Annotated in this window: 55 protein-coding genes and 1 tRNA gene (2 of these 56 running past the window's edge); 32 read left to right on the top strand and 24 right to left on the bottom strand. The window is 64.6% G+C overall.

The window, feature by feature from the left end; translation table 11 throughout:
• The 7 genes from RAH32_RS01130 to RAH32_RS01160 all read left to right on the top strand — a co-directional run.
• On the top strand, positions 1–197 hold the 3' portion of the coding sequence (locus RAH32_RS01130; protein ID WP_306604356.1) for a deoxyguanosinetriphosphate triphosphohydrolase. Its footprint begins 961 nt before the window's first position; only the last 197 of its 1,158 coding nucleotides appear in the window; the start codon falls outside the window, past its left edge; it ends in the stop codon at positions 195–197.
• A 66-nt stretch (positions 198–263) separates the two neighbouring features.
• Positions 264–686, top strand: coding sequence for an OsmC family protein (locus RAH32_RS01135; protein ID WP_306604358.1), 423 nt, complete (start codon positions 264–266; stop codon positions 684–686).
• Entirely contained in the window at positions 686–1,528 is an 843-nt protein-coding gene (locus tag RAH32_RS01140; RefSeq protein WP_306604359.1) for a transglutaminase-like domain-containing protein, read from the top strand. Before RAH32_RS01135 ends, RAH32_RS01140 begins: the two co-directional genes overlap by 1 nt.
• Before the next feature lie 54 nt (positions 1,529–1,582).
• Complete coding sequence (locus RAH32_RS01145) at positions 1,583–2,476, top strand: dihydrodipicolinate synthase family protein (protein WP_306604361.1); 894 nt, start codon at positions 1,583–1,585, stop codon at positions 2,474–2,476.
• An 80-nt stretch (positions 2,477–2,556) separates the two neighbouring features.
• Positions 2,557–3,951 carry a class II fumarate hydratase gene (gene fumC / locus RAH32_RS01150; protein WP_306604368.1) on the top strand — a complete coding sequence of 465 codons (1,395 nt, stop codon included), beginning with the start codon at positions 2,557–2,559 and terminating at the stop codon, positions 3,949–3,951.
• Positions 3,952–4,019: 68 nt separating this feature from the next.
• A complete protein-coding gene (locus tag RAH32_RS01155) occupies positions 4,020–4,211 on the top strand; it encodes a DUF4169 family protein (RefSeq protein ID WP_306604372.1) in 192 nt (63 codons plus the stop codon).
• A complete protein-coding gene (locus tag RAH32_RS01160) occupies positions 4,204–4,434 on the top strand; it encodes a ribbon-helix-helix domain-containing protein (RefSeq protein WP_306604374.1) in 231 nt (76 codons plus the stop codon). Before RAH32_RS01155 ends, RAH32_RS01160 begins: the two co-directional genes overlap by 8 nt.
• A 117-nt stretch (positions 4,435–4,551) precedes the next feature.
• Here RAH32_RS01160 and pheT read toward each other — a convergent pair whose 3' ends face one another.
• The gene (gene pheT, locus RAH32_RS01165; RefSeq protein ID WP_306604380.1) at positions 4,552–6,939 is read right to left on the bottom strand and encodes a phenylalanine--tRNA ligase subunit beta; all 2,388 of its coding nucleotides are present in this window, start codon (positions 6,937–6,939) and stop codon (positions 4,552–4,554) included.
• 173 nt (positions 6,940–7,112) lie between these two features.
• Here pheT and RAH32_RS01170 point away from each other — a divergent pair, with 173 nt between their 5' ends.
• Positions 7,113–8,357 carry a hypothetical protein gene (locus RAH32_RS01170; protein ID WP_306604385.1) on the top strand — a complete coding sequence of 415 codons (1,245 nt, stop codon included), beginning with the start codon at positions 7,113–7,115 and terminating at the stop codon, positions 8,355–8,357.
• Between the two features lie 74 nt (positions 8,358–8,431).
• A complete protein-coding gene (locus tag RAH32_RS01175; RefSeq protein WP_306604387.1) occupies positions 8,432–8,749 on the top strand; it encodes a TM2 domain-containing protein in 318 nt (105 codons plus the stop codon).
• A gap of 52 nt (positions 8,750–8,801) precedes the next feature.
• Here the strand turns inward: RAH32_RS01175 and infC are convergent, their stop codons facing one another.
• Positions 8,802–9,392: a translation initiation factor IF-3 gene (gene infC, locus RAH32_RS01180; protein WP_425589721.1), complete on the bottom strand. Its 591-nt coding sequence runs from the start codon at positions 9,390–9,392 to the stop codon at positions 8,802–8,804.
• Positions 9,393–9,513: 121 nt separating this feature from the next.
• On the opposite strand from infC, the gene RAH32_RS01185 reads away from it, so the two are divergent.
• The 5 genes from RAH32_RS01185 (at position 9,514) to RAH32_RS01205 (ending at position 15,925) form a co-directional block, all read left to right on the top strand.
• Positions 9,514–10,131 carry a hypothetical protein gene (locus tag RAH32_RS01185; RefSeq protein WP_306604391.1) on the top strand — a complete coding sequence of 206 codons (618 nt, stop codon included), beginning with the start codon at positions 9,514–9,516 and terminating at the stop codon, positions 10,129–10,131.
• A gap of 2 nt (positions 10,132–10,133) precedes the next feature.
• Complete coding sequence (locus RAH32_RS01190) at positions 10,134–10,997, top strand: glycosyltransferase family 2 protein (protein ID WP_306605180.1); 864 nt, start codon at positions 10,134–10,136, stop codon at positions 10,995–10,997.
• A gap of 155 nt (positions 10,998–11,152) precedes the next feature.
• A complete protein-coding gene (locus RAH32_RS01195) occupies positions 11,153–12,883 on the top strand; it encodes a sigma-54-dependent Fis family transcriptional regulator (protein WP_306604393.1) in 1,731 nt (576 codons plus the stop codon).
• Positions 12,884–13,016: 133 nt separating this feature from the next.
• Positions 13,017–14,816: an NAD(P)/FAD-dependent oxidoreductase gene (locus tag RAH32_RS01200; protein ID WP_306604394.1), complete on the top strand. Its 1,800-nt coding sequence runs from the start codon at positions 13,017–13,019 to the stop codon at positions 14,814–14,816.
• Positions 14,817–14,875: 59 nt separating this feature from the next.
• On the top strand, positions 14,876–15,925 hold the full coding sequence (locus RAH32_RS01205; RefSeq protein WP_306604395.1) for a 2,3-butanediol dehydrogenase: 1,050 nt from the start codon (positions 14,876–14,878) through the stop codon (positions 15,923–15,925).
• A gap of 145 nt (positions 15,926–16,070) precedes the next feature.
• Here the strand turns inward: RAH32_RS01205 and RAH32_RS01210 are convergent, their stop codons facing one another.
• From RAH32_RS01210 to glpD, 7 genes are read right to left on the bottom strand one after another with little or no spacing between them, the layout of a single operon-like run.
• Entirely contained in the window at positions 16,071–17,786 is a 1,716-nt protein-coding gene (locus tag RAH32_RS01210; protein WP_306604396.1) for an ABC transporter substrate-binding protein, read from the bottom strand.
• Positions 17,787–17,824: 38 nt separating this feature from the next.
• Positions 17,825–18,226: a DUF2160 domain-containing protein gene (locus RAH32_RS01215; RefSeq protein ID WP_306604398.1), complete on the bottom strand. Its 402-nt coding sequence runs from the start codon at positions 18,224–18,226 to the stop codon at positions 17,825–17,827.
• Entirely contained in the window at positions 18,226–19,041 is an 816-nt protein-coding gene (locus tag RAH32_RS01220; protein WP_306604399.1) for a carbohydrate ABC transporter permease, read from the bottom strand. Before RAH32_RS01220 ends, RAH32_RS01215 begins: the two co-directional genes overlap by 1 nt.
• A complete protein-coding gene (locus tag RAH32_RS01225) occupies positions 19,038–19,904 on the bottom strand; it encodes a carbohydrate ABC transporter permease (protein ID WP_306604401.1) in 867 nt (288 codons plus the stop codon). Before RAH32_RS01225 ends, RAH32_RS01220 begins: the two co-directional genes overlap by 4 nt.
• Entirely contained in the window at positions 19,904–20,983 is a 1,080-nt protein-coding gene (locus tag RAH32_RS01230; protein WP_306604403.1) for an ABC transporter ATP-binding protein, read from the bottom strand. Before RAH32_RS01230 ends, RAH32_RS01225 begins: the two co-directional genes overlap by 1 nt.
• Positions 20,983–22,050 (bottom strand): ABC transporter ATP-binding protein, encoded by a 1,068-nt coding sequence (locus RAH32_RS01235; protein WP_306604405.1) that lies wholly within the window; start codon positions 22,048–22,050, stop codon positions 20,983–20,985. The genes RAH32_RS01230 and RAH32_RS01235 overlap by 1 nt, the downstream gene beginning before the upstream one ends.
• Complete coding sequence (glpD, locus tag RAH32_RS01240; protein WP_306604407.1) at positions 22,047–23,594, bottom strand: glycerol-3-phosphate dehydrogenase; 1,548 nt, start codon at positions 23,592–23,594, stop codon at positions 22,047–22,049. Before glpD ends, RAH32_RS01235 begins: the two co-directional genes overlap by 4 nt.
• Before the next feature lie 160 nt (positions 23,595–23,754).
• Here glpD and RAH32_RS01245 point away from each other — a divergent pair, with 160 nt between their 5' ends.
• The gene (locus tag RAH32_RS01245) at positions 23,755–24,519 is read left to right on the top strand and encodes a DeoR/GlpR family DNA-binding transcription regulator (RefSeq protein WP_306604409.1); all 765 of its coding nucleotides are present in this window, start codon (positions 23,755–23,757) and stop codon (positions 24,517–24,519) included.
• A 334-nt stretch (positions 24,520–24,853) separates the two neighbouring features.
• On the opposite strand, the gene RAH32_RS01250 is transcribed toward RAH32_RS01245, so the two are convergent.
• The 4 genes from RAH32_RS01250 to phaC all read right to left on the bottom strand — a co-directional run bounded on the left by RAH32_RS01250 (position 24,854) and on the right by phaC (position 28,183).
• Positions 24,854–24,943, bottom strand: a tRNA-Ser gene (locus tag RAH32_RS01250).
• A gap of 38 nt (positions 24,944–24,981) precedes the next feature.
• Positions 24,982–25,593: a polyhydroxyalkanoate synthesis repressor PhaR gene (gene phaR, locus RAH32_RS01255; RefSeq protein WP_306604410.1), complete on the bottom strand. Its 612-nt coding sequence runs from the start codon at positions 25,591–25,593 to the stop codon at positions 24,982–24,984.
• 147 nt (positions 25,594–25,740) lie between these two features.
• Positions 25,741–26,205 carry a Phasin gene (locus RAH32_RS01260; protein WP_306604412.1) on the bottom strand — a complete coding sequence of 155 codons (465 nt, stop codon included), beginning with the start codon at positions 26,203–26,205 and terminating at the stop codon, positions 25,741–25,743.
• Between the two features lie 193 nt (positions 26,206–26,398).
• Entirely contained in the window at positions 26,399–28,183 is a 1,785-nt protein-coding gene (gene phaC / locus RAH32_RS01265) for a class I poly(R)-hydroxyalkanoic acid synthase (protein WP_306605182.1), read from the bottom strand.
• 399 nt (positions 28,184–28,582) lie between these two features.
• Here phaC and phaZ point away from each other — a divergent pair, with 399 nt between their 5' ends.
• A complete protein-coding gene (gene phaZ / locus RAH32_RS01270; protein ID WP_306605184.1) occupies positions 28,583–29,917 on the top strand; it encodes a polyhydroxyalkanoate depolymerase in 1,335 nt (444 codons plus the stop codon).
• Between the two features lie 33 nt (positions 29,918–29,950).
• On the opposite strand, the gene RAH32_RS01275 is transcribed toward phaZ, so the two are convergent.
• Together RAH32_RS01275 and RAH32_RS01280 are read right to left on the bottom strand one after the other, a co-directional pair.
• A complete protein-coding gene (locus RAH32_RS01275; protein WP_306604414.1) occupies positions 29,951–30,904 on the bottom strand; it encodes an alpha/beta hydrolase in 954 nt (317 codons plus the stop codon).
• Positions 30,891–31,631, bottom strand: a complete 741-nt coding sequence (locus RAH32_RS01280; protein WP_306604416.1) for an alpha/beta hydrolase — start codon at positions 31,629–31,631, stop codon at positions 30,891–30,893. The genes RAH32_RS01275 and RAH32_RS01280 overlap by 14 nt, the downstream gene beginning before the upstream one ends.
• A gap of 118 nt (positions 31,632–31,749) precedes the next feature.
• Between RAH32_RS01280 and thrS the strand changes: the two genes are divergently transcribed.
• From thrS to RAH32_RS01300, 4 genes are all read left to right on the top strand, one after another.
• Positions 31,750–33,696: a threonine--tRNA ligase gene (gene thrS, locus RAH32_RS01285; RefSeq protein WP_306604418.1), complete on the top strand. Its 1,947-nt coding sequence runs from the start codon at positions 31,750–31,752 to the stop codon at positions 33,694–33,696.
• Between the two features lie 206 nt (positions 33,697–33,902).
• Entirely contained in the window at positions 33,903–34,109 is a 207-nt protein-coding gene (locus RAH32_RS01290; protein ID WP_089388183.1) for a cold-shock protein, read from the top strand.
• Between the two features lie 69 nt (positions 34,110–34,178).
• Complete coding sequence (locus tag RAH32_RS01295) at positions 34,179–34,802, top strand: DsbA family oxidoreductase (protein WP_306604422.1); 624 nt, start codon at positions 34,179–34,181, stop codon at positions 34,800–34,802.
• A 57-nt stretch (positions 34,803–34,859) separates the two neighbouring features.
• Positions 34,860–36,080: a multidrug effflux MFS transporter gene (locus RAH32_RS01300; protein WP_306604424.1), complete on the top strand. Its 1,221-nt coding sequence runs from the start codon at positions 34,860–34,862 to the stop codon at positions 36,078–36,080.
• Here the strand turns inward: RAH32_RS01300 and RAH32_RS01305 are convergent.
• The 4 genes from RAH32_RS01305 to RAH32_RS01320 form a co-directional block, all read right to left on the bottom strand.
• Positions 36,039–36,722, bottom strand: coding sequence for a nucleoside/nucleotide kinase family protein (locus RAH32_RS01305; RefSeq protein ID WP_306604426.1), 684 nt, complete (start codon positions 36,720–36,722; stop codon positions 36,039–36,041). The genes RAH32_RS01300 and RAH32_RS01305 overlap by 42 nt on opposite strands.
• Positions 36,719–37,492 (bottom strand): ATP-binding cassette domain-containing protein, encoded by a 774-nt coding sequence (locus tag RAH32_RS01310; RefSeq protein WP_306604427.1) that lies wholly within the window; start codon positions 37,490–37,492, stop codon positions 36,719–36,721. Before RAH32_RS01310 ends, RAH32_RS01305 begins: the two co-directional genes overlap by 4 nt.
• Complete coding sequence (locus tag RAH32_RS01315) at positions 37,489–38,544, bottom strand: ABC transporter permease (protein WP_306604429.1); 1,056 nt, start codon at positions 38,542–38,544, stop codon at positions 37,489–37,491. Before RAH32_RS01315 ends, RAH32_RS01310 begins: the two co-directional genes overlap by 4 nt.
• Before the next feature lie 72 nt (positions 38,545–38,616).
• The gene (locus RAH32_RS01320) at positions 38,617–39,645 is read right to left on the bottom strand and encodes a sugar ABC transporter substrate-binding protein (protein WP_306604431.1); all 1,029 of its coding nucleotides are present in this window, start codon (positions 39,643–39,645) and stop codon (positions 38,617–38,619) included.
• Between the two features lie 119 nt (positions 39,646–39,764).
• Here RAH32_RS01320 and RAH32_RS01325 point away from each other — a divergent pair, with 119 nt between their 5' ends.
• The 4 genes from RAH32_RS01325 to RAH32_RS01340 all read left to right on the top strand — a co-directional run bounded on the left by RAH32_RS01325 (position 39,765) and on the right by RAH32_RS01340 (position 43,772).
• Complete coding sequence (locus RAH32_RS01325) at positions 39,765–40,871, top strand: ROK family transcriptional regulator (RefSeq protein WP_306604432.1); 1,107 nt, start codon at positions 39,765–39,767, stop codon at positions 40,869–40,871.
• A gap of 137 nt (positions 40,872–41,008) precedes the next feature.
• Positions 41,009–41,629, top strand: a complete 621-nt coding sequence (gene rpsD / locus RAH32_RS01330) for a 30S ribosomal protein S4 (protein WP_306604434.1) — start codon at positions 41,009–41,011, stop codon at positions 41,627–41,629.
• A gap of 134 nt (positions 41,630–41,763) precedes the next feature.
• Entirely contained in the window at positions 41,764–42,855 is a 1,092-nt protein-coding gene (hisC, locus tag RAH32_RS01335) for a histidinol-phosphate transaminase (RefSeq protein WP_306604436.1), read from the top strand.
• A complete protein-coding gene (locus tag RAH32_RS01340) occupies positions 42,852–43,772 on the top strand; it encodes a prephenate/arogenate dehydrogenase family protein (protein WP_306604438.1) in 921 nt (306 codons plus the stop codon). The genes hisC and RAH32_RS01340 overlap by 4 nt, the downstream gene beginning before the upstream one ends.
• On the opposite strand, the gene RAH32_RS01345 is transcribed toward RAH32_RS01340, so the two are convergent.
• A complete protein-coding gene (locus tag RAH32_RS01345) occupies positions 43,756–44,718 on the bottom strand; it encodes a DUF2125 domain-containing protein (RefSeq protein ID WP_306604440.1) in 963 nt (320 codons plus the stop codon). The genes RAH32_RS01340 and RAH32_RS01345 overlap by 17 nt on opposite strands.
• 77 nt (positions 44,719–44,795) lie before the next feature.
• On the opposite strand from RAH32_RS01345, the gene RAH32_RS01350 reads away from it, so the two are divergent.
• The 3 genes from RAH32_RS01350 to RAH32_RS01360 all read left to right on the top strand — a co-directional run bounded on the left by RAH32_RS01350 (position 44,796) and on the right by RAH32_RS01360 (position 48,477).
• Positions 44,796–45,353, top strand: a complete 558-nt coding sequence (locus RAH32_RS01350) for a gamma-glutamylcyclotransferase (RefSeq protein ID WP_306604441.1) — start codon at positions 44,796–44,798, stop codon at positions 45,351–45,353.
• A 76-nt stretch (positions 45,354–45,429) separates the two neighbouring features.
• A complete protein-coding gene (locus tag RAH32_RS01355) occupies positions 45,430–46,794 on the top strand; it encodes a hypothetical protein (protein ID WP_306604443.1) in 1,365 nt (454 codons plus the stop codon).
• A gap of 3 nt (positions 46,795–46,797) precedes the next feature.
• Entirely contained in the window at positions 46,798–48,477 is a 1,680-nt protein-coding gene (locus RAH32_RS01360) for a peptidoglycan -binding protein (protein WP_306604444.1), read from the top strand.
• Between the two features lie 11 nt (positions 48,478–48,488).
• Here RAH32_RS01360 and RAH32_RS01365 read toward each other — a convergent pair whose 3' ends face one another.
• Both RAH32_RS01365 and RAH32_RS01370 read right to left on the bottom strand, forming a co-directional pair.
• Complete coding sequence (locus RAH32_RS01365; RefSeq protein WP_306604446.1) at positions 48,489–49,511, bottom strand: YihY/virulence factor BrkB family protein; 1,023 nt, start codon at positions 49,509–49,511, stop codon at positions 48,489–48,491.
• A 24-nt stretch (positions 49,512–49,535) separates the two neighbouring features.
• The gene (locus RAH32_RS01370; RefSeq protein ID WP_306604448.1) at positions 49,536–50,222 is read right to left on the bottom strand and encodes a hypothetical protein; all 687 of its coding nucleotides are present in this window, start codon (positions 50,220–50,222) and stop codon (positions 49,536–49,538) included.
• A gap of 174 nt (positions 50,223–50,396) precedes the next feature.
• Here RAH32_RS01370 and purB point away from each other — a divergent pair, with 174 nt between their 5' ends.
• The 4 genes from purB (at position 50,397) to gap (ending at position 54,082) form a co-directional block, all read left to right on the top strand.
• Entirely contained in the window at positions 50,397–51,710 is a 1,314-nt protein-coding gene (gene purB, locus RAH32_RS01375; RefSeq protein ID WP_306604450.1) for an adenylosuccinate lyase, read from the top strand.
• Between the two features lie 69 nt (positions 51,711–51,779).
• Positions 51,780–52,790 (top strand): FliG C-terminal domain-containing protein, encoded by a 1,011-nt coding sequence (locus RAH32_RS01380; RefSeq protein ID WP_306604452.1) that lies wholly within the window; start codon positions 51,780–51,782, stop codon positions 52,788–52,790.
• A 40-nt stretch (positions 52,791–52,830) separates the two neighbouring features.
• Positions 52,831–52,974, top strand: a complete 144-nt coding sequence (locus tag RAH32_RS01385; RefSeq protein ID WP_306604454.1) for a hypothetical protein — start codon at positions 52,831–52,833, stop codon at positions 52,972–52,974.
• Positions 52,975–53,062: 88 nt separating this feature from the next.
• A complete protein-coding gene (gene gap, locus RAH32_RS01390) occupies positions 53,063–54,082 on the top strand; it encodes a type I glyceraldehyde-3-phosphate dehydrogenase (protein ID WP_306604456.1) in 1,020 nt (339 codons plus the stop codon).
• A 31-nt stretch (positions 54,083–54,113) separates the two neighbouring features.
• On the opposite strand, the gene RAH32_RS01395 is transcribed toward gap, so the two are convergent.
• Together RAH32_RS01395 and RAH32_RS01400 are read right to left on the bottom strand one after the other, a co-directional pair.
• Positions 54,114–54,866, bottom strand: a complete 753-nt coding sequence (locus RAH32_RS01395) for an SDR family NAD(P)-dependent oxidoreductase (RefSeq protein WP_306604458.1) — start codon at positions 54,864–54,866, stop codon at positions 54,114–54,116.
• A 55-nt stretch (positions 54,867–54,921) separates the two neighbouring features.
• Positions 54,922–55,221, bottom strand: a complete 300-nt coding sequence (locus RAH32_RS01400; RefSeq protein WP_103172803.1) for an antibiotic ABC transporter — start codon at positions 55,219–55,221, stop codon at positions 54,922–54,924.
• A gap of 134 nt (positions 55,222–55,355) precedes the next feature.
• On the opposite strand from RAH32_RS01400, the gene pyrC reads away from it, so the two are divergent.
• Positions 55,356–55,962, top strand: the 5' portion of a protein-coding gene (gene pyrC / locus RAH32_RS01405) for a dihydroorotase (protein ID WP_306604460.1). It continues 434 nt past the right edge of the window; 607 of the gene's 1,041 nt are visible here — the first part of the coding sequence; its start codon is at positions 55,356–55,358; the stop codon falls past the right edge of the window.

A 55,962-nucleotide genomic window follows, 5' to 3' on the forward strand; every position in this document is an offset into this window, starting at 1 on the left:
GCAACGTGACCGCCATGCTGAACGACCTGTTCCCGCTGTTCCTGCACGATCCCGGCCAGATGCCCGACCACTGGTGCCGCGTCGCGCGCGAGGCCGGGGACGAGACACAATGCGCCCGTATCGTCCTTGATTACGTCGCAGGCATGACTGACCGCTTTGCCATCGCCGAACACCAGCGGCTGTTCCCGACCCGCTGATATCTGAACCGAAGGCTTGCCCCCGGCGTTCGACGTGCGAAAGCATGAACGCAAGGAGGACAACGCATGTTCACGCGCAGCGGATCGGCCAGGTGGCAAGGCGGGCTCAAGGATGGCAAGGGCACGGTCTCGACACAGTCTGGGGCCTTGGACGACCTGCCCTATGGCTTCAACAACCGCTTCGGTGATGAGCCGGGCACCAACCCCGAGGAACTGATCGGCGCCGCCCATGCCGCCTGCTTCAGCATGGCGCTATCCAAGATGCTGGGCGAGGCGGGCATCGGCGACATCGGCATCCAGACCACCTCGAAGATCACGCTGGAAAAGGACGGCGAGGGCTTCACCGTCACCAAGGCGCATCTTGTCACGCGAATCTCGGGCAGCGGCGACAAGGAGCAGATCGAGGATCTGGCGCAGAAGGCCAAGGAAGGCTGCCCGATCTCGAAGCTTCTGAACGCCGAAGTCACGATGGATGCGACGGTCGCCTGATGCGCATCAGGATCGGGCACGAAATGACGATCGAGGTGGCGCAGCCCACGCCTTTGATCAGCCTGACGACGCCAGAGCCGGCACGGCACCGCGACTATGCCTTCCCCGAGGATTTCAGGACGGTGCCGCATGTCCCGGTCCAGAACTATGTCGATCGTTTCGGCAATATCTGCCGGCGCATGGTGGCGCCGGCGGGCACCTTCACGCTTTTCAGCGACATCACCATCAACGACGCCGGCACCCGCGACGAGGCCGATTTCAACGCCGTCGAATGGCCCGTCGAGGCCCTGCCGTCCGAGGTGCTGGGCTACCTCACCGCCTCGCGTTATGTCGAGGTGGACCTGGTCAGCGACGAAGCCTGGACCTTGTTCGGCCATGTCGCGCCGGGCTGGAACCGCGTCCAGCATATCGTCGATCACGTCAACGGCAGCATGGTCTTCGACTACAAGCTGGCTTCGCAATTCCGCACGGCGGCAAGCGCCCGGAACGACGGCGTGGCCGTCTGCCGCGACTTCGCCCATCTGACGCTGGCCTATCTGCGCGCGCTGAACATCCCGGCCCGATACGTCAACGGCTATGTCGGCGACATCGGCGTGCCCGCCGCCGCCGCGCCCATGGATTTCGCCGCCTGGATCGAGGTCTTCCTGGGCGGCAAGTGGTGGACCTTCGATCCCCGCAACAACCAGCGCCGCATTGGCCGCGTGGTGGTGGCGCGTGGCATGGATGCTGCCGACGTGCCGCTGATCAACACCTTCGGGCCGCACACGCTGACCGGCTTTCGCGTCTGGTGCCACGCCGTCGATGAAGCAGGCAACGAACTGGACGGCATGCTGTTCGCCTGAACCTTGCCATTGCGGCGCGCGCATGGCCATCTGCGCGCGACACGCGAGGATCCGATGCACCTTTTCCACGGCCTTTCCGCCTTTCCGATCACGCCCTCCGACCCTGACGGCCGGGTCAGGCAGGCCGACCTTCGCAGCATCCTGCGCCGGATCGCGGATGCGCAGGTCGATTCGGTCGGCATCCTGGGCAGCACCGGCGGCTATGCCTATCTGGACCCGGACCAGCGGCGGGCGGTTGTCGAGGCGACGATGGACGAGATCGGCGGAAGGCTGCCCGTCATCGTGGGCGTCGGCGCCCTGCGCACGGATGCCGCGCAATCCTTGGCCCGTCATGCCAAGGCCAGTGGCGCGGATGCCCTGCTGGTGGCGCCCATCTCCTACACCCCGCTGATAGAAGATGAAGTCTTCGCGCATTACGCTGCGATTGCCGAGGCCAGCGACCTGCCGATCTGCATCTACAACAACCCCACGACCACGCATTTCACCTTTTCCACCGGCTTGCTGACGCGTCTGGCGACCGTTCCCTCTATTCGGGCGGTCAAGATGCCCCTGCCCGCCAATGGCGGTTTCGCGGGTGAGATCGCCACCCTGCGCGCGGCCCTGCCCCCCGGCTTTTCCATCGGCTACAGCGGCGATTGGGGTTGCGCCCCCGCGATGCTGGCGGGTGCCGATGCCTTCTACAGCGTCGCCGCCGGAACCTGGCCCGCCGAGATGCTGCGCCTTGTCCGTGCCGCACAATCGGGCGACGCGCATGAGACCGCCCGGACCGACAAGGCCTTCGAGGCAATGTGGGCGCTGTTCAAGACTTCCAGCAGCTTCCGCACCGTTCACCGGGCCGCGAACCTGCTGGGCCTGAGCGACGCGCAGCCCCCGCTCCCGATCCTGCCTTTGCCTGACACACAGGACAGCGCCTTGCGTCAAGCCATGGATGCGCTGGCGGCCACCTAGCATCGGCATACCGTCGCATACCGATTGCCTATCGCGCTTCCGGCGGCTAGAACCGCGCCAAACCGCGAGGGAGCCTTCCGATGACCAAGACCCGCACCGAGACCGACAGCTTCGGCCCGCTGGAGGTTGATGCCAGCAAATACTGGGGCGCGCAGACGCAGCGTTCGATCCAGAACTTTCCCATCGGCTGGGAACGCCAGCCTGTGGCCATCATCCGCGCGCTTGGCGCGATCAAGCTGGCGGCGGCGCGCGTGAACCAGGCCAATGGCGACCTGGACCCCGCCATCGGCAAGGCCATGGAGCAGGCCGCGACCGAGGTCTTCGAAGGCAGGTTCGACGACAACTTCCCGCTGGTCGTCTGGCAGACCGGATCGGGCACGCAGTCGAACATGAACGCCAACGAGGTCATCTCGAACCGCGCCATCGAGATCCTGGGCGGTGAACTGGGCAGCAAGAAGCCGGTCCATCCGAACGACCACGTGAACATGGGGCAAAGCTCGAACGACACCTTCCCGACCGCGATGCATGTCGCCATCGGCATGGTCGCGCGCGTCACGCTGATCCCCGGCCTGGAAAAGCTGCACAAGGCCCTGGTCGCCAAGTCCGAGGAATTCAAGGACATCATCAAGATCGGCCGCACCCACACGCAGGACGCAACGCCCCTGACGCTGGGCCAGGAATTCGGCGGCTATGCCCATCAGGTGGCCAAGGGGATCGAGCGGGTCAAGCTGGCGCTGACCGACATCTACGAACTGGCTCAGGGCGGCACCGCCGTCGGCACCGGCCTGAACACCAAGAAAGGGTGGGACACCGCAATCGCGGCGGAGATCGCCAAGATCACCGACCTGCCCTTCGTCACCGCGCCCAACAAGTTCGAGGCCCTGGCCGCGCATGACGCGATGGTCTTCTTCTCGGGCGCGCTGAAGACGGTCGCGGCGTCCCTGTTCAAGATCGCCAACGACATGCGCCTGCTGGGATCAGGCCCGCGTTCGGGCCTGGGCGAATTGATCCTGCCCGAGAACGAGCCGGGGTCGTCCATCATGCCGGGCAAGGTCAACCCGACCCAGGCCGAGGCGCTGACCATGGTCTGCGCTCATGTGATGGGCAACGACGCGGCCATCGGTTTTGCGGGCTCGCAGGGGCATTTCGAGCTGAACGTCTATAACCCGATGATGTCCTATAACGTGCTGCAATCCATGCAGTTGCTGGGCGATGCGGCGGGCAGCTTTACCGACAACATGGTGGTCGGCACGCAGGCCAACGTGGCGCGAATCGAAAAGCTGATGAAGGAATCGCTGATGCTGGTGACGGCCCTGGCGCCGACCATCGGCTATGACAACGCCACCAAGGTCGCCAAGACCGCCCACAGGAACGGCACCACCCTGCGCGAGGAAGCCATCGCCCTTGGCTTCGTGGATGGCGAGACCTTCGACCGTGTCGTCCGCCCCGAGGACATGATCAGCCCCAAGGGCTGATCGGATCTTGACCGGATCCGGCCGGGGCGCGGTAGAATACCCGCGCCCCGGCTTTTCATGGGAACCGCATGACCAAGACCATCAACCTGCGACAGGCCCGCAAACAGCGCGACCGCGACGCGAAACGCGCGGCGGGCGATGCCAATGCGGCAAAGTTCGGCGAGGCAAAGCCCTTGCGCAAGGCGCGCCAAGCCGAGGCGGATCGTGCGGAGCGGGTTCTTCAGGCGCATCGGCGCGACGACAGCCGGGACGATGCTTGACCTGCCCCCCATGACCCCGCCGCTGAAGCGGTCGGTCACCATCGACGGGCACCGCACCTCAGTTTCGCTAGAGGATGCGTTCTGGCGCGGCGTGGCCGAGGCCGCCAAGGCGCGCGGGATGACGCGGGCGGAACTGATCGGCCAGATCGACCACGCCCGTCCGCCCGAGGTGGGGCTGGCGACGGCGCTGCGCCTGTTCGTGGTCGCGGAACTGCGGCGATAGCCGGGGGGCTGTCTGCCCCCGCTCGGGCCTGCCGGCCCCTTCCTCACTGAAAAAGGTCCACTGGACCTTTTTCCAGGCGTTCGGAAGCCCCGAGGATATTTGGACCAAAGTGAAGGATCAGGCGCGCAGGGTGCCTCCGGTCGCCTTTTGCACCTTGTCGATGATCTTCTGGCTGACGGCCTCGATCTCCGCGTCCGTCAGGGTCTTGTCGCGCGGTTGCAGGCGGGCGGTAATGGCGATGGACTTCTTGCCCCCTTCCAGCCCGGTGAACTGGTCGAAGACCGTAACGCTGTCGATCAGCGCCTTGTCAGCCCCGGCGGCGGCATTGACCAAGGTCAGCGCCTCGACCTGCGGGTCCACGACGAAGGCAAAGTCGCGCTCGACGGCTTGCAGTTCTGAAATGGTCAGAGCGGGGCGGGTGGCCGTCCGGGTCTTGGGGAAGGGGACATTGGCAATACGGACGGTAAAGGCAACGGCCGTACCCTTGACGTCGAAGGCGCGCAGGATACGAGGATGGATTTCCCCGAAGGTCGCCAGCACATTCGGACCAAGGGCGATATTGCCCGACCGCCCCGGATGCCACCAGGGGTCCAGCTTGCGGTTGATCTGCACCTTCGCTGGGGCGCCGATGGCAGCCAGCACGGCCTCGGCATCGGCTTTGGCATCGTAAAGGTCCACCTTGCGGCGGCTGCCGAAGGGATCGCGCGGCGCGGTGTTGCCGATCATCAGGCCGGAAAGCTGCGTGGCCTGCTCGCCCGGCTCGCCGCCTGCGAAAACAGGTCCCATTTCGAACAAGGCCAGATTGGCAAAGCCCCGTGCCTGGTTGCGGGCGGCAGCGGCCAGCAGGCCGGGCAGCAGGTCTGGACGCAGATGCGTCATCTCGCTGCTGATCGGGTTTTCGACGCGGACCGCATCCGCGCCGCCGCCGAACAGGTCTGCCGAGGCCTTGTCGATAAAGCTGTAGGTGACGCATTCGTTGTAGCCAAGCGCCGCCGCCTGCCGCCGCGCCGCCTTTTCGCGGACCTGCAAGGGGGTCAGCACCGGCTTCGGCACGCCGGGTCGCGGGCGCGGCAGGGGCTGGCCTTGCAGCCTGGTCAGGCTGGCGATGCGCGCGATTTCCTCGACCAGGTCAGCCTCGCCCAGCACGTCGGGGCGCCAGGAGGGCACATGCGCCATGTCGCCCTCCATGCGGAAGCCGAGGGCGGTCAGCGTGGCGCGCTGCACATCCGCCGGGATGTCCAAGCCGACCAGGCTGGCGGTGCGGGCGGTGTCCAGGCGATAGGCGCGGGCGGTGTCGGGGACGGCGCCAGCCTCGACCACCTCGGAGGGCTCGCCTCCGCAAAGGTCCAGGATCATCTGCGTCGCCAGTTCCAGCCCCGGACGGGTGAAGGCCGGATCCACGCCGCGTTCGAAGCGATAGCGGGCGTCGCTGTTGATCTTCAGCGCTCGGCCGGTCGCGGCGATGGCGATCGGATCCCAGTAGGCGCTTTCCAGGAACACGTCGGTCGTGTCCTCGGAACAGCCGGAATGTTCGCCGCCCATGATGCCCGCGATGCTTTCGGGACCGCTGGCATCAGCGATCACCATCGCGCCCTCGGGCAGCGCATAGGTCTTGCCGTCGAGCGCCAGGATCTCCTCTCCGGCAGCGGCGGGTCTGACATGCAGGTCGCCCGAAGCCTTGGCCATGTCAAAGACATGCAGCGGCCTGTTCATGTCATAGGTGAACAGGTTGGTGATATCCACCAGCGTGTTGATGGGCCGCAACCCGATGGCGCGCAGGCGCTGTTGCAGCCATTCGGGCGAGGCGCCGTTCCTGACGCCCCGGATCACCCGGCCCGAGAAAAAGGGCGCCTTGTCGGCAATCGCCGGGTCGATGCTGACCGAAACCGGGCTGGCGAAGCGGCCCGGCACCACCGTATCGGGGACCGGCTTCAGCACCCCTAGGCCACGTGCCGCCAGATCGCGGGCGATGCCGTGGACGCCAAGCGCGTCGGGGCGGTTCGGGGTGATCTTGATGTGGATCATCGGATCCACCTTGTCGGGCTGGTTGGCCGCCAGCCAGTCCACGAAACGCTGCCCGACATCGCCCGAGGGCAGCTCAATGATGCCGTTGTGCTCGTCCGACAGTTCAAGCTCGCGCTCAGAGGCCATCATGCCGTGGCTCTCGATGCCGCGGATCTTGCCCACGCCCAGGGTCACGTCGATGCCGGGGACATAGTCGCCCGGCTTGGCCAGAACCACGGTGATCCCTTCACGGGCGTTGGGGGCGCCGCAGACGATCTGCTTTTCGCCCTCGTCGGTCAGGACGCGGCAGACGCGCAGGCGGTCGGCGTCGGGATGCTGCTGGGCATCAAGGATGCGGGCCAAGGTGAAGCTGCGCAGCTTGGTGGCGGGATCGCGGACCTCCTCCACCTCAAGCCCCAGGTCGGTCAGCGCCTCGGTGATCTGATCTAGGGTCGCGGTGGTATCGAGATGCTCTTTGAGCCAGGAGAGGGTGAATTTCATGACGCAGCTTTCCGTTTCGCGCCGCAGGGGCGTTTGCCTGCGTTGAACCTGTCCGCGGCGGGATGGTCAAGCGTCAAGCCGAGTTTGACGGAATTAATGTCGGTCCGGATTGTCGGGGTCTTCCGGGAATGCGAGAGTTCGCCAAAATCCGGCACCCCTTAACGGAGTTGATCATGCCCCATCCCTGCCCGCCTGTCCTGGCCGGACTGGTTCTTCTGGCGGCCACAGGTCTTGCCTTGCCTGCGACCGCCCAGATCTGCGGCGGGGATGCGCAGTGGCTGGGGCCAGAGGCTGGCGGGGACGTTTCCACCAGCGAAGCGCCCCTGGCGACTGTGGCCAACGCGGCGGCAGGCCAGCAGGCGATCCTCGCCTTTCGGGTCAGTGGCGACACCCAGGCGCTGCGTATCGAGGCAGAAGCACCCGAAGGGGATCCCGCGATTTCCTTGCTGACCGAGGACGGGGATCTGATCGCCGAGAACGATGATACGGCGGTTTCCCTGAACTCGTTGGTGGAAACCTCTGTCGGGCCGGGGACCTATTGCGTAGCGGTCCGATCGGCAAACGACAGCGCCCTGTCGGCCACCGTCCAGGTCTCTCGCCAGGATCAGCCGGCGCTGCTGGCCGAGGACAATCAGGAAGCGGGTATCGACGGGATTGCCCCCTGCACGGCGGACACGCCTGCCGATGCACTGTCACCAGACCCCTTGGACAGCCAGTTGAACCAGGGGCCGGTGATGGCGGCCCAGAACGGGATGCAAACTCATTACTATCGCTTCAGCCTGTCCCGGCCGACACCCATGACATTGCGCGCCACCAGCCCCACCCTGGATCCCATTCTGAAGCTGTTCGACGGCCAGGGCGTGCTGGTGGCGGAAAATGACGACGCCGACGGCCTGAATGCCCGGCTGGATTTCGCATCGTCCTTGGCGGCGGGGGATTACTGCATCGCCGCAGCCTCGCTTGGCGGGCAGCCCGGAGAGTTGACTGTCAGCGCCGAAAAGCTGGACCCTGCGGCTTTCCTTCGCAATGCCTATAGCCGGGGGGAACTGGCCCCGCCCGCAGACGGAAATTATCCGATCCAGGAAATCGATCTGGCCCGCCTGACGCAGACGGTCCTGCTGCACGATGGCGCCGCGCAATGGCTGGGCCTGGTGCTGGAACAGCCGACGGTGCTGATCATCAGCGCCTATGGATCCTTCGCGGCGGCCGATCCGAAGCTGGTGCTGTTTGCCGCGTTGGGCGCACCGGTGGCCGAGAACGACGATGTCGACGGCAGCACGAATGCCCGTCTGGGGCCGGTTCTGCTGGAACAGGGCCGCTATCACCTGGGGGTGATCGATGTCAGCCGCAACGATGGCACAATTGGCCCCATCCGACCGGTGGGTCTGATCTTCGACCGCTTCCAGCGGGTCCCCTGATCCTTGCACGGGGCTCAGGCGGTCCTATCTAATCCGCAAGGGGCGACTGATCCGCCCGATGGAAGGAGAATCCCGTGCCGGACAAGGTCCAACAGCAGTTGCTGATCGAACAGCGTGTCGCAAACGAATCGAAATCGCAACTGGTCGCCTATCTGCTGGCAATCCTGTTGTGGGGGTTCGGGGTGCATCGCATGTATCTGGGCCGATGGGCCAGCGGCATCATCATGCTGTTGATGTGGGGATTGGGCTGGCTGACTGCGCCGATCCTGATCGGCTGGATCCCCCTCGCGCTTGTCTGCGTCTGGGCCTTCATCGACCTGTTCCTGATCCCCGGAATGATCCGGGGCGATCAGGCCGTGATCCGGCAGCGGCTGATGGCGGGACGCTGGTAACGAAAAAGGCCGCGCCGGCATCGCCGGGCGGCCCGTCCTTCAGGATCGCGCCCTATTTCGGGGCGATCATCATGACCATTTGCCGGCCTTCCAGCTTGGGCATGGATTCGATCTTGCCAGCCTCGCCCACGTCGTCGCGGACCCGGTTCAGAAGCTCCAGCCCCAGATCCTGGTGAGCCATTTCGCGGCCACGAAAGCGCAGCGTGACCTTGACCTTGTCCCCTTCGCCCAGGAACTTCATGACGGACCGCATCTTCACATCATAATCATGGGTATCGGTTCCCGGACGGAACTTGATTTCCTTGATCTCGATGATCTTCTGCTTCTTGCGGGCCTCGGCCTCGCGCTTCTGCTGTTCATACTTGAACTTGCCGAGATCCATCACCTTGCAGACCGGAGGGGTCGCATTCGGCGAGATTTCGACCAGATCCAGCCCGGCGTCCTGTGCCATCTGCATCCCGACCGAAGGCGGCACGACGCCGACATTCTCTCCATCGGGGCCGATCAGGCGTATTTCCGACACGCGGATGCGTTCGTTGACGCGGGGTCCGGTATCGCGGGTGGGCGGTGCGTTATGCGGTCTGCGGGCTATGGCGATGCTCCTTGGATAGCCAATGTGGAATGGACGGAAAATAAGCGTCAAAGCGTGGTGATTCAACCGGATTTGATGATCGATACAGGGGTTGCAGACGGTTCCGGCGGCTTTTCGGCACGGTTTGCATGTGCCATAGCTTCGCGAAACCTTCTGCAAGGAACATTCTGTGATGCGCATTCTTCTGGCCCTGATCCTGATTCTTGCCCTTGGGTTCGGCGGCTGGAGGCTCTGGCAGGGCAACCAGCCCGACAGCGGCGTCGTCCCGGCTAAGGAGCAGGCCGCATCGGATAGCCCCCCGGCCACCCAGGCGACCGATGCCGCCGCCGACGCAGCAGCAGATGCCGCGGCCGTGGCCGCGGATGTGGCGGCCGAGGCGGTTCAGGCATCGGAGGAAGCAGGCGTCGCCCCCGTCAGCGAGGCTGCCGCCGAGGCGGAGGCGGCCGCCGAAGCGGCGCTGAACGCGGCTGATCGCGCAGCAGACGCAGCGGCAACGGCGGCAGACAGGGCCTCTGCGCCCGTGGCCCAGGCAGCCCAGGATGCAGCGCAGGCGGCCAACGATGCCGCTGACGCCACCGATCAGGCCGCCACCGCCGCCATTGCCGCCACGCGGATCCAGTCGCTGCTGACGCCCGAAGGGTTCGACGCCGATCAGGTCACGCAGATCATCGACGGCGCCGCAATCGGCGAGGCGCAGAAGGCCACCCTGAAGCGCCTGATCGAAACGGCCGGTAACAATCCAGACCTGCTGCGGCAGGCCCTGGATCAGGTCAAGGCCGTGATGCCGTGACCCTGCATCCGCCGCTGGCCGATTTCCTGAAATCGCGCTCGGCCATCCTGTCGCGCGGTCCCCTGGCCATCATCCTGATCGAGGATGATGCCGTTGTGCAGGAAACGCTACAACACCATCTGGAAATCGGTTTTCGTCACATCCTGGCCCTGTCCCCTGCCCCGATCACCCTCCCGCCCGACACGGCAGGACGTGTCACCAACCTGCGGTGGAACACGCGTCAGACCGGTGCCCACCGGGACGCCGTCAATGCCGTGATCGCCGCTGTCCCTGCCGGAACCTGGCTTTATTACTGCTTCAATGCCGAGTTCCTGTTCTTTCCCTTTTCGGAAACCCGCACCGTGGCCGAGCTTCTGTCCTTTCATGCCGAGGAACGACGCGACGCGATGCTGACCTATGTGGTTGACCTTTATGCCCCCGACCTGGAACGCCATCCGAACGCCGTCAGCCTGGCCGAAGCGATGTTCGACCGGACGGGATATTTCGCGCTTGCGCGCAAGGACGGGAATGGCGTGGCACTGGACCGCCAGCTTGATTTTCACGGTGGTCTGCGCTGGCGCTTCGAGGAACACATACCCCCATCGCACCGCCGAATAGACCGCGTCGCCCTGTTCCGCAACGCACCGAAATTGCGTCTTGAGGCCGATCACCGGTTCTCAGTCCCGGAATACAACACCTATTCCTGTCCCTGGCACCACAACCTGACGGCGGCGATTGCGTCCTTCCGCGCGGCCAAGGCGCTGGCGACCAACCCCGGCTCGCGCGAGGCGATCCGCACCTTGCGGTGGAAGAATTCGGAACCCTTCCAATGGCGCGCGCAGCAGTTCATGGACCTGGGGTTGATCGAGCCGGGACAGTGGTTCTGAAAGCCCCTCTCTGCCACGCCCGGTCGTCCGCCTGAGTTCTGACGGGGAACACAGGAGCCGTCGACCAAACGGAACGGCACGAAAGTCTGGTCTTCGGAACGCCCGGACCGTGCTAAGCTAGGATGCCGATACAGGCTTGACCGAGGGGGGGCGGAGTGGCCGATCGTCATCACGTCAGGGAAATCGAGCAGGTTCTTGACGGAACGCAGACCGGCCGCGACGGTTTCGTGGCGGCGTCCTGGCGGCGTTGCGTCGAACTTTACGGTATGGACCCGTCGCGCAACGATCCGGCCCATATCGTCACCGAGGCCGAACTGCGCGATCATCGCAAGCAGGCGGAATGGATGATCGGGGCCGCGCGTTCCAGCCTGCAAAGCCTGTTCCGCCAAGTGGCAGGGCAGAACTATGTCCTGCTTCTGACAGACGCAAAGGGGATCTGCGTCGATTTCTTCGGGGACGACCTTTTCGTCAACGAACTGCGCGGCGCCGGGCTTTACCTCGGCTCTAACTGGTCCGAGGATCTGGCGGGCACCTGCGGCGTCGGGGCCTGCATCGTCACGCAGGAACCCGTGACCGTTCATCAGGACGATCACTTCGGCAATGCCCATGTTTCGCTCAGCTGCACCGCAGCGCCGATCTTTGACAGCCTGGGTGGACTGGCCGCCGTGCTGGACATCTCGTTGCTGCGGTCGCCGACGCCGAAGCGCAGCCAGAACCTTGCGATGAGCCTTGTCACCAATGCCGCCCGGCGGGTCGAGATGGCGAACCTGATGGCAGAGGGTCGCCGCGACTGGATATTGCGGCTGTCCGACAGCCCCGAATTCCTGGACGTGGACCCCGAGGCAGCCGTTCGCCTGGACGGGTCGGGACGCGTTCTCGGCTATACGCGGGCCGCGCGGCGTCTGTTTTCCGATGGCGGTCCCATCCTCGGGCGCCGCATCGACGAGGTTCTGGGAGTCACGGTCGATGACCTGCCGGACCTGATGCGCGACCGCCCGACCGAAGATCGCATCATCGAATTGCAGGGCGGCGGCGCCCTGTTCGGCCATGCCATCGCGCCGCAGGCGCCGCGCACCGCGTTGCGCAGCAGCCGCCGCGACGGGCCTCTGGCGGGGCTGGCGGGCGACGATCCGGTGATGGAACAGCTTCTTGCGCGTGCGGCAAAGCTTGCACGGACCAGCGTGCCGCTGTTGATCACCGGCGAGACGGGGACCGGCAAGACGAAGCTTGCGCGCGCGATCCACATGGCCGGAACGGCAAGCGGGTTCCTGGGCCTCGACTGCGCAGCACTGTCCGCAGAGGCATTGCGCCAAGCCTGCGCCGATGTCAGCGGCCCCACCACGCTGCTGCTTCGCCGGATCGAAGACCTGGGTGCCGACACGGCTGCCGCGCTGGCTGCAATCCTGGACAGCCGCAATTTCCTGAGGCCGCTTTCGACCACATGCGCCCCGCCCTCGGACCTGAACCTGCCGCGGCCCCTGTTCCATCGTCTTGCGGGTGCCACGCTTTCCTTGCCGCCGCTGCGCCAAAGGCAGGATCTGGGAACAGTGCTGGACCGGCTTCTCCGGCGACGCGCACCCGACGACATGCGGCTGTCGCCATCGGCCCGCGCCGCCCTGCTGGGCCGCCACTGGCCCGGCAACCTGCGCGAGCTTGAACAGGTTCTCGATGTGGCGATCGCCCTTTGCGAGGGGCGCGTGATCGACCAGACCGATCTGCCCGAACCCGTCGATGCCACGCGCCGGGACAGCGAAGCGGACGAGCCGCTGGAGCAGGTCATGGAGGCCTGCGGGTGGAACATGTCCTGTGCCGCGCGCCGCCTGGGGGTCAACCGCTCGACCGTCCTGCGCCGTCTGCGCCGTGCCGGGTTGCAACCGCCGGGCTAGGCTGTTGCGCGGCGTTGCGCCTGCAACATGCCGCATTGCAGCGTTCGATTTTTCGCCCCTGCCGCCTTCATTTCCGTGGATCGGGCGGCGAACCGATGCCGATACTCCTCCTCACATAAAGGGAGGAGAGGCAATGCTTGATTCAACCGCAACATCCCGCACGCAGGTGGTGCTGGATACACTGAACACCGCGCTTGCTGCGGGCGATGTGGATGGCGTCAAGGCGCTGTTCGCCACCGACAGCTATTGGCGCGATCTGGTTTCCATCACCTGGAACCTGAAGACGGTCGAGGGACCGGAAGGCGTGGCCGACATGCTGTCCCGGCAGTTGGAACACACGAAACCCGGCAATTTCCAGATCCAGGACGGAGAGGTCCCTGCCGAGGAGGGCGGCGTGATCACCACCTGGATCACCTTCGAGACCAAGGCCGGGCGCGGCTGGGGCCTGATGAGGCTGAAGGACGACCGCATCTGGACCCTGCTGACAGCCCTGCAGGAGCTGAAGGGTTTCGAGGAAAACCGGGGCAAGCGCCGTCCGATGGGTGCCGAACACGGGGCGCAGAAGAACCGCCAGTCCTGGAAGGAACGCCGAGAGGCCGAGGAAGCCCGGCTGGGCTATGAGGTCCAGCCCTATACTGTCATCGTGGGCGGCGGCCAGGGGGGCATCGCGCTTGGCGCAAGGCTGCGGCAACTGGGCGTGCCGGCCATCGTCCTGGACAAGCACGACCGGCCCGGCGACCAGTGGCGCAGCCGCTACAAATCGCTGTGTCTTCACGATCCGATCTGGTACGACCACCTGCCCTATATCAAGTTTCCCGACAACTGGCCCGTCTTCACGCCCAAGGACAAGATCGGCGACTGGCTGGAAATGTATACCAAGGTCATGGAGATCAACTACTGGACCCGATCCGAGGTGCAGTCGGCCAGCTATGACGAGGTTTCCGGCACCTGGACAGTAAAGGTCAACCGCGACGGCGAACAGGTGACGCTGAAGCCCACGCAGTTGGTGCTGGCCACCGGCATGTCGGGCAAGCCGAACATGCCGAAATTTCCTGGCATGGACAGCTTCAAGGGCGAAATCCAGCATTCGTCGCAGCACGAGGGGCCGGATGCCTGGACCGGCAAGAAGGTCGTCGTGGTCGGCTCCAACAACTCGGCCCACGACATCTGCGCCGCGCTGTGGGAAGCGGATGCCGACGTCACGATGGTGCAACGCTCATCCACCCATATCGTCCGGTCCGACACCCTGATGGAGATCGGGCTTGGCGGTCTTTATTCCGAAGATGCGGTGGCAAACGGCGTGACGACCGAAAAGGCCGACATGATCTTCGCCTCGCTGCCCTATCGGATCATGCACGAATTCCAGATCCCGCTTTACGACCAGATGCGCGAACGGGACGCGGAATTCTATGCCGGGCTTGAGAAGGCGGGGTTCCAGCTTGACTGGGGCGACGACGGATCGGGCCTGTTCATGAAATACCTGCGGCGCGGCTCGGGCTATTACATCGACGTGGGGGCCAGCCAGCTGATCATCGACGGCGAGGTGAAGCTGGTCCAAGGCCAGGTCGATCATTTCGAGGAAGATGCCGTCGTGCTGACGGACGGGACCCGGCTGCCAGCCGATCTTGTCGTCATGGCGACGGGATATGGCAGCATGAACGGCTGGGCCGCAGACCTGATCAGCCCCGAGGTCGCGGACAAGGTCGGCAAGGTCTGGGGCCTGGGGTCGGACACCACCAAGGATCCCGGCCCGTGGGAGGGCGAGCAGCGCAACATGTGGAAGCCCACGCAGCAGGAAAACCTGTGGTTCCACGGCGGCAACCTGCATCAGTCGCGCCACTACTCGCTTTACTTGGCCCTTCAGCTCAAGGCCCGGATGGAGGGGTTGGAGACCCCCGTCTATGGCCTACAACAGGTCCATCACCTGTCGTGAAGCCTTTTTAGCCCGGCTGTATCGGCCGGGCGTGCCATATCCAAGCGTTGGAGAAGAAGATGAAAGCAGCACGTTGGCACGGCGTGAAGGACATCCGCGTCGAAGAGGTGCCGGAGCCGAACCCAGGTCCGGGCGAAGTCAAGGTCAAGGTCGCCTGGACCGGCATCTGTGGCAGCGACCTGCATGAATATCTGGCAGGCCCGATCTTCGTGCCGGTGGAAAAGGATCACCCGCTCAGCCATGACAAGGCACCGATCACCATGGGCCACGAATACTGCGGCACCGTGACCGGGTTGGGCGAGGGCGTCACCAACGTCGCGGTCGGCGACCGCGTGGCGATCGAGCCGATCTTTGCCTGCGGCACCTGTGCCGCCTGCCTCGAAGGCAAGTACAACCTGTGCGACTCGCTGGGTTTTGTCGGCCTGTCGGGCGGACACGGGGGCTTTGCCGCCTATTCCGTGGTGCCCGCGCGCATGGTCCACAAGATGCCGGAAGGGCTGTCGATGGAACAGGGCGCGCTTGTGGAACCGGCTGCCGTGGCGCTGCACGCCGTCCGGCTGTCGAAGATCAAGGCCGGTGACACGGCGGCGGTCTTTGGTGCCGGTCCGATCGGGCTGCTGGTGCTCGAGGCATTGCGGGTTGCCGGGGCGGCGCAGATCCATGTGGTGGAGCCGTCCGAGGTGCGACGGCGGAAAGCACTGGAACTTGGCGCCACCACGGCCACGGATCCGACGGCGGCGGATGCCGTGGACCTGATCCGAAAGGCAACGGGCGGTGTGCATGTGGCCTTCGAGGTGACAGGTGTGCCGCAGGTTCTTGCGCAATGCATCAACGCCACCCGGCACGAGGGCCAGACCCTGATCGTGTCAATCTGGGAAACCGACGCCGGCTTCCAGCCCAATACGGTCGTGCTGAAGGAACGTCAGCTTCAGGGCACCATCGCCTATCGCAACGTCTATCCCGCCGTCATGGAGCTGATGACCCAGGGCTATTTCAGCGCGGACAAGCTGGTGACGAGGCGCATCGCGATCAACGATATCGTGGATGAGGGATTCGAGGCCTTGGCGAGCCAGAAATCCCATGTGAAGATCCTGGTCGAGGCGCCCTGATGAAACGATGCAGGGCGCGGTCAGATCCCGCGCCCTGCTGGTCCTTGTCTGATCTTCCAGGTTCAACGATGGGCTGCGATCCTGCGTCCATCGCACTTTCGCATGACGGGAACCCGGCGGTGCGGGTTCCCAAGCGGAAGACCTGTCACTGCTGCCAGCTTTTCACCAACTCGTCATAGCTGATGGTTTCCGGCTGCGGATCCTCGTTTTCAAGCTTCAGTTGCGGTGCAAGGCTGCCATTTTCCTTGGCATAGTTGTTCCACCATTCAAGGTCATGCTCCTCGGCCATCTTCGGGCCGATGTCGCCCTGGACGCCTGCGCGCTCCAACCGCTCCATCACCTTTTCCTGCTCGGCACACAGGCTGTCCATCGCCTCTTGCGGGGTCTTGGCGCCCGAGGCCGCGTCCCCGATGGCCTGCCACCAAAGCTGCGCAAGCTTCGGATAATCCGGCACGTTGGTGCCCGTGGGCGACCACTGCAACCGTGCAGGGCTGCGATAGAACTCGATCAACCCGCCCAACTTGGGCGCGCGTTCGGTGAAGGATTCGTGGTCCAGCGTGGACTGGCGGATGAAGGTCAGGCCGACATGGCTTTTCTTCACGTCCACCGTTTTCGAGGTCACGAACTGCGCATAAAGCCAGGCGGCCTTGGCACGGTCGTCGGGCGTCGATTTCAGCAGCGTCCAAGACCCTGCGTCCTGATAGCCCAGCTTCATGCCGTCCTGCCAATAGGCGCCGTGGGGCGAGGGGGCAAAGCGCCATTTCGGCGTCCCGTCCTCGTTCACCACCGGCAGGCCTTCCTTGACGAAATCGGCGGTGAAGGCGGTATAGGTGAACATCTGCTGCGCAACTTCACCTTGGCTGGGAACCGGGCCGCTTTCGCTGAAGGTCATCCCCTGTGCGGCGGGGGGTGCATATTTCGTCATCCAGTCCAGGTACTTCTGGATGGCGTACACGGCAGCCGGGCCGTTGGTGTCGCCGCCGCGCGCCACGCAGCTGCCCACGGGGCGGCTGTTCTCATCGACGCGGATGCCCCATTCGTCCACCGGCAAGCCGTTCGGAATGCCCTTGTCGCCGTTCCCGGCCATCGACAGCCAGGCATCGGTGAAGCGCCAGCCAAGGCTGGGGTCCTTCTTGCCATAGTCCATGTGGCCATAGACCTGCTTGCCGTCGATCTCGCGGCCCGTGAAGAACTCGGCGATATCCTCATAGGCCGACCAGGTAACAGGCACGCCCAGGTCATAGCCGTATTTTTCCTTGAACTCGGCCTTGTTCGTCTCGTCGTCGAACCAGTCCTTGCGGAACCAGTAAAGGTTGGCGAACTGCTGGTCAGGCAGCTGGTAAAGGTTGCCGTCCGGCGCGGTGGTGAAGGACTTGCCGATAAAGTCGTCGATGTCGAGGTTGGGGTTCGTCACGTCCGCCCCGGCATTCGCCATCCAGTCGGTCAGGTTGCGGGCCTGCTGGTAACGCCAATGCGTGCCGATCAGGTCGCTGTCGTTGACATAGGCGTCATAGATGTTCTCGCCCGACTGCATCTGAGTCTGCAGCTTTTCCACCACGTCCCCTTCGCCGATCAGGTCATGGGTGACCTTGATGCCGGTGATGGCCGTGAAGGCGGGGGCAAGCGTCTTGGATTCGTATTCGTGCGTGGTGATGGTTTCGGACACCACCTTGATTTCCATCCCTGCGAAGGGCTGGGCAGCGTCGATGAACCACTGCATCTCGGCCTCTTGCGCGGCGCGGTCCAGGCTGGACAGCTCGCCGATCTCGGCGTCGAGGAAGGCCTTTGCCTCCTCCATGCCGGCCTGCGCGCCGGTGACCATCAGCGCAAGGCTCATGGCCGTCGTCAGGTAGAACTTCATGTCTTCTCCTCCCCAGGATGGGCCTTGGCGGCCCGTTTTCACACCCAGCGGAACACCGCCGCGGCGTAGATCAGTGACAGGATCAATCCTCCCCAGGCGGGCGTTCCGCCGAAACCCAGCCAGGCAAGGTTGATGAAGGCAGAGCCGAGCAGGCTGATGAACAGCCTGTCGCCCCGGGTCGTCCATATCCCCAGAAGCCCCTTGCGCGGCGTTTCCGGGGACCGGATGGCAAGCCAGGTGAAGGCCAGCAGCAGCGCCGCGATCACCCAGAAGAACAGCGCGGTCGGAAAGGTCCAGGCCATCCAGCCGCCGGGATTGAGGCTTTCGGTCCATTCCCGCACCCCGTCCTCGGACGGGACCAGCATGACAAGCCAGGCCAGCACGGCCAGCATCAGCAGGGCGGCGGCCAGGAAACCCGTTGTGAGGGAACGGCTGCGCATCACACCCTCCCCAGGGCGAAGCCCTTGGCGATGTAGTTGCGCACGAACCAGATCACCAAGGCACCGGGCAGGATCGTCAGCACCCCCGCCGCCGCCAGCACGCCCCAGTCGAGGCCCGATGCGCTGACCGTGCGGGTCATGGTCGCAGCAATGGGCTTGGCGTTCACGGATGTCAGCGTGCGCGACAGCAGCAGTTCGACCCAGCTGAACATGAAGCAGAAGAAGGCGGCGACCCCGATGCCGCTGGCGATCAGCGGCATGAAGATGCGCGTGAAGAAGCGCGGGAAGCTGTAGCCGTCGATATAGGCGGTCTCGTCGATCTCTCGCGGGACGCCGGACATGAAGCCCTCCAGAATCCACACGGCCAGCGGCACGTTGAACAGGCAATGCGCAAGCGCCACGGCGATATGGGTGTCGAACAGGCCCACTGCTGAATAAAGCTGGAAGAAGGGCAGCGCGAAGACGGCGGGCGGCGCCATGCGGTTCGTCAGCAGCCAGAAGAACAGGTGCTTGTCCCCAAGGAAGCGATAGCGGCTGAAGGCATAGGCCGCGGGCAGCGCCACGGCCAGCGACAGCGCCGTGTTCATCACCACATAGATCAGGCTGTTGACATAGCCCATGTACCAGCTTGGGTCCGTCAGGATGATCCGATAGTTGTTCAGCGTCGGGTTCAGGGGATACAGGCTGAAGGTGCCGGTGATCTCGGCATTGGTCTTCAGGCTCATGTTGACCAGCCAGTAGATCGGCACCAGCAGGAACAGAAGATAAAGGGTCATGACGACAGCGGACCCTCGGGATGCTTGCGTTGTGGTCATGTCCTGTCCCTTTGCGCGGTCATGACGGTGTAGAAGACCCAGGAGATCAACAGGATCACCAGGAAATAGATCAGGCTGAAGGCCGCTGCCGGACCCAGGTCGAACTGGCCGATCGCCATCTTGACAAGGTCGATCGACAGGAAGGTGGTGGCGTTGCCGGGACCGCCGCCGGTGACGACGAAGGGCTCGGTATAGATCATGAAGCTGTCCATGAAGCGCAGCAGCACGGCGATCAGCAGCACCCCCTGCATCTTGGGCAGCTCGATATAGCGGAAGACGCCCCAGCGGCTGGCCTGGTCGATCCGCGCGGCCTGGTAATAGGCGTCCGGGATCGACTGCAGGCCCGCATAGCAGAGCAGCGCGACAAGGCTGGTCCAGTGCCAGACATCCATCACGATGATCGTGGCCCAGGCGTCCCAGGGATCGTTGACGTAGTTGTAGTCGATCCCCAGCATCGCCAGCGTATGGCCCAGAAGCCCGATGTCCACGCGCCCGAAGACCTGCCAGATGGTGCCCACCACGTTCCACGGGATCAGCAGCGGCAAGGCCATCAGCACCAAGACGAGGCTGGCCCAGAAGCCCCGCTTTGGCATGTTCAGCGCGATGAAGATGCCCAGCGGGATCTCGATGGCCAGGATGATGGCCGAGAACAGAAGCTGCCGGCCCAAGGCCGCACGGATGCGGTCGCTTTCCAGCACGTCCTGGAACCAGCCGAGGCCGTTCCAGAAGAACTGGTTGTTCCCGAAGGTGTCCTGGACCGAATAGTTCACCACCGTCATCAGCGGGATCACGGCGGAAAAGGCGACGATCACCAGCACCGGCAGGACCAGGAACCAGGCGCGGTTGTTGACGGGCTTGTCCATCACGCTGCCCTTTCCAGCGGATCAATGCGCCAGTCATCGACGAAGACGCCGATGCGGGCGGGGTCTAGAGCCACGCGGTCGAAGCTGGCCGGGATCGGCTCGTCCTCGGGGATAACAAGGTTGAAGGGCGCGCCCGCGACCTCGCCGCGCAGGATGCGGTGATGGCCCACGTCCTCGGCCCGGATCAGGCGGAAGGGCAGGCCCTCGGTCGCGGGACGCACGGCGTCGGGGCGGATGCCGATCTGCACACGACCATGCCGCGCGGCATAGGGGGCGCCCAACGGGATCGCTGTTCCTGCGACAAGGGCGGTCGCGCCTTGGACCTGCGCATCCAGCAGGTTCATGCCGGGTGAGCCGATGAAATAACCGACGAAGGTATGCGCGGGCGCGTCGAACAGCGACTGCGGGGTGCCCGCCTGAACGACGCGGCCCTCGGACATCACGACCACCTCGTCCGCGAATGTCAGCGCCTCGGTCTGGTCGTGGGTAACATAGATCATCGTGTGCCCGAACTCGCGGTGCAGCGCCTTCAGTTGCGTGCGCAATTCCCACTTCATCTGCGGGTCGATCACCGTCAGGGGTTCGTCGAACAGGATCGCGTTCACGTCCTGGCGGACCATGCCGCGGCCAAGGCTGATCTTCTGCTTGGCATCCGCCGTCAGCCCGCGCGCGCGGCGGTCCAGCGTGTCGGTCATGCCGATCATCCGCGCCACCGCATCGACACGCGCTGCGATCTGGTCGGAGGGAAGGCCCCGGTTCTTCAGCGGGAAGGCCAGGTTTTCCCGCACGCTCATGGTGTCATAGACGACCGGGAACTGAAACACCTGGGCGATGTTGCGCTCCGCCGTGGGCAGGTCCGTCACGTCCCGATCACCGAACAGCACCCGCCCCTGGCTGGGATGCAGCAGTCCCGAGATGATGTTGAGAAGCGTCGTCTTTCCACAGCCCGACGATCCCAGCAGCGCATAGGCCCCGCCGTCCCGCCAGGTCAGCGACATCGGTTTCAGCGCCCAGTCGGTATCGGCCTTCGGGGCCGGAAGATAGCTGTGGGCAAGGTTGTCGAAGGTGATCTGTGCCATCACGCCGCCTGTGCATAGGGGGCGGCGCGGGCAAGCCTGCCGCCTTCGTCGAACAGATAGACATGCGCCGGATCCAGCCAAACCGTCAGCGCCGCGCCGGCGGGAAGGTCCCGCACCCCCGGAACCAGCCCGACCCAGCGGTCCTCGCCGTGCCGAAGATGCAGGTAGGTTTCTGCCCCGGTGATCTCGGTCGCATCAAGCCGGGCCGACAGTCCGACGGTGCCCGCGCCAGGATCCAGCGTCAGGTGAGGCGCGCGGAAACCCGCGACATAGCGCCCGTCCGGGACATCGACCAGCCATCGGGTGCCGTCCAGGACCGCCTCGCCGCCGGAAACCTGCACCGGCTTGAAGTTCATCGGCGGATCGCTGAAGACGCGCGCGGTCACCGCATCCTGCGGGCGGCGATAAACCTGCGGCGTGGGTCCGAACTGCGTCACGCGGCCTTGCCACAGCGTCGCGGTATTGCCGCCCAGCAGCAGCGCCTCCTCCGGCTCGGTCGTGGCATAGACGAAGATCGCGCCCGACGCCTCGAAGATGCGCGGGATTTCGGCCCGCAATTCCTCGCGCAGCTTGTAGTCGAGGTTTGCCAGCGGCTCGTCCAGCAGCACCAGCCCCGCGCCCTTGACCAAGGCACGCGCCAGGGCCGTGCGCTGCTGCTGGCCGCCCGACAGTTCCAGCGGGCGGCGGTCCAGCATCGGGGTCAGGCGCATCATCGCGGCCGTCTCGCGCACGCGGCGGTCGATCTCGGCCCGCGCGACACGCTGCAGGCGCAGGGGCGAGGCGATGTTGTCATAGACCGTCATCGAGGGATAGTTGATGAACTGCTGGTAAACCATCGCCACGCCGCGATCCTGTACGCGCCGGCCCGTGACGTCCTGGCCCTGCCAGTGGATGTGCCCGGTCGTCGGCTGGTCCAGCCCCGCCATCAGCCGCATCAGCGTGGTCTTGCCCGACAGCGTGGGTCCCAGCAGGACGTTCATGCTGCCGGGGGCCAGCACCAGATCGGTCGCGTGGATCCAGTGCTGGCCCGCGACCTGCTTGGTGACGCCCCGAAGTTCCAGCGTCATGCCGCGGCCCTTTCCCTTGCCATATAGTCCTCGACGGCTGCGACCTGTTCGGGCGTCAGGCGCAGGCCCAGCTTGGATCGCCGCCACAAGGCCCCTTGCGCATCGCGCGCCCATTCGCGTTCGATCATCCAGCGAAGTTCGGATTCCGTCAATGTCGCGCCGAAGTCGCGTCCCAGGTCGGCAGCCGTCCGGGCGCCGTCCAGAACAAGGGCGGCCTCGGTGCCATAGGCGCGCACCAGCCGGTTGGCCCAGCCTGCGGTCAGGAAGGGATGGTCGCGCCGCAGCGCCTCGGCCAGGGCACCCGCGCCGTCCACGGGGAAGTCCCCACCCGGCAGGGTTGCGCCAGCGGTCCAGGCCGCGCCCGCCCCCGGCAGATGCGGCGCCAGCTTCGCCAATGCAGCCTCTGCCAGGCGGCGGTAAGTGGTAATCTTGCCGCCGAAGACATGCAGGCAAGGCGCCCCCTTGTCATCCAGCGACAGCACATAGTCGCGCGTCGCCGCCGTGGCCGTGGACGCCCCGTCGTCGTGAAGCGGCCGGACCCCGGAATAGGTCCAGACTACGTCCCCGGCCGTCACGGGCTTCTTGAAATAGCCCGAGACGAAGCGGCAAAGGTAATCCACCTCCTCGGGCGTGCAGACGGCGCGATCGGGGGGGCCGTCATGGTCCACATCGGTCGTGCCGATCAATGTAAAATCGCCCTCATAGGGAATCGCGAAGACGATCCGGCCGTCCTGGCCTTGAAGGAAATAGGACTTCGGATGATCGAACAGCCGCCGCGTGACGATGTGGCTGCCGCGCACAAGGCGCACCCCTTCGGTGCTGGGCAGATGCGCCACGTCGCGGATCACCTTGCCCACCCAGGGACCGGCCGCGTTGACCAGCACCTTGGCGCGAAACTCTCGCCCGTCGGACAGGCGAACCAGCCAGCCCTCGCCCTCGCGCCGGGCATCGGTCACCTTCGATCCGACGATGATGTCGGCGCCGCGTGCGGCGGCGTCGCGGGCGTTCAGGACGACCAGCCGGGCATCGTCCACCCAGGCGTCCGAATATTCATAAGCGCGGGTCAGGCGGTCCTGAAGGGGCGCACCTTCGGGTGCGTTGCGCAGATCCAGCGTCGAGGTGCCGGGCAGGATTTCCCGTGCGCCCAGGTTGTCATACAGAAACAGCCCCGCCCGAATGACAAGGTCGGGACGATGCCCACGCCCCCATGGCATCAGAACCGACAGGATGCGCGACACCGGAGTCCCTTTGGCAAAGCGCATCTGCGGATCCAGCGGCAGGACGAAGCGCATCGGCCAGGCGATATGAGGCATTGCACGCAACAGGACCTCGCGCTCGCGCAGCGACTCCCGCACCAGGCGCAGTTCCAGAAACTCCAGATAGCGCAGCCCGCCGTGGAACAGCTTGGTCGAGGCGCTGCTGGTCGCCCCCGCAAGGTCGCCCTGTTCCGCAAGCCGGACGGACAGGCCCCGGCCGGCGGCATCCCGGGCGATCCCCGTACCGTTTATTCCGCCACCGATGACGAACAGATCCGTCGCCGACATAGCCGTCCCTTTTCTCCCCTTGAGCAATTCGAACATCTACGCAAGCAATCTGTCAACACGAATGTTCGTTTTCGCGCATTTTCTTTCGCTTGACACATGGCCGACAAGGGTTCTTCTGGTTCTGAAGACGTGAACCCATGCGGACGGGGCAAGGAAGCGGATGAACATCAGGCAGATGCAGATCCTTGAACTCGTGCGCGCTTCGGGCCGCGCCAGTGTCGAGGAACTCTCCGCGCGGCTGGAGGTGACCCCCCAGACGATCCGCCGCGATCTGGCGGAACTGGCCGACCAGGGCGTGCTGGACCGCGTCCACGGCGGCGCCATCCTGCGCAGCGGTGCCAGCAACATCGCCTATGAGGAACGCCGGCGGATGAACGAGGACGCCAAGGCCGCCATCGGGCGCGCCTGCGCCGCGCAGATTCCCGACAACAGTTCGGTCATCCTCAACATCGGCACCACGACCGAGGCGGTAGCGCGCGCCCTGCTGCGTCACCGGAACCTGACGGTGGTCACCAACAACATGAACGTGGCGAACATCCTGGCCGCCAACGAAAGCTGCGAGGTGCTGGTCGCGGGCGGGTTGCTGCGGCGGTCGGACGGTGGCCTCGTCGGCGACCTGACGAGCGAGTTCATGGCAAACTTCAAGACGGATTATGCCATCATCGGCTGCTCGGCCCTGGACGAGGACGGCGACCTCCTTGATTTCGACCTGGCCGAGGTCCGCGTCAGCCGCGCCATCCTGCGCCAGGCGCGCGAACGCTGGCTGGTCACGGATTCGGCCAAGCTGGCGCAAAAGGCCCCGATTCGGGTCGTTTCCCTGGGCGAACTCGACGCGCTGTTCATCGACCAACCCGTGCCAGAAACCCTGGCCAAGGTGTGCGAGAACGCTGGAACGCGCGTCATTGTCGCGACCCCTGACCCTTGATGCCCGCCGTCCTGGGGATCCGCCGATGTCGATCCCGGACGGAGCGTCACCTTCCACCAGCACGCCCGCCTCGAGGATAGCGGTCGCATGAACGAGGCGGGCACCGGGGCACCAGACATGCAAGGCGCCATCGATATAGTCGGAGGTGAGCAGAGCAAGGATTCGGGAAAGCCAGCGCATCACTGCACCGCCCAGATGATCTGGCAGACAACCAGGGTTGCCGCGAGGATGTCAGGGGCATGATCCCGGCGCTTTACAGCTTCACAATGCGGTTCACGTTCCGTGACACGAAGAAACGATTTCGCCCAGCATTTCCACGATTCCGATTTGATGCTGGCGGACAGTGAGGGATTCGAACCCTCGAGACGGTTCCCCGCCTACACACTTTCCAGGCGTGCGCCTTCGACCACTCGGCCAACTGTCCGTGGGGGCGGTCTAACGGGTGTCCGCGACAGGCGCAAGTCAGAGCTTCGAAATACGCTGCTGAAGTTCCGCGAGCTGGCGCCGAATTTCCGCCATGTCTGTGGATCCTTCGACTTCGGGGGACGGATTTCGCCTCGCAGGCTTGCGGACCGAGGGAGTGTCGGACACTGACGCATCCTCACTCTCGTCTGGTTCAGGGCCGGATGCTCCGGTCCAGCCGCCCATCATCGCCTTGAGGAAAGCCTGCTGCTGACGATGAAGGGCATCAAAGCCCGGAACGCGGGCCATAGGGTGGGGCATGACGGCCATGTTCTCCATCAGCTTCGACTGGCTTTCGCGCAGCATCTCGAAACTGGCGGCCAGGAACTGCGGCACAACCGAATGCGCACTGGTGGCATAGCTGCGGACCAGGTCGGTCAGCACGTCGATGGGCAGGACATTCTCGCCCCTGCCCTCGTGTTCGGCGATGATCTGCAGCAGGTATTGCCGCGTCAGGTCGTCCCCGGACTTGAGGTCCACGATCTTCACTTCCCGGCCTTCACGGATGAAGGTCGCGATATCCTCAAGCGTCACATAGTCGCTGGTTTCCGTGTTATAGAGCCGCCGGCTGGCATAGCGTTTGATGAGAAGCGGTGCGGACGGTGCGGCCATGACGGACCTCGGGCAAGCGATTTACGCCATGATGGGTGCTGCATCCGCAAAAGGCAAAGCAAATTTCTGCACATGCCAAAGACCTGGCCGGGGCGCATGAAAAAAGGGGCGGTGACGCCCCTTTCTTCCGATCACTGTCGAATGCACTTACTTCGCGGCGACGGTCGAAGCAGCGGCTGCGGCTTTCTTCACGGCCACCTGGTTGTCGCGCACCACGGTTTCCGCCACGTTGCGGGCGTCGGCGGCGACGTCCTTGCCGGCGGTCAGCATCAGATCGACGGTGTCCATCTGGACCTTTTTCGCCACTTCCGCGAAGGCCGCCATGTGCTCGGCCGCGACTTCGGCCGAAGCCGAGGCGAAATCGGTCAGCGACTTGGCATAGTCCGAGGGTTCTTTCTTGACGACAGCCAGTTCACCCACACGGGCGATGGTGTCCTTGGCCCACTGGGCCGAGATTTCGGTCGAACGCTCGGCGGCGGTCAGCGCGACACGCGCCAGCTTCTCGCCCAGGACGCCCTGCGATTTGAACGCTTCCTGGAACGACGAGGTGTCGATCGGGAAATTCGCCATCATGTCCTGGAAGTTCTTTGCAAAATCGGGGGTCTTCGCCATGTCATTCACTCCTGTCAACGCCGCGGAAGGACGTATTCGATGAGAGAGGTTTCCGCAGCCAAAGCCATTCTCGTGACGAGAATATGAATGCTGCGGCGCGGCATTTCAAGTATTTTATGCTGCGTCGCAGAAAAATTCTGGCGCCTTATTCCGCAAATACGAATATCACGACAAGCCACTGTTCCCCTGTGACTTATGCTGCCCTTTCGTGGACGTAATCTCCTGGTGCAGGCCCGAGGCCGGTTCCTGGATCGCGCGCCGGGATCATTCGCCCTGCCCTTTCCGCCAGCCAATCGCCCCAGCGCGACCACCAGGTTCCGGGCGCGAAACTGGCCGATTCCTTCCAGGATTCGTGCCCTGCGCTGAAATCGCTGCTTCCCATGTAATGTCCGTATTTCTTCTTGGTCGGCGGATTGACGATCCCGGCAATATGCCCCGATTCAGAAAGAATGAACGTCTTGTCGTCCGAACCCATTCCGGCGATTCCCCGCCAGCAATCCTTCCAGGGCGCGATATGGTCGGTCTCGCAGGCAATGGCGCAAAGGGGAACCTTGACGTCGGACAGATGCAGCTTGTGGCCCATCAGGTCGAAGCCGTCCCCAGCGAAGGCGTTCTGCTGACACAGGCCGCGAAGATACTGCATGGCCATCTTGCCGGGCAGGTTGGTGCTGTCGCCGTTCCAGAACAGCAGGTCGAAAGCCGGTGGCGTCTCGCCCATCATGTAGCTGCGGATGGCTGGACCCCAGACCAGATCGTTGGGACGCAGGAAGCTCATGGTGCGCGACATCAGCCTGGCGCGCAACAGGCCATGGCGGCTGACTTCCTCGGCTATACCATTGACGAAGTCGTCCTGCAGGAAGCTGACGAATTCCCCCTGATCCGAAAAGTCGGTCAGGGTGGTGAAGAAGGTCGCCGAATTGACCCGGTCGTCGCCCCGCTGCTTCAACAGCGCCAGCGTCAGGGCAAGTGTCGTACCCGCGATGCAATAACCGACAACATTCAGGCGGGGCTGCTTGGTCAGGTCACGTACCTTGTCCATCGCCTCCAGATAGGCGGCGACATAATCCTCCATCCCGGTATTGGCGTAACTGGCATCGGGGTTTTTCCAGCTGACGACGAACAGCGTATGGCCCTGTTCGACCAGCCATTTGATCAGGCTGTTCTGCGGCTTGAGATCAAGGATATAGAACTTGTTGATCCAGGGCGGAAAGATCAGCAGCGGTGTTTCAAAGACCTTGTCAGTGGCGGGCTTGTACTGGATCAGCTCGAAAAGCGGTGTCCGGTGAACCACTACGCCTTCCGACGTGCCGATATTCTCGCCCACCGAGAAGGCCTCGCGGTCGGCCAGCGACACGACGATATCTCCGCCATGGTGTTCGATGTCCCGCACCAGGTTCTCCAGCCCTCGAACCAGGCTTTCGCCCTCGGTTTCGACGGCGCGTTCCAGGGCGTCGGGATTGGTCGCCAGGAAATTGGTGGGGGCCATCATGTCCACGATCTGATCGGTCAGCCAGGCGATCCGGCGCCGGGCAGTATCGTCAGGCATTTGCAGGTTCTGCGCCGCGTCCTTCAACGCCTTGGCATTGATCAGATACTGGCGTTTGACAAAATTGAAGTAAGGATGGCTCTGCCACAGCGGGTTCGAGAAACGCTTGTCCTGCGTCGTCTCGTCATCCCCGGCCGGGGCCTGCCCGCGCGCCAGGGCCATGTGGGCATCGGCATAGTTCTTCAGCGTCTCTCCCCAATAATTCACCTGGGTTTCCAGAACGCGGCCAGGCTGTTCGGACATCGTCTTGACCCAGGCATTCGCCGCCGTGAGGAACAGTTCGGGCCCGGGCGCCTCGATGCCGGGGTTGGGAAGGGACCGCGCCGACAGTGCCGTCCGCAGCCGCTGGCCCAAGGCCTCGATCCGTTCGATGTTTTCCGCCAGCTTCCTTGCTGTCGCCTTGGATGATCCCCGTGCCAAGGCCTCTGCCATGGCCTGCGGGGCACGGCCCGACTCGGGCACCGGATCAGGCGGGACCGAGACCGGCTGGTCCAGACGCACCTGCGGCGCTGAGACCTTGGGTTCGGCAGGAGCGGTCGCCGATTCCGTCTTTGCACGACGACGGCGCGGGGCAGTTGCCTTATCATTGCCCGGCTTTTTGGCGTCGGTCGAGGCAGCCTGTTTCATTATGTCCGCTTCGCCACGCTTCCCGGCAACTTTGTTGCCGCCAGATCCTGTGCTTCTTGCCATGATGCCGGTTCCCCCCTATTACCCGAACAATGATATGCGCGGGGCCGACATTGCGCAAATACGGGTTTGGACCCATTTGCCCAATGATGCGTTTCTTCCTGACGCAGCAATGAAAGGCTGGCCCCGGTGGCAATCAAAGGTATCAAGGGCATCGTATCCTATGATGCGATGGAAACCATTCGGAACACCAACGAATGGATGGGCGCCTCGGCGCGGGCCATCGCATCTTATCCGATCTTCGCACTGACCCCGCATCCCCTCTTTAAACTCATGAGCGCGTGGGGACGCGTCACCGAGCGCAGCTTCGCCCGGATGGTCATCAAGCCCGATTGGGAAATTCCCCCGATCGCGGGCGAACAGGGCCAGGACCACATCGTCTATGTGGAGCCGGTGATGAAGCGTCCGTTCGGCGACCTGATCCATTTCCGCGTCGCGCGCCGCGAGACCCAGCCCCGCAAGGTGCTGCTGATCGCGCCGATGTCGGGTCACTACGCCACGCTGATGCGGTCCACCGTCACCTCGCTTCTGCCCGACTGCGAGGTTTGCGTGACCGACTGGCACAATGCCCGCGACATCCCGGTCAGCGAAGGCAAGTTCGACATCGAGGATTATACCCAGTATCTAGTCGATTTCATTCGCCACCTAGGCCCCGACACCAACGTGATCGCCGTCTGCCAGCCCGCGCCTCTGGCCCTGGCCGCGACCGCCATCCTGGCCGAGGATGATCCCGCCTCGCAGCCGCGCAGCCTGATCCTGATCGGCGGTCCGGTCGATCCCGACGCCGCCGCGACCGAGGTGACGGATTTCGGCAACCGGATGACCATGGGCGAACTGGAGCATCTGGTGATCCAGTCCGTCGGCTTCAAATATCGCGGCGCAGGCCGGATGGTCTATCCGGGGCTGGCGCAGCTGGCGTCCTTCATCGCCATGAATGCCGAAACCCATGCGCGCGCGTTCATGGACAAGATCTGGGGCGAAGCGCGCGGCACCGCGTCCGAAGGCGACAAGCATTACAAGTTCTATGATGAATATCTTGCCGTCATGGACATGACGGCGGAATTTTATCTTTCGACGGTCGAGCGGATCTTCAAGAATCTGGAGATCGCCCGGAACGAGTTCGTCGTGAACGGCCGCCGCGTCGACATCGGCAAGATCAGCGATGTCGCCATCATGACGGTCGAGGGGGCGAACGACGACATCTCGGCCCCGGGGCAATGCGTGGCGGCGCTGGATCTTTGCACGGGCGTGCCTGCGGACAAGAAGAAGCAGCACCTGGAACCCGGCGCGGGCCATTACGGCATCTTCGCGGGCAAATCCTGGCGGCTGAACATCCGTCCGCTGGTGCTGGACTTCATCGACGACAACATGTCCGTGCCCGATTCGATCAAGCCAAAGAAGCGCCGGACACCCGGCGGCGTGGCGGCCGATTGCGGTGTCACCGATCCCTTTACCGACAGCAGCAAGATCGCCGTCTGATCCCGCTGCACGGGGACGGGGCCTTGCCCGTGGTCAGGGCAGGGCCTCGACCCAGTCGGAAATCCTGGGCAGAAGATCGCGAGTCAGGTCGGGCGACAAAGCCTCGCCCGCGATCACATGCGCATCGGGGTCGTCGTTCGGTCCCGGTTCGACCTTGATCACGGTGGCCCCGCCGCCCCATTCGGCCGCCACCCGTTCGCTGGCCCGGTGGTCGATGATCCGGTCCCCTTCGGCCCAGACGAACAGCGCCCTGGGCCGCGCCGTTCGGTAATCGCCCTGCCGCCCCTGTCGTATCACCGCGCCAAGCGCCAGCGTGGCCGAAACCGGATAACAGCTTGTCCATCGCGCGCGGTGCATGTCGTTGCGCGTCGCGAAGCACCGCTGGGGGTCGCCCAGCAGCCGCAGGACCGGCCGCATGAAAGGCAGATCCAGCATCCAGGCATTGCGGGCCTTCAGCGCGAAGTTAGGCGAGATCAGGACAACCCCGTCCATCATCCGCCCAAGCCGCGGGTCGCGCGCCGCCTGAGCCGCAAGCGTGGCGCCCGTGGACATGCCCAGCACGACTACCCGGCGTCCCATCCCCCGCGCCATGGCCAGACCCTCGGTCAGATCACGCCACCAGTCCTCGGCACGAGCCGCAGCCAGTTCCGCACCGCCCTGCCCATGGCCTGTCAGGCGGATCGCCAGCAGGTTCGCGTCCAGCCGCCGGGCCAGATCCTCGGGCAAGGGGCGCAGTTCGGCCGGACTGGCTGAAAAGCCGTGGACATAGAGGATTGCCAAGGCGGCGGGCTGACCGGGCTGTTCCGCCCATTGCAGATAGGATGCGACCTCGGGACGGATGCCGGCCTCTCGCTCTGCCAGCCAGGTTCGAGCATCAGGTGGCGGATCGGACGGCAGCGAATCCATGCGCAGCCGGTCACGTGGTCCCAGGGTCCACATCAGGCTGAACACTGCAGCCAGGCCGAGCGCAAGCCTAGGCCAGAACATCGCCAATCGACTGTCCGATCATCGCCAGACATTCGGGGGACGAGAAACGGTGATCGGCACCCTTGACCAGCGTCAGCCGAATATCGTCCCCCGCAGCGTGATCAAGCAGGCGAACGGCCCATTCAGCCGGCACATCCGCATCCGCCGTCCCTTGCAGCATCCGCACCGGGAAAGGCAGTTGCAGGGGCTGGGTCATGACCAGGTGACGGCGCCCGTCCTCGATCAGATGGCGGGTGATGACATAGGGTTTGTCGCTGTATTCGCTGGGCAGTTCGATCCGCCCTGCCCTGTTCAGGGTCTGCCTTTGCGCATCGTTGAACCCGGCCCAGAACCCCTGTTCGGTGAAATCCGGCGCCGCCGCGATCGTGACAATGCCCGCCACGCGCTGCGGCAAGGCGCGCGCGACCAGCAGGGCGATCCAGCCCCCCATCGACGATCCGACCAGAACCTGCGGCCCGTCTGTCAGCGCCTCGATCACATGGCGCGCATCCTCGAACCAGTCACTGACGCAGCCTTCCTCGAAACTGCCGCTGCTGTCGCCATGGCCGGAATAATCGAACCGCAGGAAGGCGCGGTTCTGCCCGCGCGCCCAGTCGTGCAGCCAGGCGGCCTTGGTCCCGGTCATGTCCGACCTGAACCCGCCCAGGAAGACCACCCCCGGCCCCGCCCCGTTGCTGCGCTGAAAGGCGATCCGCCGCCTGGTGGGGGTTTCCAGATACTCGCTCATCTCGGGCCTTTCGTTGTGGTCGGGCTTATCTTGACAGTTTTCCCGCGCCGGTCCAATGGGGGCGCATATAACCCGCAGCCGGGCGTTCCGTGGGCGCCAAACCGACGAGGAGGACGATATGTCCCAGATTTCCCTGACCTTCCCCGATGGCAATTCGCGCGACTATCCCGCCGGGATCACCGCGGCCCAGGTCGCGGAAAGCATCGCGCCCAGCCTGGCCAAGCGCGCGATCTCGGCCAGCCTGGACGGGCGGCATATCGACCTGGCCTGGCCCATCGACGCGTCCGGCGCGATCAGCATCAACACGATGAAGGACGACGCCCCCGCGCTGGAACTGATCCGCCACGACTTCGCCCATGTCATGGCCCGCGCCGTGCAGGAACTGTGGCCGGACGTGAAGGTCACCATCGGCCCGGTGCGCGATTACGGCTGGTTCTACGACTTCGACCGGGTTGAACCCTTCACGCCCGAGGATCTGGGCCGGATCGAGGCGAAGATGCGCGAGATCATCGCCCTGCGCGAACCCGTCCGCACCGAGGTCTGGGACCGCGACCGCGCCATCGCCCACTACAGGGCCGCGAACGAACCTTTCAAGGTCGAACTGATCGACCGCATCCCCGAAGGCGAGCCGCTGCGGATGTATTGGCACGGCGACTGGCAGGATCTGTGCCGCGGTCCGCACCTGCAAAACACCGGCCAGCTTCCCGCCGACGCCTTCAAGCTGACCCATATCGCCGGTGCCTATTGGCTGGGCGACAGCACGCGGCCGATGCTGCAGCGCATCTATGGCGTGGCCTTCCGCAACCGCGACGAACTCAAGGCCCACATGACCATGCTGGAGGAGGCCGCAAAACGCGACCACCGCAAGCTTGGCCGCGAGATGGACCTGTTCCACATGCAGGAGGAAGCGCCGGGCCAGGTCTTCTGGCACCCGAACGGCTGGAACATCTATGTCACGCTGCAAGACTACATGCGCCGCAAGCAGCGCGCCGACGGCTATGTCGAGGTGAACACGCCCCAGGTCGTCAGCCGCAAGCTGTGGGAAGAATCCGGTCACTGGGACAACTACCAGGAAAACATGTTCATCGTCGAAGTGGACGAGGAACATGCCAAGACCAAGACCGTCAACGCCCTGAAGCCGATGAACTGCCCCTGCCATGTGCAGGTCTTCAACCACGGCCTGAAATCCTATCGCGACCTGCCGCTGCGCATGGCCGAGTTCGGGTCCTGCAACCGTTATGAACCCTCGGGCGCGCTGCACGGGATCATGCGCGTGCGGGGCTTCACGCAGGACGACGCACATATCTTCTGCACCGAGGAGCAGATCGAGGCTGAAACGAAGAAATTCATCCAGTTCCTGGCCGGCGTCTATGCCGACCTGGGCTTCACCGACTGGCGCATCAAGCTGTCCACGCGGCCTGAAAAACGCATCGGCAGCGACGAAAGCTGGGACCGGGTCGAAGCCGCGCTTGGCAATGCCTGCAAGGCCGCCGGCTACGACTACGAACTGTTCCCCGGCGAAGGCGCCTTCTATGGACCCAAGCTGGAGTTCGTCTTGCGCGATGCCATCGGCCGCGACTGGCAATGCGGCACGTTGCAGGTGGACCCGAACCTGCCCGAACGGCTGGACGCGGAATATGTCGGCCCCGACGGGGCCAAGCACCGCCCCATCATGCTGCACCGCGCCGTCCTGGGCAGCTTCGAGCGCTTCATCGGCATCCTGATCGAGAACAGCGCGGGCAAGCTGCCCTTCTGGCTCGCGCCCCGGCAGGTGGTTGTCGCTTCGATCGTCTCGGACGCCGATGCCTATGTGGCAGAGGTCGTGGCGACCCTGCGCGCGGCAGGCATCCGCGCCGAGGCCGACACGCGAAACGAGAAGATCAACTACAAGGTCCGCGAACATTCCGTCGGAAAGGTCCCGGCGATTCTTGCCATCGGCATGAAAGAGGTAGAGGATCGCACTGTATCGGTCCGGCGGCTCGACCAGCAGGGATCACGCCTGTTATCGCTAGCCGATGCCGCAAGCATGTTGAAAGACGAAGCGACACCGCCCGATCTGCGGTGAATCCAGGATGGATTGATCCATATCGCGTGCAGGCCCTGGGTCTGCGCGCGTTTCCTGCTTGCGTTTTTTAACGATTCGTCCATCCTCTCACTTGCGTGAGCGAAGCCTTTCTACCGCCTCCCTTCCACGGGCAGCCGGAAGTTCGAAAGCAGGCTGCACGGCCTGGCGCAATCCTGCGTCGGGATGACTTGAAGGAGAGAACGGTTATGGCGACCGGAACGGTTAAATGGTTCAACGCCACCAAAGGCTATGGCTTCATCGCCCCCGACGACGGCGGCAAGGACATCTTCGTCCACATCTCGGCGGTTGAACGCGCCGGGCTGACGGGCCTCAAGGACAACCAGAAGATCGCATATGAACTGCAGTCGGGCCGCGACGGCCGGGCCTCGGCCAGCGATCTGAAGCTGCTCTGATCCAGCTTTGACAAGCTTGCGAAACGGCCCGTTCGCGGGCCGTTTTCCTTTTGATTGAAAGGACCGCCCATGATCCCGCTGGACATCTTTGCGGATCCCGTCTGCCCATGGTGCCTGATCGGCAAGCTGGAACTGGACCGTGCGCTTGAAAGCCGGCCGCTGCACCCGTTCCAGATCGCCTGGCACCCTTTCCGCCTGAACCCGCAGATGCCACGCGCCGGCATGGACCGGATCGACTACCTGCACGCGAAACTTGGCCCGCGCGCGGAAGAGGCGTCTCGTGCCGTGGCGGAACGGGCGGCGGTCCTTGGGTTGAACCTCAACCCCTCGCCGCGCGAACCTGACACGACCGATGCCCATCGGCTGATGCACTGGGTGGGCCTGGAAGGCGCGCAAACCCGCGTCATGTCGGGGCTGCTGCGCGCCCATTGGCAGGAAGCCCGCGACATCGGCGATGCCGGGGAACTGGCCCGCATCGCAGCGGCGGCGGGCATGGATGCTGACATGGTGGGGCGCCTGCTGTCCAGCGACGCCGACCGCGACGAGGTGGTAGCCCGCGAAAACCACGCGCGCGAACGCGGCATCTCGTCCGTGCCGACCTTCATCGTGGCCAACCAGCACGCCATCAGCGGCACGCAGCCTGCAAGCCTGTGGCAGCAGGTCATCGACGAACTGGCTCCGATATCAAAGTAACTTGCACAGTATGCAATTTCTGGGTAAAGGAGGACGCCTGACGAAAGGCCTTCTCTGATGTCCGTGATTGCCCACGACGCCGGCGCGCCGCCGCGCCGCCTGCCATTGCCCGAATTCGTCGCGATGCTGGCTTTCCTGTTCGCGACCGTCGCCTTTTCGATCGACGCGATGCTGCCGGCCCTGCCCGACATCGCCGCCGAACTGACGCCCGACAACGTCAACCGCGCCCAGCTTATCCTGACCTCGTTCATGGCAGGCATGGGGATCGGCACGCTGTTCGCCGGGCCGATCTCGGACGCCATGGGCCGCAAGCCCGCGATCTATCTGGGTGCGGCTGTCTATATCGCGGCAACCGTCGCCGCGATCTTCGCCAATTCGATCGAGTTCCTGCTGGCGGCCCGCTTTGTCCAGGGGCTGGGCGCGGCCGCCCCGCGCATCGTCGGCCTGGCGCTGATCCGCGACCTTTACGCAGGCCGGGAAATGGCGCGCATCTCCAGCTTCGTGATGATGGTGTTCATCCTGATCCCGGCGCTTGCGCCCTCGATCGGCGCGGGCATCATCTGGTTTTCCGGCTGGCACGGGGTCTTCGTGGCCTTTATCCTGTTCGCCCTGATCGGCTCTGGCTGGCTGGGCCTTCGGCAGGAGGAAACATTGCCCCCTGCCGCCCGCCGCCCGCTGCGGCTGGGCACCCTGATCTCCGCCGCGCGCGAGGTGCTGTCCGACGGGCAGGTGATGCTCTGCACGCTGGTGCTGACGCTGGGCTTCGGCCAGATGTTCGGGCTGTTGTCATCCGCCCAGCAGCTGTTCGGGGAAACCTACGGCAAGGGCGAAAGCTTTCCCGCCTGGTTCGCTGCCATGGCGCTGCTTTCGGGCCTCGGAACGCTTCTGAACGCCACCTTCGTGATGCGCTTCGGGATGCGGCGGATTGCGAAATGGGCCTATGTCATGCAAACCTGCGTGTCGGCGGTCATGCTGGCACTGACCGTTGCGGATGCCCTGCCCGACAGCCTGCGCTTCCCGGCCTTCTTCTTCTGGGCGGTCAGCGTGTTCTTCATGGCGGGCGTGACCTTCGGCAACCTGAACGCGCTGGCCCTGCAACGCATGGGCCATATCGCCGGGATGGCGGCGTCCATCATCGCCGCACTGTCAACGATCGCCGCGACTCTGATCGCTGCTCCGGTGGGCCTGCTTTACAATGGCACGGCCATTCCGGCGATGACTGCGACGCTGGTCTGTTCAGCCTTGGCCTGGGTTCTGATGAAGCGCCTGCGGGATTGACAGATCCGCCCAGCCTGATTGGCGCGTAACGAGTCGGGCATTGGTTAGATCGTTTTCCAGATGTGCCGAAACCTGCTGCGCGTCCTTGCCATGGCCTTGCCATCGTGCAGTCAGGCGGCGTTCCAGTTCCGCCTCGGACACGTCCAGCCAGATCTTCAGGTCGTAACGCAGCCCGCTCCAGGGTGCCCGGTCCAGCAGCAGATAATTGCCCTCCACCACGACGATCCGATGATCAGGCATGACCACCCCTGCGCCTGCCACGGCAATTTCTCGGCTGCGGTCGAAAATTGGAAAGATGACCTCCGATCGCGGGACGGCCAGACGCCGGACGAGCGTGGCGAAGCCTTCGGCATCAAAGGTCTCGACTGCGCCCTTGCGCGCCAGCAGCCCGCGCCGGGACAGCACCCGGTCGTCCAGATGAAAACCGTCCATCGGCACCAGCACGGCATCCGGCAGCCGCGCGACCAAGGCCTCGGCCAGTGTGGACTTGCCCGAACCTGGCGCCCCGGCCACCGCCACCAGGACCCGCGCGCCCGCCAGACCCTTGATCCGGTCCAGAAGGCGGCGGCCATCTTCTGTGTCGAAATATCCTGGGGGGAGTCCGAAGGACGGGGGGCAAGCCCCCCCCGACACATCCGTCATGCTGCGACCCCCTCGGGCACACGGGCCCCGGTCATATAGGCCACCGCATCGGACATCGTGTGTTCCTTGGGATTGATGACGCAAAGCCGCCGCCCCAGCCGGTGGATATGGATTCGATCCGCCACCTCGAAGACATGGGGCATGTTATGGCTGATCAGCACGATGGGAATGCCGCGCGACCGCACGTCCAGGATCAGATCCAGCACGCGGCGGCTTTCCTTGACACCAAGGGCGGCGGTCGGTTCGTCCAGGATGATGACGCGGCTGCCGAAGGCAGCGGCGCGCGCCACGGCGACACCCTGCCGTTGACCGCCGGACAGGGTCTCGACCGGCTGGTTGATGTTCTGGATGGTCATCAGGCCCAGTTCCGACAGCTTCTGCCGGGAAAACGCGTCCATCGCGGGCTTGTCCAGCATCCCGAACCACTTGCCCATGATGCCGTCGCGCTTGATTTCGCGGCCCATGAACATGTTGTCGGAAATCGAAAGTGCAGGCGACAGGGCGAGGGTCTGATAGACCGTCTCGATCCCCGCGCGCCGTGCCTCCAGCGGACTGGCAAAGCTGACCGGCTGGCCGTCCAGGCGGATCTCGCCCTCGTCCGGCTGGACCGCGCCCGAAATCGCCTTGATCAGGCTGGACTTGCCGGCGCCGTTGTCGCCGATCACGGCAAGGATTTCGCCCGGATACAGGTCGAAGTCGGCGTGGTCCATCGCGGTCACGCGGCCATAGCGCTTGACCAGGTTGCGGGCGGACAGAAGCGGCTGGGTCATGACGAAATCTTCCTGATCCATTGGTCGATGGCGACGGCGATGATGATCAGCCAGCCGGTCGCGAACAGTTGCCACAGCACGTCCACGCCGGCCAGGCGCAGCCCGGAATTGAAGACGCCCACGATCAGCGCACCGATCAGGGGTCCCAGGATCGACCCGCGTCCGCCGAACAGCGAGATGCCCCCGATCACGACGGCGGTGATGGATTCCAGGTTGGCCTCGAAGAAGGATGTCGGGCTAACCGATCCGACGCGGCCGATGGACGACCAGGCGGCCAGGGCGCAGATCACGCCAGATACCATATAGACCGACATCAGCACGCGATTGGTCTGGATGCCAGCCAGGGCGGCGGCCTCGGGATCGTCGCCCACGGCATAGACGCGGCGTCCCCAGGCAGTGTGGTAAAGCGCATACCACAGCACCGCGAACACCAGGATCATCAGCAGCACGCCATAGGTCAGCACCGCCCCGCCCAGGTTGAAGCGCTCCCCGAAGAACTTCAGCAGCGGCGCCTCGGCATCAAGGGTCTGGCTGCGGATCGTCTCGCGGTTGGAGAGGTAATAATTCAACGCCAGGAAGATATTCCATGTCCCGAGCGTCGTGATGAAGGGCGGCAGCTTCAGCCGCGTCACAAGGGCGCCGTTCAGCGCCCCGGTCGCCGCCCCGCAGACCAGTCCGATCAGGATCGAGAACGGCACCGGAATGCCGAAATCGACCGACAGCTTGCCCATGATGACCGACACCATCACCATGACGGCGCCCACCGACAGGTCGATGCCCGCCGTCAGGATCACCAGCGACTGCGCGGCGGCCAGCGTGCCCACGACGGCCACCTGTTGCAGGATCAGCGACAGGTTGAAGGCCGAGAAGAAGTTGGGCGAAATCAGCCCGAAGGCCACCACCGACAGGACCAGCACGATGACCGGGACCATGGTGGGATATCGATGCAGAAAGTGCTGCACCCGATCAAGCGTGCCGCGCGAATGGTGTTCAAATCGCGCAACCGTCTCGGACGGGTTGCGCGCGACCACGGGGTCGGGGGAGTCGGACATCAGGCCCTCCGCTGTTCAGAAAGGGCGGCAGCATGGCGCCGCCGCCCGGGTGGTCAGGTCAGCCCCAGCAGGTCAGCCCCAGCACTGGGCCAGGCCCTCTTCCACGCTGATCGAGGGAACACCTTCGACCGGCTGGTCCGTAACCAGGTTCACGCCGGTGTCGGTGAAATCCAGACCCTCGGTCACTTGCGGCTTGGTGCCATCCTTGGCGAATGCGGCAATCGCCTCGATCCCCATCGACGCCATCTTCAGCGGATACTGCTGCGAGGTGGCACCGATGACGCCGGCCTTGACGTTTTCCACGCCCGGACAGCCGCCATCGACGGATACGATGGTTACATTGCCCTCCATGCCAAAGGACTTCAGCGCCTCATAAGCGCCCGCAGCGGCGGGCTCGTTGATGGTATAGACCAGGTTGATGCCCGGATCCTTCTGCATCAAAGCCTCCATCGCCTGGCGGCCGCCTTCCTCGTTGCCCGAGGTCACGTCGTGGCCGACGATCCGCGGATCTTCCTCATCGCCGATGAGGTTTTCGTCCTTCACGTCGACGCCGAAGCCTTCCAGGAACCCTTGATCACGCAGTACATCGACCGATGGCGCACTGGCCGACAGATCCAGCATGGCGATCTTGGCGTTCTCGGCCTCGGCACCCATCTTGCCCGCAGCCCAGGCGCCGATCAGGCGGCCCGCCTCGCGGTTGTCGGTGGCGAAGGTCGCATCGGCCGCGTCGATGGGATCCAGCGGCGTGTCAAGCGCGATGACCAGGATGCCCGCATCCCGCGCCTGCTTGACCGACTCCGTGATGGCCTTGGTGTCGGACGCCGTGATCAGGATGCCCTTGACCCCTGCCGCGATGCAGCTTTCCATCGCCTGCTGCTGGGTTTCATGATCGCCGTCGATCTTGCCCGCAAAGGTCATCAATTCGATGCCCAGTTCCTGCGCCTTGGCGGTCGCGCCCTCTTTCATCTTCACGAAGAACGGGTTGATGTCCGTCTTGGTGATGAGACAGGCCTTTACCGGCTCTTGGGCCGCGGCAATGCCTGCGGAAAGGGCCACCACCGATGCGGCCAGCGACAGGCGAAGCGAAGACTTGATGATCATTCCGATAACTCCTCCGAACGGCGGCACCTCCTCCGCCTTGCTTCATCAGGAAGCATGAAGACTTTCCTCTTGTCAATAAGTCAATCATATTGATTAATGTGATTGGGGAGGCTGACATCATGCTGAATGACCCGAGGCATTGGCTGGACCTCAGCCAGAACGAACGGCAGATCCTGTCGCTGATCCGGCGGCGCGGCCCCCTGCCCCGAGCCGCCCTTGCCCAGGCGACAAGCCTTTCTCCGCAGGCCATCACAAATCTCACCAGAAAGCTGATCCAGAACGGTTTTCTGGATGAAGGCGCCGTGGTCCGCGGCAAGGTCGGACAGCCTTCCACACCGCTGTCACTGGCGCCGGAGGGCGCGCTGTTCCTGGGGTTGAAGCTGGGGCGCCGGCTGGTCGAACTGGCCCTGGTCGATTTCACCGGCACCATCAGGATCCACCGGCAAGAGATATATCCACATCCGACGCCCGACAGGATCATCACCTTTGCGCGGCACGGGATCGCCACGATCCTGGCATCCCTGCCCCAGGCCGACCGAATCGCGGGCCTTGGGGTCGCGACACCGTTCCGCCTGTGGGACTGGGGGGCCGAGATGGCGGACTGGCACGGTTTCGACCTGGCAGCCCGGTTGGGCAGTGATCTGGCCTTTCCGGTCTTCCTTGAAAATGACGCCAGCACCGCCTGCGCGGCCGAACTGATCTTCGGCAAGTTATCCCTGCCCCGCGATTTCGCACATCTCTATGTCGCGCATTTCGCGGGCGGCGGGGTCGTGCTGGATGGGCGGCTGCGCATCGGGCCGCGCCGCAATGCAGGGGCGCTTGGCTCGATGCCGATCCCGGGCGGACGGCAGTTGCTGGATGTCGCCTCGGTATCCACGCTGGAATCCCGGCTGGGCCATTCGCTGCCGCCCGATGATTCCGGCTGGCAGGTTCATCCCGACATCGAGACACCGTGGATCGCGGAATCGGCCGAGGCCCTGGCTTTTGTCGCCCTGTCAGCCACGGCATTGCTGGATATCCCGGTCGTGCTGATAGACGGCGCAATCCCCACCGCCACGCGCCGCGCCCTTGCCGATGCGACCCGGACGGCCCTGGCGCGCCTGCCTGCCGCCGGGATCGACCGCCCGCAGATCGTCGAAGGCAGCCTTGCCCGCAGTGCCCGCATCCTGGGGGCGGCCGCCCTGCCGCTGGCGCATTTCTTCGAACCTGGGGGAACACTGGCTTGACACCGGCGCCCCTGCCTCTATAAGCGCCGCTTCCATTGGTGTTGGTGGACCCCGCAAGGGGAACCCTGTCGGGTCAGAGTCGCAAGACCTTGGCCAAAGGACAACGCCCTTCGACAAAGCAAAGAAGGAGATCAGCGGTGACGAAACGCACCTCTGCCAAGTACAAGATCGACCGCCGCATGGGCGAAAACATCTGGGGCCGCGCCAAATCCCCGGTCAACCGCCGCGAATACGGCCCCGGCCAGCACGGACAGCGCCGCAAGAACAAGCTGTCCGACTTCGGCACCCAGCTGCGCGCCAAGCAGAAGCTGAAGGGCTATTATGGTGACCTGACCGAAAAGCAGTTCCGCCGCATCTATGCCGAAGCCGAGCGCGTCAAGGGCGACACCGGCGAGAACCTGATCGGCCTGCTGGAGCGCCGTCTGGACGCCGTCGTCTATCGCGCCAAGTTCGTGCCCACCATCTGGGCTGCCCGTCAGTTCGTGAACCACGGCCACATCACCGTGAACGGCCAGCGCGTCAACATCGCGTCCTATCGCGTCAAGGAAGGCGACGTGATCGCCATCCGCGAACGGTCGCGCCAACTGGCGATCGTTCTCGAGGCCGTTGGCCTGGCGGAACGCGACGTGCCGGACTATCTGGAAGTCGACCACAACAAGATGACCGCGACTTTCGTGCGCACCCCGGCCCTGGGCGACGTGCCCTATGCCGTGGTGATGGAACCGAACCTCGTCGTCGAATACTACGCGAAGAACTGATCCTTTCGCCCTTGCCTTTGGAAAAGCCGCATCCCTGGATGCGGCTTTTTTGCTCGCCGCTGCCTTGCCGCGGGTCGGCGGCACTTCCTCGGGCCGCCGCGATGCACTAGAGGGTGGCGCGAGAGGATCACGACATGACGCAAATCATCCCCCAGCCCGGCATCATGGACATCGCGCTTTATGTCAGCGGCGAAAGCAAGCTGCCGGGGCGCGGCGACGTGCTGAAGCTGTCGTCGAACGAAAACCCGCTTGGCTGCAGCGACCGGGCACGGGCGGCATACGCCACGGCGGCTGGGGACCTGCATCGCTATCCCAATACCGACCACGCTTCCTTGCGCCACGCGATTGGAGAAATCCACGGCCTCGACCCTGACCGGATCATCTGCGGCGTCGGATCGGACGAGGTGCTGCAATTCGTGGTGCAGGCCTTCGCAGGCACCGGGGACGAAGTCATAACGACGGAGCATGGCTTTTCCATGTATCCGATCCTGGCCCGGATGGTCGGCGCCACACCCGTCACGGTGCCTGAATCCGAACGCCGCATCGACGTGGATGCGATCCTGGCGGCCGTGACCGATCGGACGCGGATCGTCTTCATCGCGAATCCGGCCAATCCCACCGGCACGATGCTGACGCAGGACGAGGTTCAGCGCCTTGTGGATGGCCTGCCTGCCACCGTCCTGCTGGTCCATGATGGGGCCTATACCGAATTCGCGGGCATTGGCGATGGCGGCGCGGGTCTGGTGGACCGATATCCCAACGTCATCATGACGCGGACCTTTTCCAAGATCCACGGGCTTGGCGGGCTGCGCATCGGCTGGGGCTATGCCAGCCGCCAGATCATCGACGTGCTGAACCGAATCCGGCAGCCCTTCAACCTGTCGAACGCCCAGATGGCCGCCGCCGAGGCCGCAGTCCGCGACACCGCTTTCCGCGACCATTGCGCCGACCTGAACGCCCGGATGCGCGAACGGCTGCGCAATTCGCTGATCCAGATGGGCATCGGCTGCGACCAGAGCTTTGCGAACTTCGTGCTGGCCCGCTTTGCCGACGCCCCAGAGGCCGAGGCCGCCGATGCGGCCCTGCGCGAGGACGGCATCCTCGTGCGCCGCGTGGGCAGCTATGGCCTGCCCTCGGCCTTGCGCATCACGGTCGGCGACGGGGATGGCGTGACCCGCGTGATCGACAGCCTGGGCCGCTTCATGGCGGATCGGAGGGGCGCATGACCGTCATCTATGACCGCGTGGCCCTGATCGGGCTGGGCCTGATCGCCGGGTCGATGGCCCATGCGATCCGCGAAAACGGTCTGGCACGCGAGGTGGTGGGCTATGCCCGCAGCGCAGAGACCCGCGACATTGCCCGCGATATCGGCTTGTGCGACCGCATCACCGACAGCGCGGCCGAGGCTGTAGCCGATGCCGACCTGATCGTGCTGGCCGTCCCGGTGGGCGCGATGGGTGCCGTCGCGGCCGAAATCGCGCCGCACCTGAAACCCGGCGCGACCGTCACCGACGTGGGATCGGTCAAGCAATCGGTGATCGATGCAGTGTCCCCGCATATCCCTTCGGGCGTTCATTTCGTGCCGGGACATCCCCTGGCGGGAACGGAACATTCCGGTCCCCGGTCAGGCTTCGCCAGCCTGTTCCAGAACCGCTGGTGGCTGCTGACGCCCCTGCCCGACAGAGATTCAGAGGCCGTTGCGCGCCTGTCCGATCTGGTCCGCGCCATGGGGGCCAAGACCGACAACATGGAGCCTGCGCATCACGATCTGGTTCTGGCCGTGACCAGCCATGCGCCGCATCTGATCGCCTTCACGATGGTGGGCGTCGCCGACCACCTGCGCCGCGTTACTGACGAAGAAGTGATTCAGTATTCCGCCGCCGGGTTCCGGGACTTCACGCGGATCGCGGCCAGCGACCCGACGATGTGGCGCGACGTCTTCCTGCACAACAAGGAAGCGACGCTGGACATCCTGGGCCGCTTCACCGAGGAACTGTTTGTCCTGCAACGCGCCATCCGCATGGGCGACGGGCAGCAGCTGTTCGACTATTTCAGCCGCACCCGCGCGATCCGCCGCGGCATCATCGAGGCGGGCCAGGATACGGCTGCGCCCGATTTCGGCCGTGTCAGCCCTGCACGCTAGGGTGCGGCCAGACCGGCGCAGGGCCGATCGGGATCCCGCCCAGATACATCTGCCCGTCCCGCATCTCGACCGGGATGCGCAATTGCCCCTGCGGCGCGGGCGGCATGGGCGGATGGCCGGGAATAGGCGGACCCGAGAAATCCGCCTGTCCGATGCGGTTCAGCATTGCCCGCACCAGCAGTCGGACCCGTGGCGGCAATACCCCCTGATCGACCGCGCCTTCCAGCATCGCACCCGCATCGCTGGCATAGATCGCCAACCGCCCCTCGGCCCGGCCATCGGCGCCCTTGTGGACCAAGCCCACGACCCGCAGCCGGAAGCGGCGGGCATCGATGTCCAAGCCGTCCGTCAACACGCCCTGCACAACGGGTTCCATTTCCGCACCGGCCAGACCCAACGGCCGGTCCAGCCACAGGCGCAATCCGCCGGATAGCGCCGCAAGCTGTGGCAAGCGCAGATCGGGCAGGTCGGCCTGGAGGTGGTAAGGGACACCCTCTGCCCGGTCATCGGGAACAGCCCGCACCGTGATCCCGCCCGGTCCCGACAAGGGCGCGCCATCCAGGGCGAGGCCTGCAAACCGGGCCTCAAGCCGTCGAAGACGTCCGCCGATCGGCGACAGGCGCAGGCGGGCCGTCGCCTGGGTCAGTTCCAACCGCCGTTGCCCGGCTGTCGTGTCCAGCAAGGCGGTGTCGGGCAGGATCGCGCGCGCGGTCAGGGGCGCCCAGGGGGTCACCCAGGCATCCAGGCTGGGCAGCGTCACGGCACCCGCCTGCACCGGCACCGTCAAACCCTGCAGCGCAAGCCCCAGCCGCCATGGGCCGGGCTGTCCTGCCACGGTTTCTGCCTGCACATGCCTGCGGGCCTGCGATACCAGCAAAGGCTCGGCCGCCAGCCACGATCCGGCCAGCAGCAGCACGATCAGTATCGGCAGACTTGCCCGTCCCATCAGCCCGTCATTTCCCCGGCGGCGCCCTTTCATCCTGATACACGCTGTCCTAACCTGTGGTGAAGGGGTTCGGGCGGATGCGAAAGATTGATTGGGTCTTCGGTTACGGATCGCTGATCTGGGATCCGGGTTTTGCCCCGGCAGAGACGGCGCGGGCCTGGACGACCGGCTATGCGCGCAGCTTCTGCCTGCGGTCGATCCAGCATCGCGGCACCAGGACACGGCCCGGCCTGGTGCTTGGCCTTGACGAACAACCGGACGCCGAATGCAGCGGCCTGGCGCTGCGCATCCCCGATCACGACCATGACGAGGTGCTGGCCTATCTTCGCGCGCGCGAACTGGTGACCGACGCCTATCAGGAAGCGATCCTGCCCCTGCGGCTGGAAGACGGCCGCCGGGTCGAGGCCCTGGCCTATGTCATGCGTCGCGACCACGTTCAGTATGCGGGCGGGCTGCCCCTGTCCGAACAGGCAAGGATCATCGCCCATGCCCATGGCGGGCGCGGTCCGAATGCCGAATACCTGTTCAATACCGCAGCCCATCTGACGCTGATCGGGCTTGGCGATGCGACGCTGGATCATCTGACAGACGAAGTGCGCAAGCTGCTGGAAAGGGACGGAAACTGCAGCACCTGACGTTAGGATCGCTTGGCAAGCGAAAGGCCGCACCCTACACTTGGCCGAACAGTCTCGGCCATGGGAAGGCGACCAGTTGAGCGAACCATCCAGCAGCCATGGGCGCGACGCGTCCAGTCTTGGACAACGGATCGGCCCGGCGCAGCGCCGGATCACGGCCACGCGCTCCGCCTATGCCGGGCCTTCCAATCCCCACTTCTCGCAGCCCATCCGCCAGATCGTGATGATGGTCACGGTCCTGGCCCTGGTGCTGGCGGGCGGCTGGGTGGCGTATGGCCGGATCCTTCCGATCTTTCAGGCGAACCTTTGGCTGAACGGGGTGATTCTGGGCGTCTTCGCGATCGGAGTGCTGGCCTGTTTCTGGCAGGTCGGCCAGTTGATCCGTTCGGTCAGCTGGATCGAACGCTTTGCCGAACGCCGCCACCGCGCCGTCGAGAAAGGGATCGCCGCGCGGGGCGAGGCGGATACCAGCGACCAGCCGCCGCGCCTTCTGGCACCGCTGGCTGCCCTTCTGGGCACGCGCGGTCCGGCGGGCGGCGTCATCTCGACCGGGGCCGCGACCTCGATTTTGGATTCTGTGGCCACGCGCATCGACGAACTTCGCGACATCACGCGATACCTGTCGAACCTGCTGATCTTCCTGGGGCTTCTTGGCACATTCTATGGCCTGGCGACGACCATCCCCGCCGTCGTGGAAACCATCCGAACCCTTGCCCCGCAGGAAGGGGAAAGCGGCATCCAGGTCTTCGACAAGCTGATGAGCGGGCTGGAAGCGCAGCTTGGCGGCATGGCCACGGCCTTTTCGTCCTCGCTGCTGGGGCTTGCCGGATCGCTGGTCGTAGGCATGCTGGAACTGTTCGCCACCCATGGCCAGAACCGTTTCTATCGCGAACTTGAAGAATGGATGTCGGGCTTCACCCGCGTCGGCATGGCCGGGTCAGAGGGCGACGCGGTCGACCAGGCAGCCCTGGCCGGGTTTCTGGAACACATGGCGGGCCAGATGGACCGCCTGCAACAGTTCCAGGCCGAACGGGATCTGCAACGCGACGAAGCCGCCGCGATGGCCGACGAACGCGTGGTCGTGATGGCCCAGGCGGTGGAGGCCCTGATCCAGCGCGGCGAAACGGAACGCGAGACGTCCTTGTCACGCACGGCCTCGTTGACCGAGGCATTGTCGCGCCTTGCCGACGGTCAGGACCGGCTGGTCGATCTGGCGCGGGCGCAGGCTGAACGCCCTGTGTCGCAGCCCCTCGACATGTCGGGGATCGAAGCTGCCCTGAACCGTCTTTCCGCCGATCTGACCGAGGGCCGCGACGAGATGGTGGCAGAACTGCGGTCCGATATCCTGGTCCTGACCCGCGCGGTCCGGGCTGCGCGCTTCAACGATCCGTTCCGCGACGACCTGCTGCGCGATCCCCTGGTCTCTCGCGAGAGGAGCTGAGGCATGGCATTGCGCCGCGCCGCCGCAGGGCATCGCTTTACCAGCAACATCTGGCCGGGCTTCGTGGACGCCTTGGCCACCCTTCTGATGGTGCTGGTCTTCGTGCTGACCATCTTCACCGTCATGCAATCGGTGCTGCGCGATCAGATCACAGACAAGGACGACACCATCACGGAACAGGGCGAGACCATTACGCAACAGGGCGCGGTGATTTCCAGCCAGGAACAGCGGCTGGAAGAACTGGGCCGGCAGGTTGCAGCCCTGGGTCAGGCCCTGACTGCGTCCGAGGATCGCGAAACCACCTTGCAGGGCCGCCTGGACGATGCCGAAGCCGAAGCCCGCGACAGGGCGGCCCGGATCACCCGGCTGTCCACGCAACTGGAAACCAGCCAGGGCGAACTGGCGCAGGCCCGCTCTCGCCTGACGGATTTCGAGGCCGAGGTGGCGGCCCTGATGGCCGCGCGCGTGGCCGACCGGGAACAGGCCGATGCCCGCCAGCAGCAGATGCAGACGCAACTGAGCGAACAGCAAAGCCGCGCCAGTGCCGCCGAACTGGCGGTCGCAGCGGCGCGGCAGGAAATCGACGCGCAGGCAGAACAGGCCCGTCTGGCAGCGGCAAGGAGAGAGGCACTGGAGGCGCTGACCACCGATTTGCGCAGGCAGAACCAGGAAGCGACGGCACGGGCCGATGCCTTGCAGGCCGAACTGACCGAGGCCGAAGCCATCCGCCTGACCGAGGCCGAGGCGGCCCGCGCCCTGCGCGAACGGCTGGAGCGGGCCGACGCCGAACTGACCGCGATGACCTTGTCGCTTGAAGAAAGCCGCAAGCGGGCCGAGGAAACCCTGACCCTGCTGGCCGCGGCCGAGGCGGCACGCGATCAGGCGACCGCTCAGGCCCAGCAGAACCTGACCGAGGCCCAGCGGCAGGCTGCCCTGCTTGCGACCGCGCAGAAGGCGCTGAGCGAGCAGACGGCCCTGTCGGAGGATGGCCAGCGAAGGGCCGCCCTGCTGAACGAGCAGGTGGCATCGCTGACGGCGCAACTGGGGTCCTTGCAGGCCCTTCTGGATGCAGCGGGTGACGAACAGCGGCAGGCGGAACTGCGGGTCGAAGACCTGGGGCAGCAACTGAACGCCGCGCTGCTGGTTGCCGCCGAGGAAAAGGACCGCCGCCTGACCCTGGAGGAACAGGCCCGCCAGCGAGCCGAGGAAGAAGCGCGCGATCTGGCCCGATACCGGTCGGAATTCTTCGGGCGCCTGTCCGAAATCCTGTCGGGGCGTGAAGGCGTGCAGGTCGTGGGCGACCGTTTCGTCTTTCAGTCCGAGGTCCTGTTCCCCCCGGGCGAGGCCACGCTGTCCCCGGCAGGCCAGGAACAGGTCGCGCGCGTCGCGCGGATGCTGTCCGATATTGCCGACGAGATCCCTCCCGAGATCGACTGGATCATCCGCGTGGATGGTCATACCGACAGCACCCCCTTGTCGGGAACAGGCCGCTATCGGGACAATTGGGAACTCAGCCAGGCGCGTGCATTGGCCGTGGTGCGCTACATGATCGACCAGTTGGGCTTTCCGTCGAACAGGCTTGCCCCGGCAGGCTTTGCCGACACTCGCCCGATCTCTGCCGGGAATACCCCCGAGGCACTGGCATCGAACCGCCGGATCGAATTGAAGCTGACCGAACGCTGAATGCGCCACCGTCAGACAGATTGCTTATCCCGATCCGGGACGCCGGCCAGCCGCTTCATGTGGTGTTCGATCTCCGCGTTCACCTCGGCCCCGACCAGAACGATGGTGGCGGCCAGCCAAAGCCACATCATCAAGCCGACGACCGCCCCCAGGGACCCGTAGGTCTCGTTGTAGTTGGCGAAATTCGCCGCATACCAGCTGAACAAGACCGAGGTGATGACCAGCGTCACGGCCGCCAATACCGCACCCGGCGATATCCAGCGCCAGCGGGGATCGGGCGCATCCGGCCCCCAGCGGTACAGCGCGGCAAGGGCCAGGATCAGCACTCCGAACATGATGGGCCAGCGGATCAGCCCCACCCAGCTTTTTGTGGCGTCAGTCAAGGGCAGCATCTCCAGCAGGATCGGGATCACCGCAATCGTGCCCAGCATCAGCAGGATCATGACCAACCCCCCCAGGGTAAAGGCCATCGAGACAAGGTTGAGGCGCAGGAAACCACGGGTCTCGGTCTTGTAGAATGCCAGGTTCAAGGCTGACAGCATCGCCTTCATCCCGCCATTGGCCGAATAGAAGGCAACCAGCAGCCCTGCGACACCGGCCAGCGACAAGGCGGTTCCGGGCGAGGACGTGATGGCGGTAACCTGATCCCTGATGATGTCCAACGCCCCCTCGGGCAGGAAGCTCTCCAGCATGTCCAGGTGGCCGGCGATCGTCGCCGGGTCAGCCACAAGGCCATAGATGGACACGAAGGCCGTCAAGGCGGGAAACAGCGAAAGCAGGCCGAAAAAGGTTATCCCTCCTGCGACGGCCGTCACCCGGTCAACGCCGATCTGAGACATCGTTGCCTGGGCAATCGCCATGACGTCGGCCCATCGCAGATCGCGAAGTCCGACGTCCTTGCCCGCCAACCGCCCGGCCGCGGATTTCGGGGCGGCCTTGCTTCGCGGGTCTCCCTTCATTCCGAAGCGGCGGCGGGTCGGGTTGTCCAGGTCGCCGAACAATGCGTCAAGAACGCCGGGCGTATTGCTTCGCATCACATGGTCCGCCTCATCAGGGGATCAGAGCCGGTGGGTCCGGTCGTCGCCGTCCGAGTGGCGAGGATGACCGGGTTGTTCCCCCCGCAGAGCAGACCGCAACTGATCGGCCGCGCCCGCGAATTCCTGGACGATCTCGGTCGCCTGGCCTGCCACGCTGCGGAAGCTTTCGACCGCCAGCGCCATGGACTTCGCCACGCCTTCCAGGCTCTCGGACAGTTTGGTCGATGTCTCGATCAGGCTCTCCGCAAAATTGCGCTTTCGCGCCTTCGAAGGCTTGAACGAGGACGTGGCTGACCGGCGCTGCGCCGCGTCCGCCCGCAGGCGGGCGATCTCTTGGCGGTCCTCGCGGTCTTGGGCACGGACACGGCGGCGCATCGCCTCGCGCTCGTCCTCGTCCATGCGGGCGAAATGCGGCGGGGTATGGTGGCGCGTCTGGCCGGAGGGTGAGTCGTCTGAAATTGCCTCGGCAATCTTGCGAACGGCCAGCACGGCCGCCGCGGTCCCGCCCGCGACGCCAAGCGCGATCCCGCCCCAGACCGCGATCTTCGTGCCGGTCGCAGGGCTGGGATAGGCCGAACGTCCGTCCGGCGAAACGCGGCCCGACGGAATCACCCGGCGGGCGTGGGGCGTTCCATGCGGCACATGATGGCCTTTGGGAACGGGACGCGGGCCAAAACGGGTTTCGCTGGTGTGATCGGCTTCGGTCATGGGGCGGCTATCGTCATCTGTGGGGTGCATCTTTTCTCTCCGGTCTTGTCGGATTGATCTGTCCACCAACAGCTTGCGCGGCGGGAATGTTCCCGCCGGGCCGCGATGCCCATCGAAAACTTGCCCCCGCGTCATCAGCCCGCTATGCCCGCCTCAACCGGAAAAGAGGCCCTCATGATCCCCCGCTATGCCCGCCCCGAGATGACCGCCATCTGGTCCCCCGAAACCAAGTTCCGCATCTGGTATGAAATCGAGGCCCATGCCTGCGACGCCCAGGCCGACCTGGGGGTCATCCCGCGCGAAAGCGCCGAGGCCGTGTGGCGCGCCAGGGACGTGGAATTCGACGTGGCCCGCATCGACGAGATCGAGGCCGTCACCAAGCATGACGTCATCGCCTTCCTGACGCATCTGGCCGAGCATGTCGGCGCCGAGGAAGCGCGCTTCGTCCACCAGGGCATGACCAGCAGCGACGTGCTGGACACGACGCTGAACGTCCAGCTTGTGCGCGCCGCAGACATCCTGCTGGCTGACCTGGACCGCGTTCTGGATGCACTGAAGCGCCGTGCCTATGAACACAAGGACACGATCCGCATCGGCCGCAGCCACGGAATTCATGCCGAACCGACGACGATGGGGCTGACCTTCGCGCGCTTCTATGCGGAGATGGACCGCAACCGGGCGCGGCTGGAACAGGCCCGGTCCGAGGTCGCGACCGGCGCGATTTCCGGCGCGGTCGGCACCTTCGCCAATATCGACCCGGCGGTCGAGGAACATGTTTGCGCGAAACTGGGCCTGCGCCCGGAACCGATCAGCACGCAGGTCATTCCGCGCGACCGCCATGCGATGTTCTTCGCGACCCTGGGCGTCATCGCCTCCAGCATCGAGAACATCGCCATCGAGATCCGCCACATGCAGCGGACCGAAGTGCTGGAGGCTGAAGAATTCTTCAGCCCAGGCCAGAAGGGTTCGTCCGCGATGCCCCACAAGCGCAACCCGGTCCTGACCGAGAACCTGACGGGCCTTGCCCGTCTGGTGCGCATGGCGGTTGTTCCGGCGATGGAGAACGTGGCGCTGTGGCACGAACGCGACATCAGCCATTCCTCGGTCGAACGCGGCATCGCGCCGGACGCGACGATCACGCTGGACTTTGCGCTGAACCGTCTGGCAAGCGTGATCGACAAGCTTGTCGTCTATCCCGAGAACATGCTGAAGAACATGAACAAGTTCAAGGGCCTGATCATGTCGCAACGGGTTCTGCTGGCCCTGACCCAAGCCGGGGTTTCGCGCGAGGACGCCTATCGCCTGGTGCAGCGAAACGCCATGAAGGTTTGGGAACAAGGCGCTGATTTCAGGGAAGAATTGCTGGCAGACACCGACGTGACGCAAGCCCTGTCCCCGGCCATGATCGAGGAGCAGTTTGATCTTGGATATCACACCAAACATGTCGATACGATTTTCCGGCGCGTGTTCGAAGAAGGCCGCAAATAGCCTTTCGTAAACCGGATATTAGGAAAGCCCTGCCAGATTGACCGCATGAGAGGTCGATCTGGTGGGACCATGACGATACATACGGGACTGAGCCAGCGGCAGAAGGCGGCGGTGATCGTGCGCCTGCTTCTGGACGACAACGAGGCGTCCAGCCTGTCTCGGCTGGACAGCGAAAGCCAGACCCTTCTGGCCGAGGAAATGGCGGGGATGGAACTGATCGACCGCCAGACCCGGGACGCCATCATCACCGAATTCTGCGACCGGCTGGAATCGGTCGGCGTCACCTTTCCGGGCGATCTGGACGGGACGCTGGCCATGCTGGGGGCGCAGCTTTCCGAAGACAGCACGGACCGGCTGCGGCGGCGCGCAGCCGTATCGGGGCGCGGCGATCCCTGGCCCCGCATCGCGGCCCTGCCCGCCTCTGTTATCGAAGCCCTGGCCAAATCCGAGGCGGTCGAGATGGTGGCCCTGATGCTGTCCAAGCTGCCTGTGGAACGCGCCTCGGAACTGTTCGTCGGATTGCCCCGCGAACGGGCACGGGCCGTTGCGCAAGCCATGTCCATGACGGCGGGCGTGACGCCCGAATCGCTGCATCGCGTCGGTCTGATCCTGCTGCAGGCGGCCGAGGCCCTGCCCCGGCCTGCCATCTCGACCCCTGCAACGGACCGGATGGGGGCTATCCTGAATTTCGCGACGGCTGACCTGCGCGACGACGTGCTGAACAGCCTCGACACTCACGATGCGGATTTCGCCGGCAATGTGCGCAAAGCGATCTTCATCTTCGCCCATATCCCTGCCCGCGTCCTTCCCCGCGACGTGCCCCGGATCGTGCGCGAGGTCGAACAGCCGGTCCTGGTCCGCGCCTTGGCCGCACAGGCCGAGGCCGAGGCCGCAGCCGCCGAATTCATCCTGTCGAACCTGTCGCAGCGCATGTCCGACGGCCTGAGAGAGGAGCGCAACGACCTGGGCAAGCTGCGGGCATCGGATATCGAGGAAGCCATGAACGAGGTCGTCAGCGCGATCCGCCGCCTTGAGGAAGCCGGAGAGATAACGCTGATCCTGCCCCAGGATGAGGACTGAGCCTGCTTGCGCGGCTGCCCTGCCCGTTTGATAACAGGCCATGACCAACGCCATCGCCATCCTGCTTCTGCTTGCTGTCCTGGGACTGATCGTCGCCGATCATCTTTGGCTGCAATGGCAGGTGCCGTTGGCGATCGCCAGGACGATGGACGGTTTCATCGAATATCTCAGCTTCTGGCGCTAACACAGAGGCTTCCTGCCGCGGGGCATTTGCATCAGCCGGAACTGCGCGATACGAGGGGCGCAACGTCACTTGGTCGGGAGAGAGAACCATGGCTGTCAAAGTTGCGATCAACGGTTTCGGGCGCATCGGGCGCAACGTGCTGCGCGCGATCATCGAATCCGGCCGCACTGATATCGAAGTCGTTGCGATCAACGATCTGGGTCCGGTCGAGACCAACGCGCATCTGCTGCGCTATGACAGCGTGCACGGCCGGTTCCCGGCCACCGTGACCGTGGACGGCGATTCCATCGATGTCGGCCGCGGCCCGATCAAGGTCACGGCGATCCGCAATCCGGCCGATCTGCCCTGGGGCGATGTGGACGTGGCCCTGGAATGCACCGGCATCTTCACCAGCGGTGACAAGGCCGCAGTCCACCTGCAAAACGGTTCGAAGCGCGTGTTGGTCTCGGCCCCTGTCTCGGGCGAATGGTCGACCGACCGCGCGCTGAAGACGATCGTCTATGGCGTGAACCACCAGACCCTGGAATCCGAGGATCACGTGGTCTCGAACGCGTCCTGCACGACGAACTGCCTTTCGCCCGTGGCGCAAGTGCTGAATCAGGCGATCGGCATCGATCGCGGTTTCATGACCACCATTCACAGCTATACCGGCGACCAGCCGACGCTGGACACGATGCACAAGGATCTGTACCGCGCCCGCGCCGCCGCCTTGTCGATGATTCCGACCTCCACCGGCGCCGCCAAGGCCGTTGGGCTGGTTCTGCCGGAACTCAAGGGCAAGCTGGACGGTGTGGCGATCCGCGTGCCGACGCCGAACGTCTCGGTCGTTGATCTGGTCTTCGAAGCCAGCCGCGACACCTCGGTCGAGGAAGTCAACGCCGCGATCAAGGCTGCGGCCGACGGTCCGCTGAAGGGAATCCTGGGCTATACCGAGGAGAAGCTGGTTTCGTCGGACTTCAACCACGATCCCCATTCGTCGATCTTCCACATGGACCAGACCAAGGTGATGGAAGGCCGCATGGTTCGCATCCTGACCTGGTACGACAACGAATGGGGCTTCTCGAACCGCATGGCGGATACGGCAGTCGCGATGGGCAAGCTGATCTGAACCTTCCGGCGGCGGGGACGACCCGCCGCCTTTACGCCGTATAAATCAACCGCGCGGCCATCCCGCCATCGACAACAAAGCGTTGTCCGGTGATGAAGCCCGCATCGTCCGACGCCAGAAACGCAACCACTCCGGCGATATCCTTCGGATCACCGATCCGACCAACGGGGTGCTGCGCCTTTTCCGCTTCGGTGTGCTCAGCAACGCTGCGGTTTCCCTTTTTCTGGTATGCGGCCGTTTCGATCCATCCGGGCAGGATGGAATTAACCCGGATCTTCGGTCCAAGGCTGACGGCAAGGGCATGAGACAGGGCCAGCAGCGCCCCCTTGGACGCGGCATAGCTTTCCGTTTCCGGTTCAGACTGCAAGGCGCGGGTCGAGGACATCAGCAGGATGGACCCAGACGCCTTTCTAAGCAAAGGCACCGCTTCGCGAATCATCAGGAACGCGCCTGTCACATGGCTGTCCAGCATCCGCCGCCAATCCTGCAAGGCAAGATTTTCGATGGGACCGTTCTGCGGATCGGCAATTCCGGCATTCGAGACAAGAAGATCAAGACCGCGATCACCCAGCCAGTCTCTTACTTGGCTGAAACCCGTGCGAACCGCAGACTCGTCCGACACATCCACCACAAGGGCAAGCAGTTCGGGATCGTCAGCCTTCGCCTCGGCCACCGCTTCCCCGTCCAGATCGAATAGGGCAACACGCCAGCCATCCGCTCTCAGTCGTTGAACGATTCCCTTTCCGATACCCTGCGCACCGCCCGTGATCAGCGCCGATTTCATCCCATGCTCCTGTCGCAATGGCAGAACAACAGGCCTCGGCCTTTGATCGTTCCCCCTAGCGGACCTTGGTCAGACGGCGCGAATTGGCGCGAGTCCGCTTGCCATATGGCCGGAGGGCCGCCGACATCACGCGTTCGGCGCTTGCACCCCGACCCGCAGCCTGCGCCATGGCAAAAAGCGATTCGGTGGCGGCAGCCTGCTTTTCAGCGACCATCCGGAACGGCTCGCCCGGAGCCTGGGCCATCATGCCCATCATCCCCGCCGTGCGAAGGCCGATCACAGTCTGTGCTTCTATGGCCATCCGGGCGAACTGCGCCCACAACCGAACGGGATTCTTGGGCATCATCGGAAACATGGGTTCATCCTTTGGATCGTTCGTTCAATCTGGGCTGACGCCTGCGTCAACACAAGTACGACCTTGATCCATGTGTCCGGTATTTTAGTGATCGCCGCTTGGCAACCCTGCCTTGCCATGTATAGAGGCAGGCCATGACCGACCGCATCACCCTTTGCCGCCCTGACGACTGGCACCTTCACCTGCGCGACGGCGCGATGCTGGCGGCGGTCGCGCCCCACTCCGCCCGCTTCGGCCGTGCGATCATCATGCCGAACCTTGTTCCGCCGGTGGTGACGGGCGCGCAGGCTGCGGCCTATCGCGACCGGATCATGGCGGCACTGCCCGAAGGCGCGGCCCTGGAACCGCAGATGACGCTGTATCTGACGGACGCAACGGACGCGGACGATGTTGTTGGCGCGTTCCGCGATGGCATCATCCGGGCGGTGAAGCTGTATCCCGCAGGCGCCACGACCAATTCGGCCAGCGGCGTCACCGATTTCGACCGTGTCCAACCCGTGCTGGAGGCGATGGCCGAGGCGGGCGTGACCCTGTGTGTCCACGGCGAAGTGACCGATCCGACCGTTGACATCTTCGATCGCGAGGCCGTCTTCATCGACCGTGTGCTGGACCCCCTGCGTCGCCGGACCCCCGGGCTGCGCGTGGTGATGGAACACATCACCACCAGCGAGGGCGTGGACTATGCCCGTTCGGGCGGCGATAACCTGGCGGCCACGATCACCACGCATCACCTGATCATCA

The sequence above is a fragment of the Paracoccus yibinensis genome, assembly GCF_030846195.1.
GTDB classification, from domain to species: Bacteria; Pseudomonadota; Alphaproteobacteria; order Rhodobacterales; family Rhodobacteraceae; genus Paracoccus; species Paracoccus yibinensis.

Bases quoted from the DNA above. Each gene is read 5' to 3' on its own strand.
- RAH32_RS01185 (WP_306604391.1), top strand. From the start codon at position 9,514: ATGCGCATTCTTCTGGCCCTGATCCTGATTCTTGCCCTTGGGTTCGGC.
- pheT (WP_306604380.1), bottom strand. From the start codon at position 6,939: ATGAAATTCACCCTCTCCTGGCTCAAAGAGCATCTCGATACCACCGCG.
- purB (WP_306604450.1), top strand. From the start codon at position 50,397: ATGATCCCCCGCTATGCCCGCCCCGAGATGACCGCCATCTGGTCCCCC.
- RAH32_RS01260 (WP_306604412.1), bottom strand. From the start codon at position 26,205: ATGGCGAAGACCCCCGATTTTGCAAAGAACTTCCAGGACATGATGGCG.
- phaR (WP_306604410.1), bottom strand. From the start codon at position 25,593: ATGGCCGCACCGTCCGCACCGCTTCTCATCAAACGCTATGCCAGCCGG.
- RAH32_RS01345 (WP_306604440.1), bottom strand. From the start codon at position 44,718: ATGGGACGGGCAAGTCTGCCGATACTGATCGTGCTGCTGCTGGCCGGA.
- RAH32_RS01275 (WP_306604414.1), bottom strand. From the start codon at position 30,904: ATGTTCTGGCCTAGGCTTGCGCTCGGCCTGGCTGCAGTGTTCAGCCTG.
- gap (WP_306604456.1), top strand. From the start codon at position 53,063: ATGGCTGTCAAAGTTGCGATCAACGGTTTCGGGCGCATCGGGCGCAAC.
- RAH32_RS01135 (WP_306604358.1), top strand. From the start codon at position 264: ATGTTCACGCGCAGCGGATCGGCCAGGTGGCAAGGCGGGCTCAAGGAT.
- RAH32_RS01160 (WP_306604374.1), top strand. From the start codon at position 4,204: ATGCTTGACCTGCCCCCCATGACCCCGCCGCTGAAGCGGTCGGTCACC.
- glpD (WP_306604407.1), bottom strand. From the start codon at position 23,594: ATGTCGGCGACGGATCTGTTCGTCATCGGTGGCGGAATAAACGGTACG.
- RAH32_RS01235 (WP_306604405.1), bottom strand. From the start codon at position 22,050: ATGACGCTGGAACTTCGGGGCGTCACCAAGCAGGTCGCGGGCCAGCAC.
- RAH32_RS01320 (WP_306604431.1), bottom strand. From the start codon at position 39,645: ATGATCATCAAGTCTTCGCTTCGCCTGTCGCTGGCCGCATCGGTGGTG.
- RAH32_RS01315 (WP_306604429.1), bottom strand. From the start codon at position 38,544: ATGTCCGACTCCCCCGACCCCGTGGTCGCGCGCAACCCGTCCGAGACG.
- phaC (WP_306605182.1), bottom strand. From the start codon at position 28,183: ATGGCAGAGGCCTTGGCACGGGGATCATCCAAGGCGACAGCAAGGAAG.
- RAH32_RS01340 (WP_306604438.1), top strand. From the start codon at position 42,852: ATGACCGTCATCTATGACCGCGTGGCCCTGATCGGGCTGGGCCTGATC.
- RAH32_RS01360 (WP_306604444.1), top strand. From the start codon at position 46,798: ATGGCATTGCGCCGCGCCGCCGCAGGGCATCGCTTTACCAGCAACATC.
- RAH32_RS01400 (WP_103172803.1), bottom strand. From the start codon at position 55,221: ATGTTTCCGATGATGCCCAAGAATCCCGTTCGGTTGTGGGCGCAGTTC.
- RAH32_RS01310 (WP_306604427.1), bottom strand. From the start codon at position 37,492: ATGACCCAGCCGCTTCTGTCCGCCCGCAACCTGGTCAAGCGCTATGGC.
- RAH32_RS01245 (WP_306604409.1), top strand. From the start codon at position 23,755: ATGAACATCAGGCAGATGCAGATCCTTGAACTCGTGCGCGCTTCGGGC.
- RAH32_RS01290 (WP_089388183.1), top strand. From the start codon at position 33,903: ATGGCGACCGGAACGGTTAAATGGTTCAACGCCACCAAAGGCTATGGC.
- RAH32_RS01155 (WP_306604372.1), top strand. From the start codon at position 4,020: ATGACCAAGACCATCAACCTGCGACAGGCCCGCAAACAGCGCGACCGC.
- RAH32_RS01295 (WP_306604422.1), top strand. From the start codon at position 34,179: ATGATCCCGCTGGACATCTTTGCGGATCCCGTCTGCCCATGGTGCCTG.
- RAH32_RS01170 (WP_306604385.1), top strand. From the start codon at position 7,113: ATGCCCCATCCCTGCCCGCCTGTCCTGGCCGGACTGGTTCTTCTGGCG.
- RAH32_RS01200 (WP_306604394.1), top strand. From the start codon at position 13,017: ATGCTTGATTCAACCGCAACATCCCGCACGCAGGTGGTGCTGGATACA.
- RAH32_RS01370 (WP_306604448.1), bottom strand. From the start codon at position 50,222: ATGACCGAAGCCGATCACACCAGCGAAACCCGTTTTGGCCCGCGTCCC.
- RAH32_RS01280 (WP_306604416.1), bottom strand. From the start codon at position 31,631: ATGAGCGAGTATCTGGAAACCCCCACCAGGCGGCGGATCGCCTTTCAG.
- RAH32_RS01145 (WP_306604361.1), top strand. From the start codon at position 1,583: ATGCACCTTTTCCACGGCCTTTCCGCCTTTCCGATCACGCCCTCCGAC.
- RAH32_RS01380 (WP_306604452.1), top strand. From the start codon at position 51,780: ATGACGATACATACGGGACTGAGCCAGCGGCAGAAGGCGGCGGTGATC.
- RAH32_RS01365 (WP_306604446.1), bottom strand. From the start codon at position 49,511: ATGCGAAGCAATACGCCCGGCGTTCTTGACGCATTGTTCGGCGACCTG.
- RAH32_RS01395 (WP_306604458.1), bottom strand. From the start codon at position 54,866: ATGAAATCGGCGCTGATCACGGGCGGTGCGCAGGGTATCGGAAAGGGA.
- RAH32_RS01300 (WP_306604424.1), top strand. From the start codon at position 34,860: ATGTCCGTGATTGCCCACGACGCCGGCGCGCCGCCGCGCCGCCTGCCA.
- RAH32_RS01350 (WP_306604441.1), top strand. From the start codon at position 44,796: ATGCGAAAGATTGATTGGGTCTTCGGTTACGGATCGCTGATCTGGGAT.
- RAH32_RS01215 (WP_306604398.1), bottom strand. From the start codon at position 18,226: ATGCGCAGCCGTTCCCTCACAACGGGTTTCCTGGCCGCCGCCCTGCTG.
- RAH32_RS01325 (WP_306604432.1), top strand. From the start codon at position 39,765: ATGCTGAATGACCCGAGGCATTGGCTGGACCTCAGCCAGAACGAACGG.
- RAH32_RS01225 (WP_306604401.1), bottom strand. From the start codon at position 19,904: ATGGACAAGCCCGTCAACAACCGCGCCTGGTTCCTGGTCCTGCCGGTG.
- RAH32_RS01205 (WP_306604395.1), top strand. From the start codon at position 14,876: ATGAAAGCAGCACGTTGGCACGGCGTGAAGGACATCCGCGTCGAAGAG.
- RAH32_RS01220 (WP_306604399.1), bottom strand. From the start codon at position 19,041: ATGACCACAACGCAAGCATCCCGAGGGTCCGCTGTCGTCATGACCCTT.
- RAH32_RS01210 (WP_306604396.1), bottom strand. From the start codon at position 17,786: ATGAAGTTCTACCTGACGACGGCCATGAGCCTTGCGCTGATGGTCACC.
- hisC (WP_306604436.1), top strand. From the start codon at position 41,764: ATGACGCAAATCATCCCCCAGCCCGGCATCATGGACATCGCGCTTTAT.
- RAH32_RS01385 (WP_306604454.1), top strand. From the start codon at position 52,831: ATGACCAACGCCATCGCCATCCTGCTTCTGCTTGCTGTCCTGGGACTG.
- thrS (WP_306604418.1), top strand. From the start codon at position 31,750: ATGTCCCAGATTTCCCTGACCTTCCCCGATGGCAATTCGCGCGACTAT.
- fumC (WP_306604368.1), top strand. From the start codon at position 2,557: ATGACCAAGACCCGCACCGAGACCGACAGCTTCGGCCCGCTGGAGGTT.
- RAH32_RS01230 (WP_306604403.1), bottom strand. From the start codon at position 20,983: ATGGCACAGATCACCTTCGACAACCTTGCCCACAGCTATCTTCCGGCC.
- RAH32_RS01140 (WP_306604359.1), top strand. From the start codon at position 686: ATGCGCATCAGGATCGGGCACGAAATGACGATCGAGGTGGCGCAGCCC.
- RAH32_RS01305 (WP_306604426.1), bottom strand. From the start codon at position 36,722: ATGACGGATGTGTCGGGGGGGGCTTGCCCCCCGTCCTTCGGACTCCCC.